The sequence below is a fragment of the Pseudomonas sp. FP453 genome (assembly GCF_030687495.1).
Lineage (GTDB): Bacteria > Pseudomonadota > Gammaproteobacteria > Pseudomonadales > Pseudomonadaceae > Aquipseudomonas.
In genome coordinates this window covers 461,233-518,903 of the sequence record NZ_CP117435.1, presented here as the reverse complement: position 1 = coordinate 518,903, position 57,671 = coordinate 461,233, and the positions used below count along the sequence as shown (strand labels likewise).

Genomic DNA, 57,671 nt, shown 5'->3' with positions numbered 1-57,671 from the left:
GGTGCATCGGCGCCGCCCTGCGCGAGCTGAAAATGCCCGAAGGCACACGGATCGCTGCGCTGTTCCGTGGCCAGCAACTGCTCCATCCGTCGGGTAGTACGGTGCTGGAAGTCGGCGACCTGCTCTGTGTGATCGGCCACGAACACAACCTGCCAGCCCTGGGCAAACTGTTCAGCCAGGCGCCGCAACGCGGCCTCGACCTGCGCTTCTTCGGCGACTTCGTCCTCGAAGGCGACGCCCAGCTGGGCGCGGTCTCCGCCCTGTACGGCCTGAAGCTGGAAGGCATCGACCCGGACATGCCACTGAGCAGCTTCATCACCCAGAAAGTCGGCGGCGCGCCCATCGTCGGCGACCAGGTGGAATGGAACAACACCATCTGGACCGTCGCGGTCATGGACGGGAACAAGATCGGCAAAGTGGGCGTCAGATTCCCCGAAGGAAGTCGCCCGGGCCCCGGACTCTTCCTCTAAACTGCGGGGCGACAACGCCCCGATTCTTCACCTTGCACGACCGGTCTCTATGCCAATCCTGCGCACGTTCCTCGCCACTGCCCTGCTGGGCCTGACCCTTTGTGTCGGCACCGTCCACGCGGCCGACCCGCCCAGCGCCGACGCTATCCAGCAATCCCTGGACAAGCTGCCCGACCGCAAGCTGCCCGACGCCGACATGAAGGCGTTGCAGAACGTCCTGCAACAAACCCTCACCTACCTGGGCAACAAGCAGGATTACGAGCAGCGCCTGGCGGACCTCAAGCGCCAGCTGGAAGACGCGCCGCGCCAGACCGTCGAGAACCAGCGCGAGCTGACCCGGCTCAAGGCCACCAAAATCGTCCCGGTGGCGCAACGCTATGCGAGCCTGCCGGTGCCGCAGCTGGAGCAATTGCTGGTGCAGCGCACCACCCAGCAAGGCGACCTGCAAAAAGACCTGGCCGACGCCAACAGCCTGACCATCGCCGCCCAGACCCGCCCCGAGCGCGCCCAGACCGAAATCAGCAGCAGCCAGACGCGCATCCTGCAGATCAATTCGATCCTCAAGGCCGGCAAAGACAACGGTAAAACCCTCAGCAGCGACCAGCGCAACCAACTGAACGCCGAGCTTGCCGCCCTCAACGCGCTGATCCCCCTGCGCCGCCAGGAACTGGCCGGCAACAGCCAGTTGCAAGACCTGGGCAACAGCCAGCACGACCTGGTGGTGGAAAAAACCGCGCGCCTGGAACAAGAGATCCAGGACCTGCAAACCCTGATCAACCAGAAACGCCTGGCGCAATCGCAACAAACGGTGACGCAACAGTCCATCGAAGCGCAAAAGGCCGGCGGCAGCAGCCTGCTCGCCACCGAAAGTGCGGCCAACCTGAAACTGTCCGACTACCTGCTCAAAAGCACCGACCGCCTCAACGACCTGACCCAGAAGAACCTGCAAACCAAGCAGCAACTGGACACCGTGACCCAGAGCGACGCCGCCCTGGATGAGCAGATCAACGTGCTCAAGGGCAGCCTGCTGCTGTCGAAGATCCTCTATAAACAGAAACAGGCCCTGCCCCGCCTCACCGTGGACCGCGACCTGGCGGACGACATCGCCAACATTCGCCTGTACCAGTTCGAGGTCAACCAGCAACGGGAGCTGATTAGCTCACCGAGCACCTATGTGGATAACCTGCTGGCCAACCAGGCGCCGGAAGATGTCACCCCACAACTGCGCCGTACCTTGCTGGAACTGGCGATTACCCGCAGCGACCTGCTGGAGCGCCTGAGCCGTGAGCTGAGCGCGCTGCTGAATGAATCGATCACCCTGCAACTCAACCAGAAACAATTGCTGAGCACCGCCACCACGCTGCGCGCGACGCTCGACGAGCAGATGTTCTGGATTCCCAGCAACAAGCCGCTGGACACCGAGTGGCTGGAAACCGTGCCGGCGCACCTGAGCAAGCAGGTCACTACCCTGCCCTGGGCGTCCAGCGTCAGCGAGCTTTATGACGGCCTGACCCAGCGCCCGCTGCTGTTCCTGCCGCTGTTGTTGTTGATCGGTGCGCTGCTGTGGCGGCGTAAAAACCTCTATCAGCGCCTGAACAAGGTCCATCAGGACATCGGTCACTTCAAGCGCGACAGCCAGTGGCACACGCCCCAGGCCATCCTGATCAATATCCTGCTGGCGATGCCGGTGTCCCTGGGCCTGGCGCTGTGCGGCTATGCGCTACAGATTGACGCCCGTGGGCAAAACGCCAACCTCGGCGCGGCGCTGTTGCAGATCGCCCAGGCGTGGATGGTGTTCTACACCGCCTACCGCATCCTTGCGCCGGGTGGCGTGGCCGAACTGCACTTCCGCTGGGAAAAGCCCCAGGTCGAGTTTCTCCAAGGCTGGGTGCGCAAGCTCGGCCTGGTGGTGCTGGCGCTGGTCGCCGTGGTGGCCATCGCCGAGCACCAACCAGCGGCGCTGGCCGACGACGTGCTGGGCATCGGCGTGGTGCTGCTGTGCTACGCGCTGATGGCCTGGCTGCTGGGCCGCCTGTTGCTGCACAGCCCGGCCCACGAAAAGGCCTCGCTGTTCCGCAAAGCCGTCGGCGTGCTGTTTACCGCCCTGCCCATCGCGCTGTTTATCGCCGTGTGTTTTGGCTATTACTACACCGCGCTCAAGCTCAGCGACCGCTTGATCAACACCCTGTACCTGCTGATGTTCTGGCTGGTGATCGAAGCCACCTTCGTGCGCGGCCTGGGCGTTGCCGCACGGCGACTGGCCTATGCGCGCGCCCTGGCCAAACGCCAGGCGGCCAAGGAAGCCGGCGACGGCGAAGCGGTAATCGAAGAGCCGACCCTGGACATCGAACAGGTCAACGAACAGTCCATGCGCCTGATCCGCCTGGCCTTGCTCGGCGGCTTTATCGCGGCGCTGTACTGGGTGTGGTCGGACCTGATCTCGGTGTTTTCGTATCTGGATAACATCACGTTGTACGAATACACCAGCGGCACGGGCGCCAATATCAGCATGGTGCCGATCAGCATCGGCGACCTGCTCGGTGCCCTGATCATCATCGGCATCACCTTCGCCCTGGCGCGCAACCTGCCTGGTCTGCTGGAAGTGTTGGTGCTGTCCAAGCTGGACCTGGCCCAGGGCAGCGCGTATGCGACGACCACGCTGCTGTCCTACGTGATTGCCGGCGTCGGCTTTGTGTCGACGCTGTCCACCCTCGGCGTGAGCTGGGACAAGTTGCAATGGCTGGTGGCGGCGCTGTCGGTGGGGTTGGGTTTCGGCATGCAGGAGATCTTCGCCAACTTTATCTCCGGCATCATGATCCTGTTCGAACGCCCGGTGCGGATCGGCGACACCATCACCATCGGCAACCTGTCGGGCACGGTGAGCAAGATCCGCATCCGCGCGACGACGATCACCGACTTTGACCGCAAGGACATCATCGTCCCGAACAAGACGTTCATTACCGGGCAACTGATCAACTGGTCGCTGACCGACACCATCACCCGCGTCACCCTGAAACTGGGGGTGGACTACGGCTCTGATCTGGACCTGGTGAAGGAACTGTTACTCAAGGCCGCCAGGGAAAACCCGCGCGTCCTCAAAGAACCCGAACCTCACGTGTACTTCCTCAACTTCGGCGAAAGCACCCTCGACCACGAACTGCGCATGCACGTGCGCGACCTCGGTGACCGCAACCCGGTGATCGACGAGGTGAACCGCTTTATCAACCGCGAGTTCAAGAACCACCACATCAACATCTCGTTCCGCCAGATGGAGGTCTACCTCAAGAACCTCCACGGCCAGGAATACAAACTGGTGGAAGTCGACAGCCCGGCCAAGCCCGCCAACGACGGCGGCGTCACCGAACCACCGCCGAGCAAACTCGACTAACCGCGCTATCCCCAGCAGAATGCTCGGACATTCTGCTGGAGATGGCCGGTGAAAGCCCTCGACGAACTGACCTTCGACAACCGCTTCGCACGCCTGGGCGACGCGTTCTCAACCCACGTACTGCCCGAACCCCTCGACGCCCCGCGGCTGGTCGTGGCGAGCAATGCCGCCATGGCCCTGCTCGACCTCGACCCGGCCGTGGCCGAGACGCCGGTGTTCGCCGAACTGTTCGGCGGGCACAAGCTGTGGGCCGAAGCGGAGCCACGGGCGATGGTCTACTCCGGGCATCAGTTCGGCGGCTACACGCCGCAGCTCGGTGATGGTCGCGGGTTGTTGCTGGGCGAGGTGTACAACGCCGCCGGCGAGCATTGGGACTTGCACCTCAAGGGCGCAGGGCAGACGCCGTATTCGCGCATGGGCGATGGCCGCGCGGTGCTGCGCTCTTCAATCCGTGAGTTCCTCGCGTCCGAAGCCCTGCATGCGCTGGGCATCCCGAGCAGCCGTGCGTTGTGCGTGATCGGCTCCGACACCCCGGTGTGGCGCGAGAAACAGGAGCGTGGCGCGATGGTATTGCGCATGGCGCCGAGCCATATCCGCTTCGGGCATTTCGAGTACTTCTACTACACCAAGAAGCCCGAGCAGCAGGCATTGTTGGCCGAACACGTACTGAACCTTCATTACCCTGAGTGCCGTGAGCAGCCCGAGCCGTACCTGGCCATGTTCCGCGAAATCGTCGAGCGCAACGCCGAGCTGATCGCCAAATGGCAGGCTTACGGCTTCTGCCACGGGGTGATGAACACCGACAACATGTCGATCCTGGGCATCACCTTCGACTTCGGGCCGTTCGCATTCCTGGATGACTTTGACGCGCATTTCATCTGCAACCATTCCGATCACGAAGGGCGCTACTCCTTCAGCAACCAGGTGCCCATCGGGCAGTGGAACCTGAGCGCACTGGCGCAAGCGTTGACGCCGTTCATCAGTGTGGATGCGTTGAAGGAAGCGCTTGGTCTGTACCTGCCGCTGTATCAAGCGAACTACCTGGACCTGATGCGCCGCCGACTTGGGCTGACTACCGCTGAAGACGATGACCAGAAACTGGTTGAACGCCTGTTGAAGCTGATGCAGAACAGCGGCGTGGATTACACCCTGTTCTTCCGCCGCCTTGGGGATGAGTCGGCGGCGCTGGCCGTGGCGAAGCTGCGCGATGATTTTGTCGACATGGCCGGGTTTGATACCTGGGCCGACCTGTACAAGGCCCGCGTAGAGCGGGACGGGGATTACAGCCAGGAACAGCGCCGCGAGCGGATGCACGCGGTGAACCCGCTGTACATCCTGCGCAACTACCTGGCGCAGAACGCCATCACCGCTGCCGAGTCCGGGGACTACAGTGAAGTGCGGCGGCTGCATGAGGTGCTGAGCAAGCCGTTTGAAGAACAGCCGGGGATGGAGCAGTACGCGCAGCGGCCGCCGGATTGGGGGAAGCATTTGGAGATTAGTTGTTCGTCCTGAGAAAACCCTCATCCAGCGTCTTGATCGCCGTCAGATGAACATGTCCACGGGCACCTTGAAGAACTCCGCCAGCCAACGAATCTGCCGAACGTTGAGCTGGCGTTTCCCACTCAGGATTTCCGAGACAACCGATTGGGCACCGACTCCAGGCAAGTCGCTTTGCGTCAAACCATGCTCCTGCATCATTGAACGCAATACGTCGACACCGCTCGCCTCGGGCATTGGCCAATGCTCCAAGTCATAGGCCTCAACCCAATCACCGATGATATCGACCAACCCCATCAGCGGATGAGCTTCGTCCTCGCCAACGATGTCCAACAATTCATCCAGCGCTGCCACCAGAACATCGTAGTCAGCCTCGGTTTTAGGCTTGCGCAGCAAAGGCGCCACGAATTGCCAATGCTCAGTTACTTGCTCGATCAATGCTGTCACTGCATTACTCCTTCCATTTGCCCTTGTCATATTCCCGGTGATCCAGCACATGCCGGATATAGAGACGCTGTACTCGAAAGCGCACAAGCGCAATCAGGCGTAGCTTGTTGCCTCCAATGTTGAAGACATGCAATGACCCCACCTTGTCCACCGCAGGAAAAACCGCCTTCAATGCCGCAAAATCTTCAGGGCTGATGACTTTGACCTTCCGATACCACTCATCCAATGCAGTGGCTGAATATGGCCATTTTTCCTTGGCATTTCGGATTTGCTTCGCACTGATTACTCGCATGCAACGTCCCTATCGCATCTTGCTATGCAAGGTTAAACCCGAACGCTGACTATCGCAATTTGCTATAGCTTCGAACGGACCAATGGTGCTTTGTCGAACACGCCTTCGCAGCCTAGATAGACAGGCGTCATCGCCACCGAAAAATCTGTGAGCATATGCAACGCCCACTTGAACTTGATAACGCTCGGAAACGACTCCAAATAAGACCTTCCTGGTCTGTTTTGTTGGAGCCCCCCATGTCCGAACCTCTCGTCATCCCCTGCCCTCACTGCAACGGCCTCAACCGCATCCCCGGCGAACGCCTGGGCGACGCGCCCAAGTGCGGGCGCTGCAAGCAGCCGGTCTTACTGAGCAAGCCTTTCGAACTGAAGCAAGGCGACTACGCCAACCAGATCAAGGGCGATTTGCCGTTGCTGGTGGATGTGTGGGCCGAATGGTGCGGGCCGTGCAAATCGTTTGCGCCGGTGTTTGAACAGGCGGCCGGGCAGCTGGAGGGCAAGTGCCGGCTGGCCAAGCTGGACAGTGAGGCCAATCAGCAGCTGTCGGCGCAGTTGGGGATTCGTTCGATTCCCAGTTTGATTTTGTTCAAGAACGGCCGCGAAGTGGCGCGCCAGAGTGGGGCGTTTCCGTTGCCGCAGTTGATGGCCTGGCTGCGCAGCCAAGGCGTGTAACCCGGTCAAATGTGGGAGCTGGCTTGCCTGCGATTGCAGTGTTGAATTCACTGCAGCTATCGCAGGCAAGCCAGCTCCCACAGAGACCGCATTGCAGGTTTAGGGCAGTGGGGCTTCGCGGTCCATCATCTGGCCGACCAGCAGTACGCCTAGCTCGCTTAATTGGTGGATCGCCAGGGCCACGTCGCGGTGTTCGCCGGTGAGGTCGTTGGAAAGGCTGAGCAATAAGGTGCGCACGCTAGAGAAGGTCTCGTAGCTGTTGAGGACGAGGGTTTCGGTGGGGAGGTTGGGGGTAACAGAATAAAGATTAGCCATGGATCGTCTCCGGAGAATGGAGCCGCAACCGACCGCTACTAAACAGAGGGTGGCAGCTGTACGCAGGTTAGTAGACCGGGGAGACACAACCGGCGCGCCCGAAAGCGCCCTCCGTACAGCCACCATCAAATGGAGAATTGCTGTACGTCTCACCACGGGCTACTAAACCCGATCACTGAACATTCAGCGACCGGCGAACCTTAAGAGACACCCCTCCAGACGCACAAGCCGGCGGATTCTGGCGTACGCGTAGGCAACGATACAAGGCTCATGCCCTATTGCCAGACCTGTCCTACAGCATCAGTAGGACATATCCAAATCCCGTTCTGGAATGCAAAAAAATGTGGGAGCTGGCTTGCCTGCGATGACAGTGTTGAATTCACTACAGCTATCGCAGGCAAGCCAGCTCCCACAGGGGAATGGTGTGGCATTCGAGATCAGGCGCTTTCCAGCAGGTTATGCAACTCCACAAACTGCTGGGTCAACTTATGCCGTGGGTCCAGGTGGATCAGCGGCTTGCTCTCCTGGTGCGACTCGCGCATGCGCACCGAACTGGCCAGGTACACCGGCAGCACCGGCAACCCCTCGGCAATCAACTCATCGAGCATCTGCTGCGGCAGCGTCGCCCGGGCCTGGAACTGGTTGACCACGATCCCTTCAACCTCAAGGCCTTCGTTGTGGTCCTCCTTCAACTCTTCGATCTCAGCCAGCAGGCCGTACAGCGCCTGGCGCGAGAAGCTGTCGCAATCGAAGGGGATCAGCACGCGATCAGCGGCGATCAACGCCGAGACCGCGTAGAAGTTCAGCGCTGGCGGGGTGTCCAGGTAGATCCGGTCGTAATCTTCGCTCAACTCGTCCAACAGCTTTCGCAGCTTGTTGATCTTGTGCTTGGCCTCAAGCTTGGGCTGCAGGTCTGCCAGCTCGGCGGTGGCGGTGACCACATGCAGGTTATCGAAGGGCGTTTCGTAGATATCCACCTTGTTCTTCTTCGAAAACGGCCCGGAAGACAGGGTTTGCTTGAAAAAATCCGCGATCCCCATGGGGATGTCGTCGCCCGTCAGCCCGGTGAGGTACTGGGTTGAGTTGGCTTGTGCATCGAGGTCCACCAACAGGGTTCGATAGCCTTCGCTGGCGCTGACCGCCGCCAGGTTGCAGGCAATGCTGGATTTGCCAACGCCGCCTTTCTGATTGAACACCACACGCCGCATGGAAAAACCTCCGTGTATCAATGAATGCCCGAGTGTAGAGGGCAAAAGCGCCTGTTAGCTACCTTGTTCATCCACGCACTTACAGCATCACAGGCGATTGGAGCGCCGACTGTCATATGCCGCCGACAAATTAAACAGAACAGTCCGACAATCCAATCTGATTCCGGGTAACCGACAATCTGTAAATCTTTCCGGGCCATTTGTAATCAACCTTGAACAATTCATTACCAAAGTTTGCTAGAACCCCGCAGCACCGGGATAATGCGCGCCATTCGGCCATTGTTCCCTGTCCCGGTATTCGGGGCCAACGGCCGCACATGGAAGCCCGCAGGGGCGGGATAACCTCTCAGTGATCAATTTCAACATCGCCCAATGGCGCGCCTGGGCCCCTGGTCTCGACTGCGCGCAAGACTGGCTGGCCTGGAGCAAGGCCCCAGTGGTCATTCCCGCCAGCGACGCCTCCCCCGACGTGTCATTTCTGCCAGCGATGCAGCGCCGTCGCCTGAGCCGCCTGGCACGCATGGCGTTCAGCGTCGGCTGGCCATTGGCCGAAGGCTTGCAGGATCTGCCGCTGGTGTTCATCTCCCGGCATGGCGAAACCCCGCGCACCCTCGACATCCTCAGCGACCTGGCCAACGACCAGCCCCTGTCGCCGACCCAGTTCAGCCTGTCGGTGCATAACGCGGTGATTGGGCTGTGGTCGATCCTGCGCAATGAAACCAGCGAAATGACCGCCCTCGCCGCCGCCGGCGACGGCCTGGAACACGGCTTGCTGGAGGCCGCCGCGCTGCTCAACGAAGGCGCCCCGGCCGTATTGCTGGTAATCACCGAAGAACAGCCACCCGAGGCCTACGCCAGCTGGATCAAGGACGTGCCGTTCCCCTACGCCCTCGGCCTGCTGCTGACGCCGGGCGACGAGTGGCAGCTGGAACTGCGCACCGCCACGGTCCAACCCACTCAAACCCAGTGGCCCCACGCCCTGAACCTGCTGCGCACCCTGCTTACCGAGCAAGGCGCCTGCCAACATGCCTGGAAGAACCGCGTATGGAACTGGCAACGCAAGTAATCACCGACAAGCCACGGCAGGCCTACTATTGGCGCCTGTTCGCGACCGCCATCAGCTTCCTGACCTTTGGCGTCGGCGGCCTGTGCCTGCGCTTGCTGGTGTTCCCGCTGCTCAGTTGCCTGCCGGGCGATGCCAGGCAGCATCAGCGACGTGCGCGCCACACCATCAGTTGCCTGTTCTGGTTTTTCATTCGCCTGATGTACCGCCTGGGCATCCTCACCTACAGCGTCGAAGGTGCGGAAAAACTCGGTCGCCCGGGGCAGATGATCGTGGCCAACCACCCGTCGCTGATCGACGTGGTGTTCCTCATCGGCCTGATGCGCCAGACCAACTGCGTGGTCAAGCAGAGCCTGTTCCAGAACCCGTTCATGCGTGGCCCGGTGCGCGACGCCGGCTACATCAGCAATGACGGCAGCGCCGACATGCTCGACGCCGCCGCCGACGCCCTGCGCGACGGCCAGACCCTGATCATCTTCCCCGAAGGCACCCGCACCACGCCCGGCGCGGCGCCCGCCTTTCATCGCGGGGGCGCCGCCATTGCACTGCGCGGTGCGACAATCGTCACCCCGGTGGTGATCAAGGTCAGCCCCACCACACTGACCAAGGCCGAGCCCTGGTATCGCATCCCCAAACGCCGCTTTCACTTCAGTTTGCGCGTGGGTGCCGATATAGAACCACAGGCGTTCGCCACACTGGGGCCCGCGCCCCAGGCTTCACGCAAGCTCAACGATTACCTGCATGACTATTTTATTAAGGAGCTCGCCGAAGATGAGCGACAGCAACAGCCTTGAGTACGACATAAAGACGCTGATCATCGAGGCCCTGGGCCTTGAGGACATCAGCGTCGACGACATTGGTAGCGACCAAACCCTGTTCGGCGAAGGCCTGGGCCTGGATTCGGTAGACGCCCTGGAACTGGGCCTGGCGATCCAGAAAAAGTACGGCATCAAGATCGATGCCGACGCCAAGGACACCCGCAATCACTTCACCAACGTGGCCAGCCTTGCGGCGTTCGTCACGGCCCGACAGGCAGCTTGAGACCCTACCATGCAAACTCGTGACGATATTTTCAACACCTTGCGCGACGCCCTGGTGGAACTGTTTGAACTGGCGCCGGAACGCGTCACCCTTGACGCCAACCTGTACCAGGACCTGGAAATCGACAGCATCGACGCCGTGGACTTGATCGACCATATCAAGCGCCAGACCGGCAAGAAGATCGCCGCCGAAGAGTTCAAGGCCGTGCGTACCGTGGACGACGTGGTTGAGGCGGTGTACCGCCTGGTGCAACCCGCCGCATGAGCCGGCTGATCGGCCTTGGCCTGTTGTTGGCGGGGCTGCTGTACCCCTTTGCGGTGTATTACGGCACCGAGCACTTTGCACCGTGGCAATTCGGCCTGCTGCTGGGCAGCCTGTGGCTGTTGCGCGCGGTTACCGGCGCCCGGCGCCCCGGCAGCCGCTGGATGGCGCTGGCGGTGATCGTGTTCTGCCTGCTGCTGGCCTGGTTCGACAACCCGCACCTGCTGCGCTGGTACCCGAGCCTGGTCAGCGCGTTCATGCTGGCGCTGTTTGGCCTGAGCCTGAAATACGGCCCGCCGATGGTGGAACGCCTGGCGCGCATGACCGACCCGCAGCTACCGCCCCACGCGATTGTGTATACGCGCCAGGTCACCGTGGTCTGGAGCGCGTTTTTTCTGTGTAATGGCCTGCTCGCCGCCGCCCTCACCCTGTGGGCGCCGCTGAGCTGGTGGACGTTGTACAACGGCCTGATCGCCTACGGGCTGATGGGGCTGTTGTTTGCCGTGGAATGGCTGGTACGACAAAGGGTTCGAGGCCGCGTATGAATGGGTTGAAACTTGAGCACTTGCTGCTTGAGCCGCTGGAGCAGCGTCCGGTCACCACCGAACCTGCGATGAATCACGCCCAGCTGTGGGAACAGTCCCTGAGCCTCGCGGCGGGGCTGCGCGCGCGCGGTATCCAGCGCGTCGCCGTGCACCTGGAAGACGCCGGTCTCCTGGCGATTGCCCTGCTGGGTGCCTGGCGCGCCGGGGTCAGCGTGCTGCTGCCGGCCGACCTGCAAGCGCAAACCCACCAACGCTGGGACACTGCCGTCGACGCCTGGTTGACCGACGCGACGCACCTCGACGCGCTGTATCAAGCGCCGTTGAGCGCAGCGGCGCTGGACCTCGACGCCTGCCAACTGAGCCTGTGCACCTCCGGCTCCAGCGGCGAGCCCAAGCGCATCGACAAGTCCCTGCGCCAACTGGCCAACGAAGTCGACGCCCTGGAAACCCTGTGGGGCGCAGACTTGAAAGGCGCCTGCATCATCGGCAGCGTCGCCACCCAACATATCTACGGCCTGCTGTTCCGCGTGCTGTGGCCGCTGTGCGCCGGGCGCGCCTTTGTGCGCAAGCAACTGGCCTTTCCCGAGGACTTGCAGCGCGCCAGCCGCGAACACCCACAATTCGCCTGGGTCGCCAGCCCGGCGCTGCTCAAGCGCATGGGCGACAACCTCGACTGGCCGGCGCTGAGCCAGGTGTCGCGGGTGTTTTCCTCCGGCGGCGCGTTGCCCATCGAAGCCGCTGGCGAGCTGTACGACCGCCTGCAGCAATGGCCGACGGAAATCCTCGGCAGCTCGGAAACCGGCGGCATCGCCTGGCGCCAGGGCGCGCAGCCCTGGCAGCCGTTCGCCGACGTGGAGTTGAGCCAGGACGCCGACGGCGCCCTGCGCATCGCTTCGCCCTACCTGCCCGCCGGGCATGTCGAACAGACCGCCGACGCCGCGCGCATCCACGCCGATGGCCGCTTCGAACTGCTCGGGCGCCTGGACCGCATCGTCAAGCTGGAAGAAAAACGCATCTCCCTGCCCATGCTCGAACAAGCGCTGATGGCCCACCCGTGGGTCGCCGAAACCCGCTTGGGCGTGGTACAGGAAAACCGCGCGTCACTCGGTGCATTGGTGGTGCTGAGCGCCGAGGGCCTGCATGCCTTGCGCAATCAGGGCCGGCGCACGCTGACCCAAACCCTGCGCCAGCATCTGAGCCAACACTGCGAAGCCCTGGCGCTGCCGCGTCGCTGGCGCTTACTGCGCCAGCTGCCGCTCAACAGCCAAGGCAAACTGCCCCAAGCCCAAGTCGAGGCGTTGCTGCTGGCGCCACGGCCAAAGGCGCCGGAAGTATTGGAGCAAGTCGAAGCCAACGGCGAGTGGACCTTGCAACTGAGCATCCCGCCGGACCTCGCCTACTTCAGCGGCCACTTCCCGGTCACGCCGGTGTTGCCGGGCGTGGTGCAGATCGAATGGGCGTTCAACCTCGGCCAGCAACTGCTCGACTTGCCCGCGACCTTCGCCGGGATGGAAGTGCTCAAGTTCCAGCAACTGGTGCGCCCGGGCGACGCGGTCGAACTGCACCTGCGCTTTGATCAGGAACGCAGCAAGCTGTACTTCACCTATCGCAATGGCGACGCGGCCTGCTCCAGTGGGCGGATTTTGCTGGAGACCGTCGATGCATAAGCCCTGCGCCCTGATCCCGGTCTACAACCACGAAGCCGCCGTCCCGGCCGTAGTCCGCAGCCTGCTCGACAGCGGCCTGCCCTGCCTGCTGGTAGACGACGGCAGCAGCCCAACGTGCGCGGCAGTGCTTGCACAACTGGCAACCCTGGATAACGTCACCTTGCTGACCCTGCCGAGCAATCAGGGCAAGGGCGGCGCGGTCATGGCCGGTTTCCGCGAAGCCGCGCGCCTGGGCTTCAGCCACGCCCTGCAAGTGGACGCCGACGGCCAGCACGACCTGCGCGACGTCGACACCTTCCTCGACGCCTCTCGCACCCACCCCAGCGCAATCATCTGCGGCTACCCCGAATACGACGAGAGCGTGCCCAAAGGTCGCCTCTACGCGCGCTACCTGACCCACGTATGGGTGTGGATCAACACCCTGTCGCTGCAGATCCGCGACTCCATGTGCGGCTTTCGCGTGTACCCGCTGCCCCCCACGCTGGCGCTGATGGACTCGGCCTACATCGGCACGCGCATGGATTTCGACTCCGACATCCTCGTGCGCCTGGCCTGGCGCAACCAGCCGATGCGCTGGCTGCCGACCCGCGTGCATTACCCGGCGGACGGCCTGTCGCACTTCCGCCTGTTCCGCGACAACGTGCGCATCTCGGCGATGCACACCCGCTTGTTCTTCGGCATGTTGGTGCGCTCGCCGATGATCCTGTGGCGGCGGTGGCAGGCATGAGCGACAGCACCAAGCACTGGGCCGATCGCGAGGAGCGCGGCAGCTTCCTGCTGATGAAACTCACCGCGTTCGCCGCCAAGGTCCTTGGCCGCCGCGTGTTGAGCCCGCTGCTGTACGCCATCGTCCTGTACTTCTTCCTGTTCGGCCGCACCGCACGCCACAGCGCCTGGCAATACCAGCAGCGCCTGGCCGAGTGGAGCGGGCGTGATGACCTGCGCCCCAGCCACAAGCGCGTGTTCGGCCAGTTCATGGCCTTCGCCGACTCCCTGCTCGACAAACTCGACGTGTGGAACGGCAAGCTGCGCCTGGAACAGATCGAGATCAACGACCCGGCCAAGTTGCGCGGGCAACTGCGCGGCGAGCGCGGGCAGATGCTGGTGGGCGCGCACCTGGGCAACCTCGAAGTGTGCCGCGCCCTCGCCGAGATTGGCGAACAAGTAACCATGAACGTGCTGGTGCACACCAAGCACGCCGAACAATTCAACCGCCTGCTCGGCGAAGCCGGGGCGACGCACTTGCGCCTGATCCAGGTCAGCGAACTGGACCCGGCCACCATGCTGCTGCTCAGCCAGCGCCTGGATGACGGCGAATGGCTGGCCATCGCCGGCGACCGCGTGCCGCTGCACGGCGGGCGCACGGTGCGCGTGGACTTCCTCGGCCACGCCGCCGCCTTCCCCCAAGGCCCGTGGCTGCTGGCCGGCTTGCTCAAATGCCCGGTGAACCTGCTGATGTGCCTCAAGCACAAAAGCCGCTATCGCCTGACCATCGAGCCTTTCGCCGATTTGATCGAATGGAAACGTAATACCCGCGAGCAGGTCATAGCCCTGTGGACCGCGCGCTACGCCGCACGCCTGGGCCAGTTCTGCCTGGAAGCGCCCCAACAATGGTTCAACTTTTACCCTTTCTGGAAGACCGATGACCACGCATCTTGAGCCGGTAACCTTTGGCGAACGCGCTTTGCGCATCGAAGACGTGCTGGCCCTGGCCAACCGTCAGGCGCCTACCCAATTGCAGGGCGATGCCGCCTACCGCCAGCGCATCGCCAAGGGCGCGCAGTTCCTCGACTCGCTGCTGGACAAGGAAGGCGTGATCTACGGCGTGACCACCGGCTACGGCGACTCCTGCGTGGTGGCCGTGCCGTTGCAGCACGTCGAAGCGCTGCCGCGACACCTCTACACCTTCCACGGTTGCGGCCTGGGCAAGTTGCTCGATGCGCAAGCCACCCGCGCCGTGCTGGCCGCGCGCTTGCAGTCGCTGTGCCACGGCGTGTCCGGCGTGCGCGTGGAGCTGCTGGAACGCCTGCATGCCTTCCTGGAACACGACGTGCTGCCGCTGATCCCGGAAGAAGGCTCGGTGGGCGCCAGCGGTGACCTGACGCCGCTGTCCTACGTGGCCGCGACCTTGTCCGGCGAACGTGAAGTGATGTTCCGTGGCGAACGCCGCCAGGCCGCCGACGTCCATCGCGAACTGGGCTGGGACCCGCTGGTGCTGCGCCCGAAAGAAGCCCTCGCGCTGATGAACGGCACCGCCGTGATGACCGGCCTCGCGTGCCTGGCCTTCGCCCGCGCCGACTACCTGCTGCAACTGGCCACGCGCATCACCGCGCTGAACGTGGTGGCGCTGCAAGGCAACCCGGAACACTTCGATGAGCGCCTGTTCGCCGCCAAGCCGCACCCGGGGCAGATGCAAGTCGCCGCGTGGCTGCGCAAGGACCTGGCCATCGACGCGCCGACCGCGCCACTGCATCGCTTGCAGGACCGCTACTCGCTGCGCTGCGCGCCCCACGTCCTCGGCGTGCTGGCTGACAGCCTGAACTGGCTGCGATCGTTCATCGAGATCGAACTGAACAGCGCCAACGACAACCCGATCATCGACGCCGAAGAAGAACGCGTGCTCCACGGCGGCCACTTCTACGGCGGCCACATTGCCTTCGCCATGGACAGCCTCAAGACCCTGGTGGCCAACGTCGCCGACCTGCTCGACCGCCAGCTCGCCCTGCTGGTAGACGTGCGCTACAACCACGGCCTGCCAAGCAACCTGTCCGGCGCCCCGGCAGACCGCGCGATGATCAACCATGGCTTCAAGGCCGTGCAGATCGGCACCAGCGCCTGGACCGCCGAAGCGCTGAAAAATACGATGCCGGCCAGCGTGTTCTCGCGTTCCACCGAATGCCACAACCAGGACAAAGTGAGCATGGGCACCATCGCCGCCCGCGATGCGATCCGCGTGCTGGAACTGACCGAACAGGTCGCCGCGGCCACCTTGCTCGCCGCCAACCAAGGCGTGTGGCTGCGCGCCCAGGCCGCCGATGCACGCCCGCTGCCTCCCGCGCTGGCGGCGATGCACGAACAACTGGCGCAGGACTTCCCGCCAGTGATCGAAGACCGCGCCCTCGAAGGCGAACTGCGCCTGTGCCTGCAACGCATCGCCGCGCAACACTGGAGGCTGCATGCGTAGCCCCGGCGTGCTGCACTGCGACACCGAAATCCTCGTGCCGTTTTTCGACGTCGACACCATGAACGTCGTCTGGCATGGGCACTACGTGAAGTACCTGGAAGTGGCGCGCTGCGCGCTGCTGGACAAGCTCGGCCACAACTACACGCAGATGCTGGAGTCGGGCTACGCCTGGCCGGTGATCGACATGCAGCTGCGCTACGTGCGCGGCGCGGTGTTTGGCCAGACCATCAACGTGCGCGCCAGTTTGGTGGAGTGGGAGAACCGTTTGAAGGTCAATTACCTGATCACCGACCTGGCCAGTGGCGAGCGGTTGACCCGTGCCAGCACCGTGCAAGTCGCAGTGGACGTCACCAGCCGCGAAATGCAGCTAGCCTCCCCCAAGATATTCACAGACGCCGTCGAGAGAGCCCTGAAATGAGATCCCCTGTGGGAGCGGGCTTGCCCGCGATGGACGTCAACGATAACGCAATCCGCCTGACACTCCGCAGCGCCCTCAGGCTCATCGCGGGCAAGCCCGCTCCCACATTGTTGATCGGGTTGTTCCTGAGTTTCAGTGCCCATGCTTTTGACTTGCAGCAGCTCAGCGACCAGCTCGCCAAACCCTCGGTGATCCACGGCAACTTCACCCAGGAAAAACACCTGCGCGCCCTGCCCCAGCCGCTGGTCAGCAAAGGCACCTTCGTCCTCGCCAAGGACCACGGCCTGCTGTGGCTGCTGAAAACCCCGCTGCAACAGGACTACCGCATCAGCGCCCAGGGCATCGCCCGCCGTGACGCCACGGGTTGGCAGCCGCTGCCGAACAAGAGCGCCGGTGCCGAGCAGAATCGTCTGTTCCTCGCCGTGCTCCAGGGCGACAGCAGCGGCTTGCAGCGTGACTTCGAGCTGCAACTGAAAGGCGAGGCCAACGACTGGAAGCTGACCCTGATCCCACGCTCGCTGCTGCTGAAACAAGTCTTCACCCAGATCAATATCGAAGGTGGCGAGCTGGTGCAGAACATCGAGCTGCTGGAAACCCAGGGCGACAGCACCCTGCTGCGCATGCAGGACAGCACCGCCGCCCTGCCCTTGAGCGACGCGGAGCGCCACGACTTTGCGCAGTGAGCGTTTGTTACCGCGGCTGTTCCTGATCCTGCTGGTGGCCGTGTTGGCCCTGGCCGGCTGGCAGTGGCGCCATGGCGCGCCGTTGTCGGCGAACCTGATGGAGCTGGTGCCGGGCAACACGCCGGACGCCCTGGAGCTGCAAGCCGAACAGCGCATGCAAGAGCCGTTGAACCGCGAAATGCTGGTGCTGGTCGGGCATGCCGACCGCCAGCAAGCGGTGGCCGTGGCGCAACAATTGGGCGAGCGCTGGCAAGCCAGCGGCCTGTTTGAAAAGGTCCAGTGGAACCTGCAAGCCGACCTGCCGGCGCTGCGCGAGCAATTGCTGCGCGGGCGCCTGGCGATGCTCTCGGCCAAGGACCGCGAGCAACTGATCGAACAACCCGACGCCTTCATCCAGCAGCGTGTGCAAGCGCTGTTCGACCCCTTCACCGGCTTCAGCCTGGTGCCGAGCCAGGATGACTGGCTGGGCCTGACCGGGCGCATCCAGAACAGCCAGCCACAACACGGCTCGGTGCAGTTGGATATCGGCAGCGGCGCGCTGATCGCCGATGCCGACGGCCAGAGCTGGGTGCTGCTGCGTGCGCGCACCACCGGCAATGCCTTCGACATGAAACCGCTGCAAGTGGCGGACCTGCTCCAGGCCAGCCGTGCACAAGCCGGCGAGCAAGGCGCGCAGTTGCTCGCCGCCAGCGGGCTGCTGTATGCGGCCAACGGTCAGCAGCAAGCCACGCGGGAAATCACCTGGGTCGGCGGCGGCGGCGCCACCGTCGGCATCCTGTTGCTGCTGTTGCTCGCCTTCCGCCGTTGGCGCGTGCTGCTGGCGTTTGTGCCGGTGCTGGTGGGCATGCTGTTTGGCGCGGTGGCCTGTGTGGCGCTGTTCGGCCATATGCATGTGATGACCCTGGTGCTGGGTTCCAGCCTGATTGGCGTGGCGGTGGATTACCCGCTGCACTACCTGTCGAAAAGCTGGAGCCTGAAACCCTGGCGCAGCTGGCCGGCGTTGCGCCTGACGCTGCCGGGGCTGAGCCTGAGCCTGGCGACCAGTTGCATCGGCTACCTGGCGCTGGCCTGGACGCCGTTCCCGGCGCTGACGCAAATCGCCGTGTTCTCGGCCGCCGGCCTGGTCGGCGCGTACCTGTCGGCGGTGTGCCTGTTGCCGGCGCTGCTCAAGGGCGTCGAACTGCGCCCGGCGCAATGGCCGCTGCGCATCGCCGAATGCCTGTGGCTAGTGCGCGAATCGCTGCTCAAGCGCGTGCCGAGCGCGGCGCTGCTGGCCCTGTTGCTGCTGTTTTGCGCCGGTGGCCTGTGGCAGCTCAACAGCAAAAACGATATTCGCCAATGGATCGGCGCGCCGCCGCAACTGCTGCAAGAAGCACAAGCCGTGGCGCGGATTACTGGATTCCAACCCACCAGCCAGTTCTTCCTGGTGCGCGCCGAGGACCAGCAGCAGTTGCTGGAACGGGAAAGCGCCCTGGGCCAGCGTCTCGATCAACTGGTGAACATGGGCAAGCTCCAAGGCTACATGGCCCTCAGCCAACTGGTCAGCCTGCCCGCCGAGCAGCAAACACTGCGCGATGCCCTGAACAATCTGCCGCAACACTGGCAACCGCTGCTGGACCTCGGCGTGCCCGCCAGCGCCCTGCACGCCGAAGTCGCGCACCTGCAAGCGCTGCCCACCCAAGACATCGACGCTGCACTGCAAGGCCCGCTGGCCGAACCCTGGCGCACCTTGTGGCTGGGCCCGGTAGACGGCGGCGTAGCGGCGATGGTCAGCTTGCAAGGCCTGAACAACCCGGCGCTGCTGCGGGTGCAGGCGGTGGATTTGCCCGGCGTGCAACTGGTGGATCGCCTCGGCGATCTGAACCGGGTGTTCGCCGACACGCAGATCAGCGCCGCTGAATTGAAATTGATGTCGTGCGTGCTGATCGTGCTGTTGCTGATCCTGCCGTTCGGCTTTGGCGGTGCGCTGCGCATCGTTGCGCTGCCGTTGCTGGCGGCACTGTGCAGCCTGGCCAGCCTCGGTTGGCTGGGCCAGCCGCTGACCCTGTTCAGCCTGTTCGGCCTGCTGCTGGTCACGGCCATCAGCGTGGATTACGCGATCCTCATGCGCGAGCAGATCGGCGGCCCGGCGGTCAGCTTGCTGGGCACGCTGCTGGCGGCGCTGACGACCTGGTTGTCGTTCGGCCTGCTGGCGGTGTCCAGCACACCGGCGGTGAGTAATTTCGGCTTATCGGTCAGCCTTGGCCTGGCATTCAGCTTTATGCTGGCGCCCTGGGCCGGGCAACAGAAGCACGCCTTATGAATGTGATTATCGCCAATGCGGCAAGGAGCCCTCGTGCCCATAGTTGAAATGGAACGTCGCCAGGTGGTGGTGATCGGTGCCGGTCCGTCCGGGGCCATCGCCGCCGCGCTGTTAAAGCGCAAAGGGCATGATGTATTGATTATCGAGCGCCAGCATTTTCCACGGTTCTCGATCGGCGAAAGCCTGCTGTCCCACTGCATCGACTTCATCGAAGAAGCCGGCATGCTCGACGCCGTGCAGGCCGCCGGTTTCCAGGTGAAAACCGGCGCCGCGTTCGCCTGGGGCGAGCGCTACAGCGCGTTTGATTTCAGCGACACGTTCAGCAACGGCAAGCCGACCACCTTCCAGGTGCAGCGCGGCGAATTCGACAAGCTGCTGGCCGATCAGGCGGCGCTGCAAGGCGTGGACATCCGCTACGGCGAAACCATCGTCGGCGTCGATTTCAAAGGCGAAACCCACTACCTGCACGTGCGCCGCGAGAACGGCAGCGAGTACCACCTCAAGGCCAAGTTCGTACTCGACGCCAGCGGCTACGGCCGCGTGCTGCCGCGCCTGCTGGACCTGGAAGCGCCGTCGGATTTCCCGGTGCGACAGGCGGTGTTCACCCATATCGAAGACCGTATCGAACACCCCGGTTTCGACCGCAGCAAGATCCTCATCACCACCCATCCGACCAAACGTGACATCTGGTTCTGGAGCATCCCGTTCAGCAACGGCCGCTGCTCGGTGGGCGTGGTCGCGGCCAAGGAGCATTTCGACGGCCGCGACGGCGACCTCGATGCGTGCCTGCGCGGGTTTATCGACGAAACCCCAAGCCTGTCCAACGTGCTGCAAAACGCCGTATGGGACACGCCGGCGCGCACCATCGGCGGCTACTCGGCCAACGTCAAGACCTTGCACGGCCCGGGCTTTGCGCTGCTGGGCAATGCGGCGGAATTCCTCGACCCGGTGTTCTCGTCCGGCGTGACCATCGCCATGCGTTCGGCAAGCATGGCCGCCGGCCTTTTGCACCGCCAACTGACGGGCGAAACCGTGGACTGGCAAACCGAATTCGCCGCGCCCTTGAAACGCGGCGTGGACACCTTCCGCTGCTACGTCGAAGGCTGGTACGCCGGCACGTTCCAGGATGTGATCTACCACCCGGACAGCTCGCCGGAGATCCGCCGGATGATCTGCTCGATCCTCGCCGGCTACGCGTGGGAAGAGCGCAACCCGTTTGTCAGCGAGCCCAAGCGGCGCTTGCGGATGTTGTCGGAAATCTGTGCGAGTGAGCCGGTATGAGCAGTCAGTACCTGAGTAAAAACTACGTCGAAGAAACCAAATTCGGCTTCTGGTTCCTGCGCAGCCACACCTGGCAGCACCATGTGCTGCGCGTGGCGATCAACGACCTGCGCAGCCTGTTCACCGACCCGCTGCCAGAGGCGCCGGTGCTGCTGGATGCCGGTTGCGGCCAGGGCAAGTCATTCCAATACCTGCGGCAGGTGTTCGCCCCCGCACGCCTGATCGGCCTCGACGCCGACCCCCACAGCCTGACACTGAGCCAGGCTGAAGCGGCGCGCCAGGGCATGGCCGTGGAGCTGATCGGCAGCGATTGCGCCACGCTCGATGTGCCGGATGAAAGCGTCGATATCCTGTTCTGCCACCAGACCTTTCACCACCTGGTCGAACAGCATCGCGCGCTGAAAGAGTTCTACCGCGTGCTCAAGCCGGGCGGGTACCTGCTGTTTGCCGAGTCCACCGAAGCCTATATCGACACCTGGGTGATCCGCTGGCTGTTCCGCCACCCGATGCATGTGCAGAAAAGCGCTGAGGAATACCTGGAGATGATCCGCGAACAGGGCTTTGAATTCGGCCCGCAGAACGTCTCGTACCCGTACCTGTGGTGGAGCCGTTCCAGCGATTTCGGCCTGCTGGAGCGCTGGGGCCTGCGCCAGGCGCCGCCGGTGGGGCAGCGCGAAGAAACCCTGGTCAACTGCGTGGCGCGCAAGCCGCTGGCGAGCGCGGCCACATGATGCGTGTGTGGCTGATCGGCTGCCTGTTGTTGCTGAGCGCCTGCGCCAGCCAGCCGCCGTTGCCGGAGAAACCCCCGAGCCTGGCCCTGCCCCTGCAATTGCACGTGCAGCGCTTGGCTGATGGCCAAAGCCAGGACTGGCTGCTGGTGATCCAGCGCGAAGGCGGCGGCATGCGCTGGTCGATGATGGACCCGCTGGGCATTCCCCAGGCCCGGCAAAAACTGATCGATGGGCAGTGGCAGGCCGACGGCTTGCTGCCGCCCAATCCTCAGGCGCGCGAGCTGTTTGCCGCGCTGTTGTTTGCGCTGACCTCGGCGAATGACTTGCGCGCGCTGTATCCGACGGCGCAAGCGATGGACCTGACGCGCACCCTGCCGGGTCATTGGAAGATCGTGTATCAGTCTTCCGAGGTGTTCAGCGTGAACATCAGCGGCCAGCCCCTCAGCTACCGCATCACGCCGCTGGGAGCCGGGCAATGACGGCCTACCTCAACGCCCTCGGCGTGATCTGCGCCCTCGGCCGTGGCCAGGCCGAGGTCAGCCGCAGCCTGTTTGCCGGCGACTGCTCGGGTATGGTCGCCGAAAGCGGCTGGGTGCCGGAGCGTGTATTGCCGGTTGGCGCGGTACATGGCGAGCTGGCGACTATCCCCGCAGAACTCGGCCAGCAGAGCAGCCGCAACAACCAGCTGCTGCTGGAAGCGGCGTTGCAGATCGAGGGCGAGATTCGCCAGGCGATCCACACCTACGGCGCGTCGCGGGTCGGCGTTGTACTGGGTACCAGCACTTCGGGGATCGACGAGGCCAGCCGTGGCATCGCCCATTTCCTGCGGGAACACCAGTTCCCCGGCGACTACGACTACCAGCAGCAGGAACTCAGCGCTCCGGCGAATTTCCTCGCCGACTGGCTGCAACTGAGCGGCCCGGCCTATGTGATTTCCACCGCCTGCACCTCCAGCGCCCGCGCACTGATGAGCGCCCAGCGTCTGCTGGATTTGGGCGTGTGCGATGCGGTGATCTGCGGTGGCGTGGACAGTTTGTGCAAGCTCACGCTCAACGGTTTCAGCTCGCTGGAAGCGGTGTCGAACGAGCGCTGCAACCCGTTCTCGGTGAACCGCAACGGCATCAATATCGGCGAAGCGGCGGTGCTGTTTGTGATGAGCAAGGAGCCGGCGCCCATCGCCCTGCTGGGCAGCGGCGCCAGTTGTGATGCGCACCATATCTCCGCACCCGAGCCCAGCGGCAAAGGCGCGTTGCAGTCGATGCGCAAGGCGTTGGCTAGCGCGAAATTGCAGCCCGGGCAGATCGGTTACCTGAACCTGCACGGCACCGCCACCCAGCACAACGACGCCATGGAAAGCCTGGCCGTCGCCAACCTGTTCCCCCACGGCGTGGCCTGCTCATCGACCAAGCCCATGAGCGGTCACACCCTCGGTGCGGCGGGCGCGCTGGAAGCGGCGTTCTGCTGGCTGAGCCTGCGCCACGGCCAACTGCCGCCGCACGTCTGGGACGGCGTGCCCGACCCGGCGCTGCCAGCCTTGCACTGGGCACGGCTGGGCGACACCCTGGAAAAACGCTGCCTGATGAGCAACTCGTTTGCCTTCGGCGGCAACAACGTCAGCCTGATTATCGGAGAGGCCCCATGACCCCTTGGCCACTCGCCGAACTGCTGCCCCATGCCGGCGACATGATCCTGATCGACCAGGTGCTGTCGTACGATGAAGAGCAGATTCGCACCCGCGTCACCGTCACCCCCGGCGGCCTGTTCAACCGCCCCGACGGCAGCCTGCCTGCGTGGGTCGGCATTGAGTTGATGGCGCAAAGTGTCGCCGCCTATGCCGGTTGCCGGGCGCGCCACAAAGGCGAAGCCGTGGAACTGGGCTTCCTGTTGGGCACACGTAAATTCGAGTGCAACGTGGAGCACTTCCCGGCCGGCGCCGAGTTGACCATCCACGGCCTGCGCTCCCTGGAAGACGACAACGGCATGGGTGTGTTCGAATGCCACCTCACCGGCGAAGGCATCCAGGCCAGTGCGCGCTTGAACGTATTCCGACCGCCCCAGGCGGCCACCTATTTAGATGAATCGAAGGACGTAACGCCATGACTGAATCCGTACTGGTCACCGGCTCCAGCCGTGGCATCGGCCGCGCCATCGCCCTGCGCCTGGCCCAGGCCGGGCACGACCTCGTGCTGCACTGCCGCAGCGGGCGTGCCGAAGCCGACGCGGTGCAGGTCGAGATCGAGGCCCCTGGGCCGCAAGGCGCGGGTGTTGCAATTCGATGTGGCGGACCGGGCTGCATGCAAGGCAATCCTTGAAGCCGATGTGGAGCAGCACGGCGCCTACTACGGCGTGGTGCTCAACGCCGGCCTGACCCGCGACGGCGCGTTCCCGGCGTTGTCGGAAGACGATTGGGACGTGGTGATGCGCACCAACCTCGACGGTTTCTACAACGTGCTGCACCCGGTGATGATGCCGATGATTCGGCGGCGCGCCGCCGGGCGTATCGTGTGCATTACGTCGGTGTCGGGGTTGATCGGCAACCGTGGCCAGGTCAACTACAGTGCGTCCAAAGCCGGGTTTGATCGGCGCGGCCAAAGCCTTGGCGATTGAACTGGGCAAGCGCAAGATCACCGTCAACTGCGTCGCGCCGGGCCTGATCGACACGGCGATGCTGGATGAAAACGTACCGGTGGAAGAGCTGATGAAGATGATCCCGGCGCAACGCATGGGCACCCCGGAAGAGGTGGCCGGCGCGGTGAATTTCCTGATGTCGGCCGAAGCCGGCTACATCACCCGCCAGGTCCTGGCCGTGAATGGAGGCCTGTGCTGATGAAGCGTGTCGTCGTCACCGGCATGGCCGGCATGACCTCCCTGGGCAGCGATTGGGCCACCATCTCGGCCAACTTCCGCGCCAACCGCAGCGGTATCCGGCGCATGGACGAGTGGGACCGCTTCACCGAATTGAATACGCGCCTGGCCGGGCCGATTGACGATTTTGTCGTGCCAGCCCACTGGACCCGCAAGCAACTGCGCAGCATGGGCCGCGTCTCGCGCCTGGCGGTGTGGGCGGCGGAGCAGGCGTTGCAGGACGCCGGCTTGCTCGGTGACGAGTCGATCAAGGACGGGCGCATGGGCGTGGCCTGTGGCTCGTCCACCGGCAGCACCGACGAGATCAAGGCGTTCGGCAATATGCTGCTGAACTCGGTGGCCGAGGGGCTGAACGCCAACTCCTATGTGCGCATGATGCCGCACACCACGGCAGCGAATATCAGCATCTTTTTTGGCCTGACCGGGCGGCTGATCCCCACCTCCAGCGCCTGCACCAGCGGCAGCCAGGGCATCGGCTATGCCTATGAGGCGATCAAGTTCGGCCGCCTGCCGCTGATGCTCGCCGGCGGCGCCGAAGAGCTGTGCCCCACCGAGGCCATGGTGTTCGATGCGCTCTACGCCACCAGCCTGAAAAACGACGCGCCGCAGACCAGCCCACGGCCCTACGACAGCGGCCGCGATGGCCTGGTGATCGGCGAAGGCGGCGGCATGCTGGTGCTCGAAGAGCTGGAGCATGCACTGGCGCGCGGGGCGCATATCCACGCAGAGCTGGTCGGCTTCGGCAGCAACGCCGACGGCCAGCACACCACGCGCCCGGAACAGAAAACCATGCGCCGTGCGATGGAGCTGGCGCTGGAAGACGCCGGCCTGGAGCCGTCCGCCATCGGCTACGTCAACGGCCATGGCACCGCCACCGATCAAGGCGACGTCGCCGAGACCCTGGCCACCCAGGCCCTGTTCGGCAGCCGCATGCCCATCAGTTCGCAGAAGAGTTTCCTCGGCCACACCTTGGGTGCGTGCGGCGCGCTGGAGTCGTGGTTCAGCATCGAGATGATGAACAGCAACCACTATGTGCACACCTTCAACCTGGACGCCGTCGACCCGCAATGCGGCGAGCTGGATTACCTGCAGGGTGAGTTCCGCGAGATGCACCACGACTACGTGATGAACAACAACTTTGCCTTTGGCGGCGTCAACACGTCGCTGATCTTCCGCCGCTGGTCCTGACTTTTTAATCGATTGGAGAATACGGAATGTCTTCCTTGCTACGCGCCACCCTGATCACCCTGGCCCTGCTGACCACCGCCGGTTGCACCAACAAACCTGTGCTCAACACCCAGCACGAACTGCCGGCCGACATCCAGATCAGCGAAGAAAAAATGAAGACGGTGATCGTCACCGCCCTGCAAAAACGCGAGTGGACCGTGCAGCGCCTGAGCCCGCAACTGGTGCAGGCCGAGATCACCATCCGCAACCAGTATTACGCCGCCATCGACATCCGCTACACCCGCAACAGCTACGCCATCACCTACCGTGACAGCCGCGACCTGGGTTACAAGGACGGCAAGATCCACCGCAACTACAACCGTTGGGTGAACAACCTCGACCGCGACATCATGGCCGGGTTGCGCAGCAATGGCGCAAACGAGGCCGGCTCGGCGGCGCAGTTGTTTGAGCAGACGGGCACGACCAAGTAACACTGAGACGTTGGCTTCTCCAGAAACGACAAAGGGCGCCTTTCGGGAACGTCGAGCAACTCGATCTGGCAAACACTGAAGATCAACTGTGGGAGATGGCTTGCCTGCGATGGCGGTGGATCAGCAACATCGATGTTGCCTGACACTCAGCTATCGCAGGCAAGCCAGCTCCCACCTCGATCTGCTTCGTTTTGAAGTGCGTATTTCTTACTGAACAGCCTTACGCGTCAACAACTCCACAAACCCCTCTGCCATCGGTGTCTGCACGCCCTTGCGCTGCACCAGCCACACCGCCGTCACCGCTTCCTCATCCAGCAACGTGCGATAGACCACGCCATCAATGCGGATGCGCTGGTAAGACGCCGGCAACACCGACACGCCCAACCCCGCCGCCACCAGGCCGATGATGGTCATCGCCTCTCCCGCTTCCTGGGCGAAGTGCGGGCTGAAACCGGCGTCACGCGCCAGGTTGATCAGCTGCGCATACAGACCACTGCCATAGCTGCGTGGGAAAAACACGAACGGTTCCTCGGCCAATTGCGCCAGGTACAAGCCACGCTCACTGCCGCCCACCAACGGATGGCCAGCGTTCAACACGGCCACCAGCGGCTCGCGCATCAGCTCGACCACACTCAACGAGTCCGGCAACGGCAGCGGACGCATCAGGCCGACCTGGATCGACTCGTCCACCAGCGACTCGGCCACCTGGGTGCTGCTCATCTCCTGCAGGTTGAGGTGCACCGCCGGGAACGCCTGGCGGAACGCAAAGATCGCCTGGGGAATGCTCGCGTTGAACGGCGCCGACGAGGTGAAGCCGATCTTCAACTCTCCCAGCTCACCCAACTGCGCACGTCGCGCCACGTCCGCCGCCTTGTCCACCTGGGCCAGCACCAACCGCGCCTCATGCAGGAACAAGCGCCCCGCTTCGCTCAGCTCGACCCGACGATTGGTACGCTCGAACAAACGCGCACCCACCTGCTGCTCCAGCGCCTGGATCTGCTGGCTCAGCGGCGGTTGCGAGATGCCCAGCACCTGCGCGGCGCGGCCGAAATGCAGTTCTTCGGCGACGGCGATGAAGTACCGCAGATGTCGTAATTCCATACCACCCTCATTAGGTCGTAAAAGCTCTCAAACAGGTCGAACAATATATTGGAAAGAATCATTAGCCAGCTATATTCTTTTTTGCATGGCCGGTCCTGGCACGCTTTCCCTCCCCGAGGTCCCCGTGAATTCTGCTGTCGCTCCACTCGCTCAAGAAGTCCCGCCCACTGCCCTGGATGAGGTGGTGGCGCAGCTCAATGACGCCTACATCGAAAAAGGCACGCCGATGTTCATGCGCACGGTGCTGGCGCTGTTCTCCGGCGGTTTTGCCACCTTTGCCCTGCTGTATTGCGTGCAGCCGATGATGCCGGCGCTGTCCCACGAGTTTTCCATCAATGCGGCGCAGAGCAGCCTGATCTTGTCGCTCGCTACCGCCATGCTCGCCTGTGGCCTGCTGATCACCGGGCCGATTTCCGACCGCTTGGGCCGCAAGCCGGTCATGGTGTCAGCCCTGTTCTGCGCCGCGCTGGCGACCATCGCCAGTGGCTTGATGCCGACGTGGGAAGGGATTCTGCTGATGCGCGCATTGGTGGGCTTGTCATTGAGCGGCCTGGCCGCCGTCGCGATGACCTACCTGAGCGAAGAAATCCACCCGCAACACATCGGCCTGGCCATGGGCTTGTACATCGGTGGCAACGCGATTGGCGGCATGAGCGGGCGCTTGATCATGGGCGTGCTGATCGACTTCGTCAGTTGGCACACCGCCACATTGATCATCGGCGCCCTGGCGCTGATCGCCGCCACCGTGTTCTGGAAAATCCTCCCCGAATCGCGCAACTTCCGCGCCAGCAGCCTCAAGCCGCGCAGCCTGTTGGATGGGTTTGTCATGCACTTCAAGGACGCCGGCCTGCCGTGGCTGTTCCTCGAAGCCTTCCTGCTGATGGGCGCGTTCGTGACGATGTTCAACTACATCGGCTATCGCCTGCTGGGCGATCCGTATGACCTCAGCCAGGCCGTGGTCGGCCTGTTGTCATTGGTGTACCTCTCGGGCATCTACAGCTCGGCGAAAATCGGCTCCCTGGCCGACCGCCTCGGCCGCCGCCGCGTGCTGTGGGCCACCATCGTGCTGATGCTCGCCGGTATCGTGCTGACCCTGTTCACCCCGCTGTGGCTGGTGGTGCCGGGCATGCTGATCTTCACCTTCGGCTTCTTCGGCGCGCACTCGGTGGCCAGCAGCTGGATCGGCCGCCGCGCGGTGAAGGCCAAGGGGCAGGCGTCGTCGTTGTATCTGTTCTGCTATTACGCAGGGTCGAGCGTGGCGGGAACGGCAGGCGGGTTCTTCTGGCATTACGCCGAGTGGAACGGGATTGGTGGGTTTATCGTGGCGTTGTTGGTGGGTGCGTTGCTGGTAGCGTTGAAGTTGGCGAAGTTGCCGCCGTTGGGGCAAACAGCGACATAACTTATGTGTTAGAAAAAAACCGCTTCACAGCGGTTTTTTCGCAACAGGCTTGCGCTTCATTCCAGTGCTGACCGAGTCATGGAGCGCCATCGCACGTCCCCCATCCCACTCGGCCTGCATCACCAAAAACAACTCGACGTCGATGCGAGCTTGATGCGCAATGAGTGCCTCGGACATCGCCTCAGCGATTCGCTCGATGATCATCCCAGGCTTCTCCACCGCACAGTACTTACGACCAAATTCCATCAGTTGCTGGCGATCTGGATAAGCCTTCACCTTGTTCATCTTGATTGCCAGGGTGCGGTCAACCAATGAACGGCCAGACTTGGGGTTGTAGTTCTCATACACAGTGGTAGTCGTGACATCGAATACAGGCGCTAACTGCACCGTCTCACGGGCGCCTGGATGGGTGTAGATCACACCAAAATTTTTCAGGTGTGCGTCGCCGTTACGCACCATGACCGACAAGCAAATCGATGAGAAAAACCGCTCAAGCTCACGGAGCGGGTCACCTTGCGCACAGACATGATTGATCACCGCCGCGAGGGTTTCGTAGCTCTGGGAATACTTGTAGTTGTCATGGGGATCTTTGTTAAGCCCCAACAACACGGCCATGTCCTCAAAACCAAGCCGCCCCGAGGGAGTAAGGTCAAAGCGCTCCATGACAAACAGATCACCCCCTTCGGACAACCAGAAAGGCGGTGTCTCCATGCCCGCCATGCGAGCAGCTTCCATGCAAAGGAACTCGTTTTGTGCCAAGTGAGCGTACTCATCGGCGCCAGATTTCACGATCAAGTCAGAACTGAGCATGGTTTTGCGGTTACCGGCCAGCTTGTCCAGGTCAGGCACCAGCACCTTGGGCTGCACGCCGGATATACCCGACTCGAAATAGGTCTCCACCAGAAACTCGAAGACGCCCTGGGAGCTATCGGCTGACAGTATTTGCTGGAGCCCCACCTGAGCCGTTACAGGAACTGATACCTCGGCAGGATTCTGGTACGTCAGCCGACCAATCTGGTTCCCACCGATCACCGACAACAGGCGCATCTCATCCACCTGCATGTGCTTGGCCATGCGTCGCTTGATCTGATCGGCCAGAAAACCTTCTGGTACGTTCATATCGAAAATTGGATGCAATACATTGCTGACTGAAGGTGTCGAGTCATAGGGCATGACCAGCGATGCCTCTCGCTCGGCATCAGCGGACGAATAGGAAAACGCGAACTGCGAGCCTTTGGACAATTCGCCAGAGTGCCCCTGAGGAGTGAGGACGTTGAGCAATTTGACTCTACTCATCGTGCTCCACCAGATCAGCCAGGGATTTGAGGTCAATGCGTTTATCGACAACTTCCAATGCCATTCCCAGGGCAGAAATCACCCTGAACACCGTATACATCGCGACATTTTCACCGGCTTCAAGATCCATGATGGTCTTGCGGTTGCACTTGGCCCGATCCGCCAGTTGCGCTTGGCTATAGCCTTTGGCACGGCGCAGCTGTCGTATCCTGTCGCCCAAATCAGGCGGATTAGTCAGCAACATGATGTCACCCAAAACGGACTTTTAAGATGAATAATGCATCTTATGTCCGCAATAAAGGACATTACAAGCACCTTACGTCCGCTGACCTCAAACAAAAACGCCCGGCATAAACCGGGCGTTTTTATTGGGCAGCGATCACTCGTGATACTGCGCCGACAACTCATGCACCGCCCGCAGGAACGCGCCCGCATGCTCCGGGTTCACTTCCGGCGTAATGCCATGCCCGAGGTTGAACACGTGCCCACTGCCCTTGCCGTAGCTGGCCAGGATGCGGCCGACTTCGGTGCGGATCGCTTCCGGCTTGGCGTACAGCACGGTCGGGTCCATGTTGCCTTGCAGCGCGACGCGGTTGCCCACGCGCTGGCGGGCTTCGCCGAGGTCGCAGGTCCAGTCCAGGCCGAGGGCGTCGGCGCCGGCGTCGGCGATGCTTTCCAGCCACAGGCCGCCGCCCTTGGTGAACATGATCACCGGCACTTTGCGGCCTTCGTGTTCGCGGATCAGGCCGCTGACGATCTTGCGCATGTAGGCCAGGGAGAACTCCTGGTACGCCGCCGACGACAGGTTGCCGCCCCAGGTGTCGAAGATCTGCACGGCTTGCGCGCCGGCCATGATCTGCGCGTTGAGGTAGGAAGTGACCGACTGCGCCAGCTTGTCCAGCAGCAGGTGCATGGCTTGCGGGTTGTCGTAGAGCATGGCCTTGGTCTTGCGGAAGTCTTTCGACGAGCCGCCTTCGACCATGTAGGTGGCCAGGGTCCACGGGCTGCCGGAGAAGCCGATCAGCGGCACGCGGCCATTGAGTTCGCGGCGGATGGTGCTGACGGCGTCCATCACATAACCGAGGTCTTTGTGCGGATCAGGGATCGGCAGGGCTTCGATATCGGCCAGGGTGCTGACGACTTTCTTGAAACGCGGGCCTTCGCCGGTTTCGAAGTACAGGCCTTGGCCCATGGCGTCAGGAATGGTGAGGATGTCGGAGAAGAGGATGGCCGCGTCCAGTTCTGGGTAGCGGTCCAGCGGCTGCAGGGTGACTTCGCAGGCGAACTCCGGGTTCATGCACAGGCTCATGAAGTCGCCGGCGTTGGCGCGGCTGGCGCGGTATTCCGGCAGGTAGCGACCGGCCTGGCGCATCATCCACACTGGGGTGACGTCCACGGGTTGCTTGAGCAGGGCACGAAGGAAACGGTCGTTCTTGAGGGCAGTCATGTCGGCATCCGCAAAAAAAGTGCGGGCATTTTCTCAGAGCCGGACGCAAAAGGCACGGAGTGCGCCGTGCCTTTTGTCTATCGGGTTGATTTACGACAATAACTTGAACCTGCACAAAACAAATGTGGGAGCTGGCTTGCCTGCGATTGCGGTAGTTCAGTCGATACATCCGGTGACTGTTACATCGCTATCGCAGGCAAGCCAGCTCCCACAGTTGACCGTGTTTCAAATCAGACTTGCAGGTAATCCAGGATGCCTTCGGCAGCGTTGCGGCCTTCGAAGATCGCGGTTACCACCAGGTCGGAACCGCGCACCATGTCGCCACCGGCGAAGATCTTCGGGTTGCTGGTCTGGTGCTTGTACTGGCCTTGTTCCGGGGCGACGACGCGGCCCTGGCTGTCGGTCTGGATCTGGAACTGTTCGAACCACGGCGCCGGGCTTGGGCGGAAACCGAAGGCGATGACCACGGCGTCGGCCGGGATGATTTCTTCGGAACCCGGGATCGGCTCAGGGCTGCGACGGCCACGGGCGTCCGGTTCGCCGAGACGGGTCTCGACCACCTTCACGCCTTCGACACGGTCTTCACCAACAATCGCAATCGGCTGGCGGTTGTAGAGGAATTTCACGCCTTCTTCCTTGGCGTTCTTCACCTCTTTGCGCGAGCCCGGCATGTTGGCTTCGTCACGACGATAAGCGCAGGTCACCGACTTGGCGCCCTGGCGGATCGACGTCCGGTTGCAGTCCATCGCGGTGTCACCACCGCCGAGCACCACGACCTTCTTGCCTTTCATGTCGACGAAATCTTCCGGCGACTTTTCAAAGCCCAGGTTGCGATTGACGTTGGCGATCAGGAAATCCAAGGCGTCGTAGACGCCTGGCAGATCCTCACCGGCAAAGCCGCCCTTCATGTAGGTGTAGGTGCCCATGCCCATGAATACGGCATCGTATTCTTCGAGCAGTTGCTCCATGGTGATGTCTTTGCCGATTTCGGTATTGAGACGGAACTCGATACCCATGCCGGTGAACACTTCACGGCGGTGGCTCAGGACGGTTTTTTCCAGCTTGAACTCGGGGATGCCGAAGGTCAGCAAGCCGCCGATTTCCGGGTTCTTGTCGAACACCACCGGGGTCACGCCGCCACGCACCAAGACGTCGGCGCAGCCCAGGCCGGCAGGGCCGGCGCCGATGATGGCGACGCGCTTGCCGGTCGGCTTGACCTTGGACATGTCCGGGCGCCAGCCCATGGCGAACGCGGTGTCGGTGATGTACTTCTCCACCGAGCCGATGGTCACCGCGCCGAAGCCGTCGTTAAGGGTGCAGGCACCCTCACATAGACGGTCCTGCGGGCACACCCGGCCGCAGACTTCCGGCAGGGTGTTGGTCTGGTGCGACAGCTCGGCGGCGGCGAGGATGTTGCCCTCGGCCACCAACTTGAGCCAGTTGGGAATGAAGTTGTGCACCGGGCACTTCCATTCGCAATACGGGTTACCGCAACCCAGGCAACGGTGGGCCTGGTCGGCCGAGTGCTGGGGTTTGAAGGGTTCGTAGATTTCCACGAACTCTTTCTTGCGTTGACGCAACAGTTTCTTCTTCGGATCTTTGCGCCCGACATCGATGAACTGGAAGTCGTTATTCAGACGTTCAGCCATGTTAAAACCTCATCAAACTCTTCAGGCGCATATCACTGCGGGTTGGCACGGATGCTGGAAAGCAACGATTTCAGGTTGGCAGCCTTGGGCTTGACCAGCCAGAAACGACGCAGGTAATCATCGAGGTTTTCGGCGAGGTTACGACCCCATTCGCTGCCGGTCTCCTCGACGTACTCGTCCAGCACGTGCTGCAAGTGGTTCCGGTAGGATTCCATGGCTTCGCCGCTGATCCGCTGGATCTCGACCAACTCGTGGTTGACCTTGTCGACGAAGGTGTTGTCCTGGTCGAGCACGTAGGCGAAACCGCCGGTCATGCCCGAACCGAAGTTGTAACCGGTCTTGCCCAGTACCGCGACAAAGCCCCCGGTCATGTACTCGCAGCAGTGATCGCCCGTGCCTTCGACCACGGTGTGGGCACCGGAGTTACGCACAGCGAAACGCTCACCGGCCGTACCGGCGGCAAACAGCTTGCCACCGGTGGCGCCGTACAAGCAGGTGTTACCGATGATGGCACTGTCCTGGGTCTTGTAGACGCTGCCTTTAGGCGGAACGATCACCAGCTTGCCGCCGGTCATGCCCTTGCCCACGTAGTCGTTGGCGTCGCCTTCCAGGTACATGTGCAGGCCACCGGCGTTCCACACGCCAAAGCTCTGGCCCGCAGTGCCCTTGAAGCGGAACGTGATCGGCGCTTTCGCCATGCCCTGGTTGCCGTGCTTGCGCGCGATTTCGCCGGAGATGCGTGCGCCGATGGAACGGTCGCAGTTGCAGATATCCAGTTCGAACTCACCACCGCTGGCGTCATTGATCGACGATCCGGCGATTTCCACCATCTTCTCGGCCAGCAGGCCTTTGTCGAACGGCGGGTTGCGCTCGACGCCGCAGAACTGCGGTTTGTCGGCCGGAATGTGATCGCTGCCCAACAGCGGCGTCAGGTCCAGGTGGTGCTGCTTGGCGGTCTGGCCCTGGAGGATTTCCAGCAGATCGGTGCGGCCGATCAGCTCTTCCAGGGAGCGCACGCCCAGCTTGGCCAGCCACTCACGGGTCTCTTCGGCGACGTAGGTGAAGAAATTCACCACCATGTCGACGGTGCCGATGTAGTGATCCTTGCGCAGCTTCTCGTTCTGCGTCGCTACGCCGGTGGCGCAGTTGTTCAGGTGGCAGATGCGCAGGTATTTGCAGCCCAGGGCGATCATTGGCGCGGTGCCGAAGCCGAAACTTTCGGCGCCGAGGATCGCGGCCTTGATCACGTCGAGGCCGGTTTTCAGGCCGCCGTCGGTCTGCACCCGGACCTTGCCGCGCAGGTCGTTGCCGCGCAGGGTCTGGTGGGTTTCAGCGAGGCCCAGTTCCCACGGTGCACCGGCGTACTTGATGGAGGTCAGCGGCGAAGCGCCGGTGCCGCCGTCGTAGCCGGAGATGGTGATCAGGTCGGCATAGGCCTTGGCCACGCCAGCGGCGATGGTGCCCACGCCGGCTTCTGCCACCAGTTTCACCGAGACCAGGGCCTTCGGGTTGACTTGTTTCAAGTCGAAAATCAGCTGCGACAAGTCTTCAATCGAGTAGATGTCGTGGTGCGGCGGTGGCGAAATCAGGGTCACGCCCGGCACGGCATAACGCAGCTTGGCGATCAGGCCGTTGACCTTGCCGCCTGGCAGTTGCCCGCCTTCGCCAGGCTTGGCGCCTTGGGCTACCTTGATTTGCAGCACTTCGGCGTTGACCAGGTATTCCGGGGTCACGCCAAAACGGCCCGTCGCGACCTGCTTGATTTTCGAGCTCTTGATCGTGCCGTAACGCGCCGGGTCTTCGCCGCCTTCGCCGGAGTTGGAACGCGCACCCAGGCGGTTCATGGCTTCGGCCAGGGCTTCGTGGGCCTCAGGCGACAAGGCGCCCAGGGAGATACCGGCGGAGTCGAAGCGCTTGAGGATTGATTCCAGCGGCTCGACTTCGCTGATGTCCATCGGCGTGTCCAGGGTCTTCACCTTGAACAGGTCGCGGATCATCGACACCGGGCGGTTATCCACCAGCGAGGTGTATTCCTTGAACTTGGCGTAGTCGCCCTGCTGCACGGCGGCTTGCAGGGTGTTGACCACGTCCGGGTTGTACGCGTGGTATTCGCCACCGTGCACGAACTTGAGCAGGCCGCCTTGCTGGATCGGCTTGCGCGCGCTCCAGGCCTCCAAGGCCAGGGCTTTCTGCTCGGCTTCGATGTCGACGAAACGCGCGCCCTTGATACGGCTTGGCACGCCACGGAAGCTCAGGTCGCAGACTTCTTCGGACAGGCCGATGGCTTCGAACAATTGCGCACCGCGATAGGACGTGACGGTGGAGATGCCCATCTTCGACAGGATCTTCAGCAGGCCCTTGGTGATGCCTTTGCGGTAGTTCTTGAACACCTCGTAGAGGTCGCCCAGCACTTCACCGGTGCGGATCAGGTCGCCGAGTACTTCGTACGCGAGGAACGGATATACCGCCGAGGCGCCGAAGCCGATCAGCACCGCGAAGTGATGCGGGTCGCGGGCGGTGGCGGTTTCGACAAGGATGTTGGAGTCGCAGCGCAGGCCTTTTTCGGTCAGGCGGTGGTGCACCGCGCCGGTAGCCAGGGAGGCGTGGATCGGCAGCTTGCCCGGGGCGATGTGACGGTCGGTCAGCACGATCTGCGTACGACCGGCGCGCACGGCTTCTTCGGCCTGGTCGGCGACATTGCGCACAGCGGCTTCAAGGCCGAGGCTCTCGTCGTAGTTCAGATCGATGATCTGGCGGTCGAAGCCTGGGCGGTCCAGGGTCATCAACGAACGCCACTTGGCCGGGGAAATCACTGGCGAGCTGAGGATCACGCGGGAGGCGTGCTCAGGCGATTCCTGGAAGATGTTGCGCTCGGCACCGAGGCACACTTCCAGCGACATCACGATGGCTTCGCGCAGCGGGTCGATCGGCGGGTTGGTCACCTGGGCGAACTGCTGGCGGAAGTAGTCGTACGGCGTGCGCACGCGCTGGGACAGCACGGCCATCGGCGTGTCATCGCCCATGGAGCCGACGGCCTCGTAGCCTTGCTCGCCGAGCGGGCGCAGCACCTGGTCGCGCTCTTCGAACGTGACCTGGTACATCTTCATGTATTGCTTGAGCTGGTCGACGTCATAGAACGCCGAACCGTGGTCGTTGTCTTCCATGGTCGCCTGGATGCGCAGGGCGTTCTTGCGCAGCCATTGCTTGTACGGGTGACGGGACTTCAGGCGGTTGTCGATGGCATCGGTGTCGAGGATCTGCCCGGTTTCGGTGTCCACGGCAAGGATCTGCCCAGGGCCGACGCGGCCTTTAGCAATCACGTCTTCCGGCTGGTAGTTCCACACGCCGATTTCCGACGCAAGGGTGATGAAACCGTTGGTGGTGGTCACCCAACGCGCCGGGCGCAGGCCGTTGCGGTCGAGCAGGCACACGGCGTAGCGACCGTCGGTCATTACGACGCCGGCCGGGCCGTCCCACGGCTCCATGTGCATCGAGTTGTACTCGTAGAACGCACGCAGGTCCGGGTCCATGGTTTCGACGTTCTGCCACGCTGGCGGAATGATCATGCGCACGCCACGGAACAGGTCGATGCCGCCGGTGACCATCAGTTCGAGCATGTTGTCCATGCTGGAGGAGTCGGAGCCGACGCGGTTGACCAGCGGGCCGAGCTCTTCCAGGTCCATCAGATCGTTGGCGAACTTGGTGCGACGGGCCACGGCCCAGTTGCGGTTGCCGGTGATGGTATTGATCTCGCCGTTGTGGGCGAGGAAGCGGAATGGCTGGGCCAGCGGCCATTTCGGCAGGGTGTTGGTGGAAAAGCGCTGGTGGAACACGCAGATTGCGGTTTGCAGGCGCTCATCGCTCAGGTCTGGATAGAAGGCGGTGAGGTCCGCCGGCATCATCAGGCCTTTGTAAATGATGGTCTTGTGGGAAAAGCTGCAGATGTAGTGCTCGGTGTCGGCGGCGTTGGACACCGACGAGCGACGACGCGAGGTGAACAGCTTGATCGCCATGTCCTGGTCGCTCAGGCCATCACCGGCGATGAACACTTGTTCGATCTGCGGCAGGCGCTCAAGCGCGAGGCGGCCGAGGACGCTGGTGTCGATCGGCACTTTGCGCCAGCCGACGAGTTGCAGGCCGGCGGCGGCGATTTCGCGGTTCATGTTTTCGCGAGCGGCTTGGGCTTTGACCGGGTCCTGGTTGAAGAACACCATGCCCACGGCGTACTGCTTGGGCAGGTCGACAGCAAATTGCTCTTTGGCGACAGCGCGCAGGAACAGGTCGGGCTTTTGAATCAGCAAGCCACAACCGTCACCGGTCTTGCCGTCGGCGTTGATCCCACCGCGGTGGGTCATGCAGGTCAGGGCCTCGATGGCCGTTTGCAGAAGGGTGTGGCTGGGCTCGCCCTGCATGTGGGCTATCAGGCCGAAACCACAGTTATCCTTGAATTCATCGGGTTGGTACAGACCTGCTTTCATAGACACTTTCTCACCAGGCTGCCTCTTATATCGAGGCAAATTTCTTTTCAATTCAACCGGTTACCTTCCACGCCGAACGTACGCCGGCTTAGCGGGGGCAAAAGGGAGGTCATTGTACACACCGACACAGACGCTCACAAATTTAGCGACGAAATGTCGCAAATCTATGTCGCATTTATGAAAGGTTTAAAGCGATATGCTGTGCTAGTCAAAACTTTTTTAATTCTGACCGCTACGACTCAAAAGCCACTGTGACGCAGACACCACAAAGCGCGCGGCCTGTAAGGGCAGCACGCACTTGCGGATATTTTTTGAGGTGCCGGGAGGGCGGCCTGGGTAAGGCCGCCGGATCTTCAGCGAGTTGTTGCGAGTTCTTGTTGAACGCTGGCAACAGTGCGAGGCCAAGGTTTACCAGCCTGAACCTTCGCTGGCAAGGCTTTGATCGCAGAATCAGCGGCTGCACGGCTGGAGAAGTTGCCGTAGGTGATCACGTAGAGAGGCTTGCCGTTGAGCACTTTCTTGAAATAACGGTACTCGCCGCCCTGCTCTTTCACGAACGCCTGGGCGTTGGCTTCGGAGCTGGTGCCGAGGATCTGCACGACGAAGTTGCTGGCAGGCTGGCTGCCATACCAACCGCTGCCCGCAGCGCCCGCTTTAGCGACGGTGACAGGCTTTTCAGCCGGCTTGGCGGCCGGAGCCGGGGTTGGCTTGGCAGCAGGCGCAGGCGCCGCGACAACCGGCTTGGTCACTGGCGCCGGCTTGGCGGTGGCGACGGTCGGTGCCGGCGTCGGCTTGGCCACGGCTGCTGGCTGGCCTGCTGGCACGCCCGCAGGTGGCGCAGTGGTGGTAACGGTTGGCGGTGTGGCGCTGGAACCTTCCACCGGCACGCCGTCGTCGCCTTCGGAGATGCCACCGGCTTCTTCGGCGAGCGGGCCGCGCATTACTGGCTGACCGACCATCGGCAGGTTGGTCGGCTGGCCGGAGTTGGCGAACTCAACGTTTGGAGTAGGCTTGCCCAGTGGCAACTGCGCCTGTTCGGTTGGCGCGCCGGCAGTGGTCGGCGCCTTGCTGCGGCCCGGGATCAACCAGGCGGCGGCAACAGCCACCACGACTACCGCGGAAATAGCCAATACGTGCTTCTTAGGCATAGTGAACCCCATCTTTGGACGCTTGACCGCAGAGCGGCTGGCAATCATGGCTTCGATCATCGCATCGCGGGCAACCTGGTTGATGGTGCCAGGCCAGCCGTCGGAGCTTTCGTGAATATCAGAGATCTGATTTGCCGTGAAAAGTTCGATACCGGCGCCGGCGCCTTCCAGGCGTTGCGCCAGGTATTCGCGGGTTTCTTCTTCTTCGTACGGCTGCAATTCGATCACGTGGAACAGCTCTTGATCGCCGCTGATCTGCTCCAGGTCGGCGATCAACGACGACTCACCAAACAGGAACACGTGCGGGCGACCTTCCGGCGTACCGGCGGCCAGCGCCAGCAGCGCTTCAAGGGCGGATTCGTCGAGCTGCTCGGCGTCATCCACCAGCAGATAGACTTCCTGGCCGGTCAGGCCCAGTTGCACCACTTGCTTGAGGATCGCGTTCGGCTCGGCCGTGGACACGTCCAGCGCCTGGGCCACCTGGCGCAACACGCCAGCCGCATCACCGGCGCCGCGCGCGGAGACCACCACGCTCTGTACCGATTGCTTGTTGGTGCTCGCCACCAGCGCCTGGCGCAGCAAGGTCTTGCCGCTGCCCAACGGGCCGGTCACCACCAGCAGCAACTGGCTGTAGCGCGCCAGGTGGTGCAGTTGCCCCAGCACTGGCTTGCGCTGGGCCGGGAAGAATTTGAAACCAGGCACCCGTGGAGCAAAAGGGTCGTGGCTTAACTGGTAATGGCCGAGGAACGCCTCGTCGGCATGCAAACTAGTCATCGGGATCTGGTTAACCTTTCAGCTGAGCCAGGGCGCGGTAATCCGCTCCCAGCGTGGCTTGTAAAATCTCTTTTGGATAATCGTCGGTTACCACGGCTTCGCCCATGTGGCGCAGCAGCACCAGTCGCAGTCGACCGTCGATCACTTTCTTGTCTATCGCCATATGTTCGAGGAAGTCCGCCTCGGTCATCTCTTCAGGCGGGATGACCGGCAAACCGGCGCGCTGGAACAGGCGGATACCACGATCACGCTCCTGGGCGCTGATCCAGCCCAGGCGTTGCGACATCTCCAATGCCATCACTGTGCCAGCCGCTACGGCCTCTCCATGCAACCACACACCATAGCCCATGTGCGTTTCGATCGCATGGCCGAAGGTGTGGCCGAGGTTCAAGGTGGCGCGCACGCCGGACTCCCGTTCGTCGGCATTCACCACCAACGCCTTGGCGGCGCAGGAGCGAGAGATCGCTTCGGTCAGGGCGACCTGGTCGAGGTTGCGCAAGGCGTCGACGTGTTCTTCCAGCCAGGCCAGGAACGGCTCGTCGCAGATCAGCCCGTACTTGATGACTTCCGCCAGGCCCGCCGACAGCTCGCGGGGCGGCAAGGTATTGAGGGTGGCGGTGTCGATCAGCACAGCCTGCGGCTGGTAGAACGCGCCGACCATGTTCTTGCCCAGCGGGTGGTTGATACCGGTCTTGCCACCCACCGACGAATCGACCTGGGACAGCAAGGTGGTCGGCACCTGGATAAAGTCCACGCCACGCTGGTAGCAGGCCGCCGCAAAGCCGGCCATGTCGCCGATCACACCGCCGCCCAGGGCGATCACGGTGGTGCGGCGGTCATGGCGCGCAGTCAGCAGGCCATCAAAGATCAGTTGCAGGGTTTCCCAGTTCTTGTGGGCTTCGCCGTCTGGCAGGATCACCGAGATCACCGAATACGCCGCAAGGCTGCGGCTCAGGCGCTCTAGGTACAGCGGCGCGACCGTTTCGTTGGAGATGATCGCCACTTGCCGCCCGGCAATGTGCGGGGCGAGCAACTCGGGCTGGTCCAGCAGACCTTCGCCAATATGGATCGGGTAGCTGCGCTCGCCTAGATCGACCTTAAGTGTCTGCATGTGTCCCCGCGTTAGAGATGGTATGACGACCGGCAACGTCGAGATGGGGCGTTGTCTGATGGCTCTACGCCACACCTCAAAGGGTAATGGCGCGCCGCCGAGAATAGCGCATTTCGGGCCTGGCTTTAACGGGGTGGCAGCCGTTGCAGGCGCTCGAGAATGTCGAGGACCACCATCCGCGGCGGCCGCTCATCGGTTTCCACCACCAGATCGGCGATTTCCCGATACAGCGGGTCGCGCAGCGTGAGCAGGTCCCGCAAGGTTTTTTCCGGGTTGGCCGTGCGCAGCAGCGGGCGATTACGATCGCGGGCGGTGCGGCCCACCTGCTGCTCGACCGAGGCATGCAGATAGACCACCCGACCACCGGCATGCAGCGCCCGACGGTTTTCTTCGCGCATGACTGCGCCGCCGCCGGTGGCCAATACCACGCCGTCGAGGCCGCACAGCTCGGCGATCATCGCCTGCTCGCGGTCACGAAAGCCCAGCTCGCCTTCCTTATCGAAGATCCATGGGATATTGGCACCCGTGCGCAATTCAATTTCCTTGTCGGAATCTTTGAATGGCAGGCGCAGCTCTTTGGCCAGCAAACGGCCGATGGTGCTTTTTCCAGCCCCCATCGGTCCTACAAGAATCAAATTTCGCACAGAATCAACGACTCACAGCAATCGCCTGGTTATTCATAATACGCGGAGTCAGGAATACCAGCAGCTCGGATTTTTTCTCCGCCAGCACATCGCGCCGGAAAAGGCGGCCAAGATACGGCACATCGCCCAAAAATGGCACTTTATCTACCACTTTGCTCTGGGTATTGGAGAAAACCCCGCCGATGACAATGGTCTCACCATCCTTGACCAGCACCTTGGCGTTGACTTCGTTCTTCTTGATCGGCGGCACATCGTTGAGTTTGTTCAGGTAGTCGGGCTCGTCCTTGGTGACCTTGACCTCCATGATCACGTGGCCGTCGGGGGTGATTTGCGGGGTGACTTCCAGGGACAGCGAGGCCTCCTTGAACGACACCGAGGTGGCGCCGCTGGAGCTGGATTCCTGATAGGGAATCTCGGTGCCCTTGAGGATGCGCGCGGTTTCCTTGTCGGACGTGACCACCTTGGGCTGTGAGACGATTTCACCGTTGCCGGTTTTCTCCATGGCAGTCAGCTCCAGGTCCAGCAGCAGGTTGTCGGTGATATAAGCGACGCCCAGGCCCGACGTGCCGGTAATCGCCCCCAAATCGACAAACGGCGAGCTGGGCGGATTTTCCGGCGGTTCTGCGCCCTCCGGCAGCGGTTTGGGGATGCCGCCAGCGCTCCAGTTGCCACGATTGAGCCGCCCACCCCAGCGCGCACCGAGGCTTTTGTCGTAATCCACATTGGCCTCGACAATCCGCGCCTCGATCATCACCTGGCGCACCGGAATATCCAGTTGCGTCACGATGCGCCGCAGCTCCTCCAGCCGCTCGCCGGTCTGGTAGGCAATAATGTTATTGGTGCGGTCATCCACCGCCACCGAGCCGCGCTCATCGGTACTGCCCTCCAGCCCCGTCACCGATTGGAATAGCTTGGCCAGGTCCGCCGCCTTGGCGTAATTGACCTGCAACAGCTCCCGACGCAGCGGCGCCAGCTCGTCCATCTGCCGGCGGGATTCCAGCGTGAGCAGTTCGCGGGCGGCCAATTCCTCGGCCGGCGCCACCAGCAATACGCCGGCCTTGATCCGCTTATCCAGGCCCTTGGCTTGCAGCACCAGGTCGAGCGCCTGGTCCCAGGGCACATCCTTGAGGCGCAAGGTGATCGAGCCTTGCACCTCGTCGCTGGCCACCAGGTTGAGGCCGGCCACGTCGGCGATTTGCTGCAACACGGCGCGCACTTCGATGTTCTGGAAATTGAGGTTGAGTCTGTCCCCCGCCAACGCCTGCGGCGGCGGCAGTTGGATCAGGTCCAAGCGATTGGGCACAGCAGCAGCCATCGGTGCCGTGAACGCTATCCATAGCGCCACACCGAAGGACAGGAAAGTCCTTTTCATGGGTTTGATTCCGTTATGAGTTGACGTTTAACACGAGGGTTCGCGGGCGCTCCAGCCATGCACCCTGTTCATCGGGGAACAACTCGACCAGCTCGACATGCCCGGCGTAAATGGCCGTGACCCGGCCGTGATTCGGCCCCAGGTAGTCACCGACCGCCAGCCGGTGCACCGTCGAGGCCATGCGCAGCAGAACGAAAGCCTGCACGCCACGGGACAGGGTGCCGACCATTTCGAACTGGTCGACCGCAAACGCTTCCAGCGCGCCACGCGGCCGCATGAGGTCCGGCGCCCGGGCTGGCCGTCCACGCGCGTGATCGGCCTGGACGGCCAGCGGCGTGAACGGGTCGCGCAGGCCGGAGGAGTCGTAGACAAAGCGCGCGCCCTGGGTGATGGCCTCGCCCTGCCGGCCACCCGCAGACGCACGCCAGTAGCTCTTCACCCGCAGTTCAAGACGCAGCAGCCTGCCCTCCGGGCGCAGGGCCACATCATGGGCCGTGACCAAACGGGACAGGCCACCGAATGCACTGACGAACATCGCCAGGTCGTGATAGGCGCCACTGACGCCAACCGCCACCGGTTGCTCGACATAAAAAGCCTGGGGCTGCTCATCCTGCGGCGTGACGCTTTCAACCACCAAGCCATTGGTCAATGCCAACCGCGCGATGTCTTCCAGCAGGCCGGGGATTTCGGATTCAGCGGGCAGCGCCTGAAAAAGCACATCAACCTTTGCCTGCATCCGCTCAAGCTGGCGAGCCCGCTCCTCCAGACCGGCAGCCAAGGCAGTTTTTTCCTGAATCTGCTGTTGCAGGACCACTTCCTGCACCTCGGCCTGGTGCAACCGTTCCCGTGACGGGCTCAGCCACACAAGGTCACCCACCACACACAACAGGCCTGCCAATGCACCACCCAGCAAGACTTTGCCAGGCAGTGGCCAATGGGCAGCGTTGTGAGTGAGCGCAGACAGATCGAGCCTGGGCAGGCTCAAGGTTGCACCTCGCCGGATTCTCCCTGGCGCACCATCAACTGGAATTCATTGGCGCCGCGCGCGCCTTCCGTCAGCACGTGCTGCAAACGGGTGGCGTGGGCACCTTCAGTGGCCTCCAGGCGACGCATCAACTGGGCGATGTCCTGGCTGGATTCAGCACTGCCGCGAATACTCACCGTATCGCCCTTGGCCACCACTTCATGCAGGTGCACCCCATCCGGCACGGCGCGCGCCAACTGGTCCAGCAGTTGGGCACCGGCCGAGCGCCCGTCGTGCAAGTCCTCGACAACCTTCATGCGTTGCGCCAATTGCTGGCTTTGCACCTGCAGGTCGTCGATGGTCTTGATCCGTGAATCCAGGACGGCGACGTCCTTGTCCAGGTGGCTGTTGCGCGTGACCTGTCGATCGATCGCCTGGTCGATCACTTGATCCGCCAGCCAGACCGCTGCGAGCGCCACACAGGCGAACGCCAGCAGCAACATCAGGAAAAACTTGCGCCGCCGTTCTGCCAGGGCCTGACGCCAAGGTAATAGGTTGATTCGTGTCATCAAGCGAAACTCCTCAGGGCCAACCCGCAAGCCACTCCCATTCCCTGGGCATCCACGGCCCATTGTGCGCCATCGACTCGACGGCCCGGCGTGAAGCTGGCGAAATCCTGACGGCAAGCACGCGCCAATGCAAACCCTTCGACATCTACCACCCGCGCCACCAGCCCGGCCTGGGCCAAAACAGCCTCGCGCGCCTCGACCTGCGCCCTGAGACAGGCCGCCAGCAACACCTCGACCCGCGCCGGGTCGTGGGCGCAAGGGCCCTGCACTTGATAGTCGATGGCCACGTCATCCAACGGATAGGGAATGTACTGATCGGCTTCCATCTGGATCCGCCAACCCACCTCTTCGTCGCTGAGCCCGGACTCCATGTCGATCACCTGGGTAATGACCGACGGGCCTGCCACGGCGATTGCCGCGTACCTGGCTGACGTGTGCAAGCGGGGCACCGCCTGTTGCAGCGCACGCCCGACAGACTCAAGGTCCAGCAGGTTGCCATCGACCACCGCACGAGGTGCCAGCGCCTGTGTGGCGTAGCTTCTGATGGTGTAACCGCTGCTTGAATGGCCCAGCTCGACCAACCTGATCGCCGTGTCGCTGATATCGACGCCGAGGACAGCATCGACTTTTCGCCTGAAAAATCCCTTTCTCATAAAACTCCCCAAAACTTTCCCTGTCATAACGGCGGTCCTACCGCCGGTTAGCCGCTGAGCAGGCGTGAATGACGCCCCAAGCCGAAAAATGCTTTAATGCCCAGCGTTTTTCCCCGCTTTTTACCTACAGCCCGGGTCGATCCATCGTTAGCCATGCATGCCCCGACGCCTAACCCATTCTTTTCTCTGGAAATCCAAAAGCCTTGATTCGTCTGCTGAAGTTTTTCGGGTACTCCATTGTCGCGATCGTCTGCGGGCTGCTGCTCGTACTCAGCGGGGCCTACCTCTACCTTAGTCCGGGTTTGCCCTCCGTAGAGGCCCTCAGAAGTATCCAGTTGCAGATTCCTTTGCGGGTCTACAGCAGCGACGAAAAACTGATCGCGGAGTTCGGCGAAATGCGCCGCACCCCGATCCGTTTCGCCGATATTCCGCCCAATTTCATCAGCGCATTGCTGTCGGCCGAAGACGATAATTTCGCCAACCACTACGGCGTCGACCCCAGCAGCCTGGTTCGTGCCGCCACGCAATTGGTAAAAAGCGGACACATTCAATCCGGCGGCAGCACCATCACCATGCAGGTGGCGAAGAACTTCTTCCTCACCAGCGAGCGCAGCTTTTCGCGCAAGGCCACCGAGATCCTGCTGGCCCTGCAGATTGAACGCCAGCTGACCAAGGACGAGATCCTTGAGCTGTACGTCAACAAGATCTACCTGGGCAACCGTGCCTACGGCATCGAGGCGGCGTCGCAGGTCTACTACGGCAAGTCGATCCGTGACGCGAGCCTGGCGCAGATGGCGATGATTGCCGGCCTGCCCAAGGCGCCGTCGCGCTTCAACCCACTGGCCAACCCGGCGCGCAGCAAAGAGCGTCGCGACTGGATCCTGGGCCGCATGTACAAGCTGGGCAAGATCGACCAGGCCGCCTACGAAAGCGCGGTGGCCGAGCCGTTGAACGCCAGCTATCACGTGCCGACGCCAGAAGTGAACGCACCGTATATCGCTGAAATGGCCCGCGCCGAGATGGTCGGCCGCTATGGCAGCGAGGCGTACACCGAAGGCTTCCGCGTCACCACGACGGTGCCGAGCGACACCCAGGAAATCGCCAACAACGCCGTGCATTCCGGCTTGATCACCTACGACCAGCGCCACGGCTACCGTGGGCCCGAGTCGCGCCTGCCAGGCAAGACCCTGAGCGCCTGGACCACCGAACTGGGCAAACAGCGCGCCATCAGCGGCCTGGAACCGGCCATCGTCACCCAGGTGCAAAAAGACGGCGTGCAGGTGCTGACCCGCACCGGCGAAGCCCATGTGGCCTGGGACAGCATGAAGTGGGCACGCCCCTTCCTGAACACCAACAGCATGGGCCCGATGCCCAAGCAGCCGTCGGACGTGGCGCAGGTCGGTGACCTGATCCGCGTGCAACGCCAGAAGGACGACAGCCTCAAATTCAGCCAGGTGCCGCTGGCCCAGGGCGCCCTGGTTTCCCTCGACCCGCAGAACGGCGCCATCCGCGCCCTGGTGGGCGGCTTCGCCTTCGAGCAGAGCAACTACAACCGCGCCGTGCAGGCCAAGCGCCAGCCGGGCTCAAGCTTCAAGCCCTTCATCTACAGCGCCGCGCTGGATAACGGCTACACCGCCGCCAGCCTGGTCAACGATGCACCGATCGTGTTTGTCGACGAATACCTGGACAAGGTCTGGCGCCCGAAGAACGACACCAACACCTTCCTTGGCCCGATCCGTATCCGCGAGGCGCTGTACAAGTCGCGCAACCTGGTGTCGATCCGCCTGCTGCAGGCGATGGGTGTGGGCAAGACCATCGACTACATGACGCGCTTCGGCTTCAACAAGTCGGACCTGCCGCCGAACCTGTCCCTGGCCCTGGGCACCGCGACCCTCACGCCGATGGAAATCGCCACCGGCTGGAGCACCTTTGCCAACGGCGGCTACAAGATCGCGCCGTACCTGATCGACAAGATCGAAAGCCGCAATGGCGACACCCTGTTCACCGCCAACCCACCGCGCGTACCGGGTGATGTGGTCAACGGCGTGGCCGCTACCGATGGCCTGGCCGCCCCGAGCAACGGTGGCATCACCATCGAGCCGACCCCCGGTGCCACGCCCGCTGCAAACGCCGCGACGCCAACCGAGCCACAGGCGCCTGCCGTTGCCGAACGCATTGTGGATGGCCGCACCACCTACATCCTCAACAGCATCCTGCAAGACGTGATCAAGAAAGGCACCGGCCGTCGCGCCCTGGCCCTCGGCCGCGCAGACATCGCCGGCAAGACCGGTACCACCAACGATTCCAAGGACGCCTGGTTCTCCGGCTACAACGGCGACTACGTGACCACCGTGTGGACCGGCTATGACCAGCCGGAAAGCCTCGGCCGTCGCGAGTTCGGTGGCACCGTCGCGCTGCCGATCTGGATGAGCTACATGGGCGCTGCCCTGAAGGACAAGCCCCTGCACACCCAGCCGGAACCGGAGGGCATCCTCAGCCTGCGGATCGACCCGGTAAGTGGCCGCGTGGCATCGCCAAGCACACCGAATGCCTACTTCGAACTGTTCAAGAGCGAAGACACGCCGCCGTCGGTCAATGAGCTGGGGAATGGCATTGCGCCTGGCAGCCCGTTGCCAGCGGATGAAGCGGCGCCGATCGATCTGTTCTAACGCGCTGGCAGTTGGCTTCTGTGGGAGCTGGCTTGTGTGGGAGCTGGCTTGTGTGGGAGCTGGCTTGTGTGGGAGCTGGCTTGCCTGCGATGCAGGCACCTCGGTGTGTCAGTCAAACTGCGGTGATGCTATCGCAGGCAAGCCAGCTCCCACATTTGGTGCTGCACAAGGCTTGAATTAATCGCCACACAGCAAAAAGCCCCGACTCGCGAGAGCCGGGGCTTTTTGTTGGTGCGCTACAACGGCTTAGCCGTTGAACACATCATCCACGCTTTGCAGCGGGTAGTTCTTCGGATACGGCAGGGTGGCCACACCGGTCTCGATGGCGGCCTTGGCCACGGCATCGGAGATCAGGGTGATCAGGCGCTTGTCCATTGGCTTCGGAATGATGTACTCACGGCCGAATTCCAGCTTGGCGCCACCGTAGGCGTCGCACACATCCTGAGGTACTGGCAGCTTGGCCAGTTCACGCAGGGCGTTGGCCGCGGCTACTTTCATCTCTTCGTTGATGCGCTTGGCGCGAACGTCCAGGGCACCACGGAAGATGAACGGGAAGCCCAGCACGTTGTTGACCTGGTTCGGGTAGTCCGAACGGCCGGTGGCCATGATCACGTCGTTGCGGGTGGCGTGAGCCAGCTCTGGCGAGATTTCCGGGTCCGGGTTGGAGCAGGCGAACACGATCGGGTTGGCCGCCATGGACTTCAGGCCTTCAGCGCTCAGCAGGTTCGGGCCGGACAGGCCAACGAACACGTCTGCACCGTCAAGGGCGTCAGCCAGGGTGCGCTTGGAGGACGGGTGGGCAAACATCGCCTTGTACTGGTTCAGGTCGGTACGCTCGGACTGGATCACGCCCTTGCTGTCGACCATGTAGATGTTTTCCAGCTTGGCGCCCATGCTCACGATCAGCTTCATGCACGAGATAGCCGCTGCACCAGCGCCCAGGCAGACGATCTTCGCGTCAGCCAGGGTTTTGCCAGCGATTTCCAGGGCGTTGATCATGCCGGCCGCGGTAACGATCGCGGTGCCGTGCTGGTCATCGTGGAATACCGGGATGTCGCACTGTTCGATCAGGGCCTTTTCGATTTCGAAGCACTCAGGTGCCTTGATGTCTTCCAGGTTGATGCCACCGAAGGTGATGGAAATGCGCTTTACGGTGTCGATGAAAGCCTGCGGGCTCTCGGAGTCGACTTCGATGTCGAAAACGTCAATGCCGGCGAAGCGCTTGAACAGCACGCCTTTGCCTTCCATGACTGGCTTGGAAGCCAATGGGCCGAGGTTGCCCAGGCCCAGAATCGCGGTGCCATCGGAAATCACTGCAACCAGGTTGCCCTTGCCGGTGTACTTGTACGCCAGCTCGGGGTCGCGGGCGATTTCACGTACGGGCTCGGCCACGCCAGGGCTGTAGGCCAGCGACAGGTCGCGGGCGGTGGCGGTGGCTTTGGTGAGCTCTACACTCAGCTTTCCTGGACGAGGATTGGCATGATATTCGAGAGCGGCAGTTTTCAAATCAGACATATCGGCATTCCGCTTTTACTGTTGGTCGACGGACCGCCGAGGATACGCGTGTCGTAAAGTCCCTACAAGACTGGGTAGTCACCGGTGTCAAGGCCCCAGAGCGCCGTACTTTGGTCTAAGGCCACGGGATACAAGGGCTCAACTGTTCACAATCGATTTAAAAAATGTCTACAATTTTTTATTTAAACGTCGATTCAAGTGGTTTTTATCAAATTCCAGGCACAAAAAAGGCGCCCACGGGGGGGCGCCTCTTTTTTCAGCGGGAAAAACCCAGGGGGTTTTTCAGGCTTACTCTGCTGGAGTAGCAGCCTTCTTGCCGAAAGCGCCGAAACGGTCAGCAAAGCGCTGTACGCGGCCGCCGGTGTCCAGAGTCTTCTGCTTACCGGTGTAGAACGGGTGGCACTCGTTGCATACGTCAGTACCCAGTGGCTTGCACAGGTTCGAACGAGTTTCGAACTTGTTGCCGCAGCTGCAAGTTACTTCGATGGTTTCGTACGCTGGATGGATATCGGCTTTCATGGCACTTCCTCGGGCTAGCGTGCCGCCACTCGACACTATTGTCGAATACCGCACGTAATTAGGCCGCGGATTCTACCCAGACCTTTTTAAACGCGCAAGCGGCGCTGCCGGCTGATTCCACGCGGATAAGCGCCTTTCATCAGAAACTACTGGCTTGCCACAATCCATGTGGGAGCTGGGCTTGCCCGCGATAGCGGTGTGTCAGACACCCAACCCTGCGACTGATATGACGCCATCGCGGGCAAGCCCGGCTCCCACAGAAGTACCCGAGACGGGACACCTCTATCGCAGGTCTGCTAGGCTCCCGCCCCTGCGCCACCGCCTGCCTATATAGATGAGACCCCCGCGTGCCCGACGCCATTTTGCGCCTCGCCCTGCCCTCGCCCCTGCGCCGCCTGTTCGATTACCGTGCCCCGGCCGGCGTGCTGCGGGCGCAGTTGCAGCCGGGCATGCGGGTGCGGGTGCCGTTTGGCCGACGGGAAATGATCGGCATCCTGGTGGAAGTCGCCGACCACAGCGAAGTGCCCGCCGAAAAGCTCAAGCCGGCGCTGGCGATCCTCGACGCCACGCCGCCGCTGCCGCCCGCCCTGTTCAAGCTGTGCCTGTGGACGGCCCAGTATTACCAGCACAGCCTCGGCGACACCCTGAGCTGGGCGCTGCCGGTGCTGCTGCGCCAGGGCGAACTGGCCGAGGCGCGCCAGGAACGCTTCTGGTCGGCGGCGCCCGGCGCGCGCCTCGACGACCCGCGCATCGCCCGCGCCCCGCGCCAGCGCGAAGCCTTGGCAACCCTGGCGCAACATCCCCACGGCGTGGCCCATCAGTTGTTAAGCAAGCTGATGCTGAGCAAAGACAGTCTCGACCTGCTGCTCGCCAAGGACCTGGTGCAGGTGGAAATCCGCAAGCACGCCCCCGACCCGCGCCACGAACACTGGCTGGCCCAGCCGGAATTGCCGTTGAACCCCGAACAACGCGCCGCCTACGAGGCGATCCGCGCAGGCTTCGACAGCTTCCACGCGTTCCTGCTGGCCGGCGTCACCGGCAGCGGCAAGACCGAAGTGTATTTGCAGTTGATCCGCGAAACCCTGCAAGCCGGCAAGCAGGCGCTGGTATTGATCCCGGAGATCAACCTCGGCCCGCAGACCCTGGCGCGCTTCGAGCAACGCTTCAATGCGCGCATCGCCCTGGTGCACTCGGCGGTCAATGACCGCGAACGCCTGGAGTCGTGGCTGGCGGCGCGGGACGGTGAGGCCGACATTATTATCGGCACCCGTTCGGCACTGTTCACCCCGATGAAAAACCCCGGGCTGATCATCATCGACGAGGAGCACGACGGTTCTTATAAACAGCAGGAAGGCCTGCGCTACCACGCCCGCGACCTGGCGCTGGTGCGCGCGCGCCAGGAAAACATCCCGATTGTGCTCGGCTCGGCCACGCCGTCCCTGGAAAGCCTGCACAACGCCTACACCGGTCGTTACGGCCTCCTACGCCTCAATGAGCGCGCGGGTGGCGCCAAACAGCCACGTTTCCTGCGCCTGGATGTAAAAAGCCGCCCGCTGGACAGCGGTATTTCCGGGCCGATGCAACAAGCCATCGGCCAGACCCTCGCCGCCGGCCAGCAAGTGCTGGTGTTCCTCAACCGTCGCGGCTTTGCGCCGACGCTGCTGTGCCATGACTGCGGCTGGATGTCCGAGTGCGAGCGCTGCGACGCGCGCATGACCGTGCACCAGCGCCACGGCGAGTTGCGCTGCCACCACTGCGGCCATGTGGAACGGGTACCGCGCCACTGCCCGCAGTGCGGCAAAGTGGACCTGCGACCGGTCGGCGCGGGCACCGAGCGCGCCGAGGAGCGCCTGGGCATTCTGTTCCCGGACTTCCCGGTGCTGCGGGTTGACCGCGACAGCACCTCGCGCAAAGACGCGATGAACCAGCTGTTCGCGACTATCCAGAAAGGCCAGCCGTGCATCCTGATCGGCACGCAGATGCTTGCCAAAGGGCACCACTTTCCACGGGTGACCCTGGTATCGATCCTGGATGCCGACGGCGGTTTGTTCTCCGGCGACTTCCGCGCCAGCGAGCGCATGGCGCAACTGATCGTGCAGGTCGCCGGCCGCGCCGGGCGCGCTGAAGAACCCGGCCGAGTAATTATCCAGACGCACCTGGCCGACCACCCGCTGCTGATCCAACTGACAGAACAAGGCTACTTTGCCTTCGCCGAGCAGGCCTTGAGCGAGCGCCGCTCCGCCGGCCTGCCGCCGTTTTCCCATCTGGCCCTGCTGCGCGCCGAAGCGCATAAACCGGGGCAGGCCGAAGGTTTCCTCGACGAAGCCTGCAGCGCCGCCGAACGTTTGCTCGGCGAACTGGGTCTGACCGGCATCGAACTGCTCGGCCCGGTGCCCGCGCCCATGGAGCGCCGCGCCGGGCGTTACCGCGCTCAGCTACTCTTGCAGGCAACGTCCCGCGCGCCCCTGCATCGGCTGCTAAGTAGTCTGTTACTTGCCCTGGAGCAAATGCCCAGCGGCCGGCAGGTGCGATGGTCGATGGACGTGGACCCCGTGGATTTGTATTGATCCACTCCACAGTTTGAATTGTGAACACCCTTAAATGTGGGAGCGGGCTTGCCCGCGATGAGGCCCGCAGGTCCGCCAACCCGTCTGAACGGTTGGCAAGCCCGCCCTCCCCACGGATAATGCCCAGTTTTTCCACCCGCGCATCGCGCGCTGTCGCTTGCGGCACAAAGAGAACACCATGAAAGACACCATTCGCCAGCTGATCCAACAAGCCCTCACCCAACTCGTCAACGAAGGTGTGTTGCCTGAAGGCCTGACGCCGGCGATCCAGGTGGAAAACACCCGCGACAAGACCCACGGCGACTTCGCCAGCAACATCGCGATGATGCTGTCCAAGCCCGCGGGCATGAAGCCCCGTGACCTCGCAGAAAAAATCATCGCCGCGCTGCCGGCCGACGAGAGCGTCACCAAGGCCGAAATCGCCGGCCCGGGCTTTATCAACTTCTTCCAGAACACCCAGGCCCTGGCTTCGCGCCTGGACGCGGCCCTGGCCGACGCCAAGATCGGCGTGCGCAAGGCCGGCCCGCTGCAACGCGTGGCGATTGACCTGTCCGCACCCAATCTGGCCAAAGAGATGCACGTCGGCCACCTGCGCTCCACCATCATTGGCGACGGCGTGGCGCGGGTGCTGGAGTTCCTCGGCGACACCGTGATCCGTCAGAACCACGTAGGCGACTGGGGCACCCAGTTCGGCATGCTGATGGCCTACCTGCAAGAAAACCCGATCACCAGCAACGAGCTGTCGGACCTGGAAAACTTCTACCGCGCCGCGAAGAAGCGCTTCGACGAATCCGAAGAGTTCGCCGACCGCGCCCGTGGCCTGGTGGTCAAGCTGCAAGCCGGCGACCCGGAATGCCTCGAACTGTGGGGCCGCTTCCGGGAGATTTCCCTGTCCCACTGCCAGGAAATCTACGAGCTGCTCAACGTCAAGCTGACCATGGCCGACGTGATGGGCGAAAGCGCCTACAACGACGACCTGATCAACGTGGTCAACGACCTCAAGGCCAAGGGCCTGCTGGTGGAAAGCAACGGCGCGCAGTGCGTGTTCCTCGAAGAGTTCAAGACCGCCGAAGGCGAGCCGCTGCCGGTGATCATCGTCAAGGCCGATGGCGGCTACCTGTACGCCACCACCGACCTGGCGGCCGTGCGCTACCGCAGCGGCGTGCTCAAGGCCGACCGTGCGCTGTACTTCGTCGACCAGCGCCAGGCCCTGCACTTCCAGCAGGTGTTCGAAGTGGCACGTCGCGCGGGTTTCATCACCCACCCGATGCACATGGAACACATGGGCTTCGGCACCATGAACGGCGCCGACGGCCGCCCGTTCAAGACCCGCGACGGCGGCACCGTGAAGCTGATCGACCTGCTCAACGAAGCCCAGGAACGTGCCTACAACCTGGTGAAGGAAAAGAACCCGGAACTGGCCGAGGCCGACCTGCGCAACATCGCCCGCGTGGTGGGCATTGGTGCGGTGAAATACGCCGACCTGTCCAAGCACCGCACCAGCGACTACAGCTTCAACTTCGAGCTGATGCTCAACTTCGAAGGCAACACCGCGCCGTACCTGCTGTACGCCTATACCCGTGTGGCCGGCGTGTTCCGCAAGCTGGGCAAGGATTTCAGCGAAGTGGAAGGCCAGATCGTGCTGGATGCCCCGCACGAACAGGAGCTGGCGGCCAAGCTGGCGCAATTCGGCGAAGTGCTGAACAGCGTCGGCGAGAAAGGCACACCGCACATCCTCTGCACCTACCTGTACGAAGTCGCCGGCCTGTTCTCCAGCTTCTACGAGAACTGCCCGATCCTCACCGCCGACGACGAAGCCCAGAAGCAAAGCCGCCTGCGCCTCGCCGCATTGGCGGGCCGTACCCTCAAGCAAGGCCTGGAACTGCTGGGCCTGGAAACCCTGGAGCGCATGTAAGTTGGCTGCCAAGAAAAAACCTGCACCCAAGCGCGGCGCCAGCCGCTACCAGGCCCCGGCGAAGAAGCCGATTCCGGGCTGGTTGTGGATGGCCATCGGTCTTACCGTGGGCGCGTTTATCGTGTTCCTGATGAAGCTGGACCCGGGCAAGGGCGACGACGTCAAACGGGTCAAGCAGGAACAGCAGAAGGCCACGAAAATGGCCGAAGCCAACAAGACGGCGCCGAGCCCGACGGCACCGGTGAAGCCAAAGTACGACTTCTACACGCTGCTGCCGGAATCGGAAGTGATCGTGCCGCCTGACGCCGTGCCGGAGAAAACCCTGCCGACGCCACAAGTGCCGACCACCCCGGTGACCCCAGCGGAAGCGGCGAAGATCGACACGGCACGTGCCCAGGCCGCCTTGGCCGGGATCACCCCGCCACCGCCGCCACCGGTTGCCGAAACCAAGGCAGCGCCGGTGACCAAGTTCTTCCTGCAAGCGGGCTCGTTCCCCAAGCAGGCGGATGCGGATCGCGTACGGGCGCAGATCATTCTGCTGGGCCAGGCGGTGACGGTGGAGTCCGGCACGGTGAAGGACGCGACCTGGTATCGCGTGCTGGTGGGGCCGTTCAGCAACCGTGAACAGCTGACCGTGGCACAGAAGCAACTGGCCGGCGCTGGGTTTAGCAACCTGTTGTTACAACAACGCCAGAGCCGCTGACACCGATCAAAATGTGGGAGCTGGCTTGCCTGCGATAGCGGTGTAACAGTCAATATTTTCAGTGACTGACACACCGCTATCGCAGGCAAGCCAGCTCCCACATTTGGTTTCTGGGTGTTCTGAAGAATGTGTCAGATCAATACACACCACTCGTCCGCACACCACCCCCACGGTTGAAATCCCCCCCACCACCCCCATATCAGTTTTCACCAGGGCATTTTCGCCCCGCTGCGTGGAGACTCTCCCCTTGACCACCATCGTTTCAGTACGTCGCCACGGCAAAGTCGTCATGGGCGGCGACGGCCAGGTTTCCCTCGGCAACACCGTGATGAAAGGCAACGCCAAGAAAGTGCGCCGCCTGTACCACGGCCAGGTGCTTGCCGGTTTTGCCGGTGCCACCGCCGACGCCTTCACCCTGTTCGAACGTTTCGAAGGCCAACTGGAAAAACACCAGGGCCACCTCGTGCGCGCGGCGGTCGAACTCGCCAAGGAATGGCGTACCGACCGTTCCCTCAGCCGCCTGGAAGCCATGCTCGCCGTGGCCAACAAAGACGCCTCCCTGATCATCACCGGCAACGGTGACGTGGTCGAGCCAGAAAACGGCTTGATCGCCATGGGCTCCGGTGGCGGCTACGCCCAGGCTGCGGCCAGCGCGCTGTTGAAGAAAACCGACCTGTCGGCCCGTGAAATCGTCGAGACCGCCTTGGGCATCGCCGGCGATATCTGCGTGTTCACCAACCACAACCTGACCATTGAGGAGCAGGACCTCGCCGAGTAAGCCGTAGGCTTATTCCCGCTTGAGGCCGCCAAACACTATGTCCATGACTCCCCGCGAAATCGTCCACGAACTCAACCGCCATATCATCGGCCAGGACGATGCCAAGCGCGCCGTTGCCATCGCGCTGCGTAACCGCTGGCGCCGGATGCAACTGCCCGAAGAACTGCGCGTTGAAGTGACGCCCAAGAACATCCTGATGATCGGTCCTACCGGCGTCGGTAAAACCGAAATCGCCCGGCGTCTGGCCAAGCTGGCCAACGCGCCGTTCATCAAGGTCGAAGCCACCAAGTTCACCGAAGTGGGCTATGTGGGCCGCGACGTTGAGTCGATCATCCGTGACCTCGCCGACGCCGCGCTGAAGCTGCTGCGCGAACAGGAAATGACCAAGGTCAGCCACCGCGCCGAAGACGCCGCCGAAGAGCGCATCCTCGACGCCCTGCTGCCACCGGCACGCATGGGTTTCAACGAAGACCCCGCGCCGAGCTCGGATAGCAACACTCGCCAGCTGTTCCGCAAGCGCCTGCGTGAAGGCCAGCTGGACGACAAGGAAATCGAGATTGAAGTGGCCGAAGTCTCCGGCGTCGATATCTCTGCGCCGCCTGGCATGGAAGAAATGACCAGCCAGTTGCAGAACCTGTTCGCCAACATGGGCAAGGGCAAGAAGAAAAGCCGCAAGCTCAAGGTGAAGGAAGCGCTGAAACTGGTGCGCGACGAAGAAGCCGGGCGCCTGGTGAACGAGGAAGAACTCAAGGCCAAGGCCCTGGAAGCCGTCGAGCAGCACGGTATCGTGTTTATCGATGAGATCGACAAGGTGGCCAAGCGCGGCAACTCCGGTGGCGTCGATGTCTCCCGCGAAGGCGTACAGCGCGACCTGCTGCCGCTGATCGAAGGCTGCACGGTGAACACCAAGCTGGGCATGGTCAAGACCGACCACATCCTGTTTATTGCCTCCGGTGCATTCCACCTGAGCAAGCCAAGCGACCTGGTGCCGGAGCTGCAAGGCCGCCTGCCGATTCGCGTGGAACTCAAGGCGCTGACCCCGGGCGACTTCGAACGCATCCTCAGCGAGCCGCATGCGTCGCTCACCGAGCAGTACCGTGAGCTGCTGAAAACCGAAGGTCTGGGCATCGAGTTCCAGCCGGACGGCATCAAGCGCCTGGCGGAGATTGCCTGGCAGGTCAACGAGAAGACCGAGAACATCGGGGCGCGTCGTTTGCACACCTTGCTGGAGCGTTTGCTCGAGGAAGTGTCCTTCAGTGCCGGCGACCTGGCCGGTGCGCAGAATGGCGAAGTGATCAAGATCGACGCGGATTACGTCAACAGCCATCTGGGCGAATTGGCGCAGAACGAAGACTTGTCTCGTTATATCCTGTAAGCCCTACTTAAGTGTGGGAGCTGGCTTGTGTGGGAGCCGGGCTTGCCCGCGATGCAGGCACCTCGGTGTATCAGTGATACCGAGGTGATGCCATCGCAGGCAAGCCAGCTCCCACACAAGCCAGCTCCCACATTGTTGAGCCGGTTTCTTCAGGATTATCGCCATGACCAAATTCCCTACTGCCGTAAACCTGCACAAAACCTCCAACACCCTCGGCCTCACCTACGGTCCCGACGAGGTGTACCAACTCCCCGCCGAGCTGCTGCGCACCCACTCGCCTTCCGCCGAGGTCCAGGGCCACGGCAAGCCGATCCTGCAATTCGGCAAGCTCAACGTGCGCCTGACCAAGATCGAACCGGCCGGCCAGTACGCACTGAAATTGACCTTCGACGATGGCCATGACAGCGGACTGTTCACCTGGGACTACCTCTACCAACTGGCCGTTCGCCAGGACGCGCTGTGGGCCGATTATTTGGCTGAACTCAAAGCCGCCGGAAAAACCCGCGACCCGAGCCAGTCGGTCGTGCGGCTGATGCTCTAGCCCAAGGGTCTTGCTCTTTAGAGGGCATTTTCTAATTTCATCTGCTTGAATGCCCTGTCGCGTGGCCAATGATTGGCCCGCTTGCGAAAAAAATTAAACTCGGGTAACCAATGGAACTGGCAAGTTCCCTGCATTTGACGATGCGGTATCAACGGTCACCCGAGTCGCAGTACCTGGCTTGTGTTGTGTATCGATATTGGGTGCACAGCGGTAACGGGTACTCGTCTTTCGGACAATGGAGCGTCGTAGATGAGTAACAAGAACAACGATGACTTGAAACGCCAGGCCTCGGAAAACACCCTGGGGCTCAACCCGATCATCGCGTTACGGAAAAAGGATTTACTCGCCTCGGCGAAGATGGTGCTGACCCAAGCCATCAAGCAACCGTTGCACAGCGTCAAGCACGTCGCCCACTTTGGCGTCGAACTGAAGAACGTGATGTTCGGCAAATCCGAGCTGGTGCCCGAGAGCGATGACCGTCGCTTTCACGACCCCGC

The 57,671-nt window shown here is 62.6% G+C and carries 50 protein-coding genes and 2 pseudogenes (2 of these 52 only partly in view); 33 read left to right on the top strand and 19 right to left on the bottom strand.

What is annotated here, in order from left to right; genetic code table 11:
• The 3 genes in view from PSH87_RS02285 to selO are tightly spaced (at most 49 nt apart) and all read left to right on the top strand, a layout consistent with a single transcriptional unit that may run on beyond the window.
• Positions 1-470, top strand: the final stretch of a protein-coding gene (locus PSH87_RS02285; protein WP_305432333.1) for a potassium/proton antiporter. Its footprint begins 1,273 nt before the window's first position; only the last 470 of its 1,743 coding nucleotides appear in the window; its start codon lies beyond the left edge, outside the window; the stop codon is at positions 468-470.
• 49 nt (positions 471-519) lie between these two features.
• Entirely contained in the window at positions 520-3,858 is a 3,339-nt protein-coding gene (gene mscK / locus PSH87_RS02280) for a mechanosensitive channel MscK (RefSeq protein ID WP_017734885.1), read from the top strand.
• A 48-nt stretch (positions 3,859-3,906) separates the two neighbouring features.
• Entirely contained in the window at positions 3,907-5,370 is a 1,464-nt protein-coding gene (selO, locus tag PSH87_RS02275; RefSeq protein ID WP_017734884.1) for a protein adenylyltransferase SelO, read from the top strand.
• A 30-nt stretch (positions 5,371-5,400) separates the two neighbouring features.
• On the opposite strand, the gene PSH87_RS02270 is transcribed toward selO, so the two are convergent.
• Together PSH87_RS02270 and PSH87_RS02265 are read right to left on the bottom strand one after the other, a co-directional pair.
• A complete protein-coding gene (locus PSH87_RS02270) occupies positions 5,401-5,802 on the bottom strand; it encodes a type II toxin-antitoxin system HigA family antitoxin (RefSeq protein WP_017734883.1) in 402 nt (133 codons plus the stop codon).
• Positions 5,803-5,806: 4 nt separating this feature from the next.
• Positions 5,807-6,094 carry a type II toxin-antitoxin system HigB family toxin gene (locus PSH87_RS02265; RefSeq protein ID WP_026136541.1) on the bottom strand — a complete coding sequence of 96 codons (288 nt, stop codon included), beginning with the start codon at positions 6,092-6,094 and terminating at the stop codon, positions 5,807-5,809.
• 236 nt (positions 6,095-6,330) lie between these two features.
• On the opposite strand from PSH87_RS02265, the gene trxC reads away from it, so the two are divergent.
• Entirely contained in the window at positions 6,331-6,765 is a 435-nt protein-coding gene (gene trxC, locus PSH87_RS02260) for a thioredoxin TrxC (RefSeq protein WP_305432328.1), read from the top strand.
• Positions 6,766-6,864: 99 nt separating this feature from the next.
• On the opposite strand, the gene PSH87_RS02255 is transcribed toward trxC, so the two are convergent.
• Positions 6,865-7,080 carry a DUF6124 family protein gene (locus tag PSH87_RS02255; protein ID WP_017738899.1) on the bottom strand — a complete coding sequence of 72 codons (216 nt, stop codon included), beginning with the start codon at positions 7,078-7,080 and terminating at the stop codon, positions 6,865-6,867.
• Positions 7,081-7,517: 437 nt separating this feature from the next.
• Positions 7,518-8,288, bottom strand: coding sequence for a ParA family protein (locus PSH87_RS02250; RefSeq protein WP_124525477.1), 771 nt, complete (start codon positions 8,286-8,288; stop codon positions 7,518-7,520).
• A gap of 349 nt (positions 8,289-8,637) precedes the next feature.
• On the opposite strand from PSH87_RS02250, the gene PSH87_RS02245 reads away from it, so the two are divergent.
• The 20 genes and pseudogenes from PSH87_RS02245 to PSH87_RS02150 all read left to right on the top strand — a co-directional run bounded on the left by PSH87_RS02245 (position 8,638) and on the right by PSH87_RS02150 (position 25,987).
• Complete coding sequence (locus PSH87_RS02245; protein ID WP_017738897.1) at positions 8,638-9,354, top strand: beta-ketoacyl synthase chain length factor; 717 nt, start codon at positions 8,638-8,640, stop codon at positions 9,352-9,354.
• Entirely contained in the window at positions 9,333-10,145 is an 813-nt protein-coding gene (locus PSH87_RS02240; protein ID WP_017738896.1) for a 1-acyl-sn-glycerol-3-phosphate acyltransferase, read from the top strand. Before PSH87_RS02245 ends, PSH87_RS02240 begins: the two co-directional genes overlap by 22 nt.
• Complete coding sequence (locus PSH87_RS02235; RefSeq protein WP_017738895.1) at positions 10,123-10,392, top strand: phosphopantetheine-binding protein; 270 nt, start codon at positions 10,123-10,125, stop codon at positions 10,390-10,392. The genes PSH87_RS02240 and PSH87_RS02235 overlap by 23 nt, the downstream gene beginning before the upstream one ends.
• A gap of 9 nt (positions 10,393-10,401) precedes the next feature.
• The gene (locus PSH87_RS02230) at positions 10,402-10,656 is read left to right on the top strand and encodes an acyl carrier protein (RefSeq protein ID WP_017738894.1); all 255 of its coding nucleotides are present in this window, start codon (positions 10,402-10,404) and stop codon (positions 10,654-10,656) included.
• Positions 10,653-11,198, top strand: a complete 546-nt coding sequence (locus tag PSH87_RS02225) for a hypothetical protein (RefSeq protein WP_305432325.1) — start codon at positions 10,653-10,655, stop codon at positions 11,196-11,198. The genes PSH87_RS02230 and PSH87_RS02225 overlap by 4 nt, the downstream gene beginning before the upstream one ends.
• The gene (locus PSH87_RS02220) at positions 11,195-12,865 is read left to right on the top strand and encodes an acyl-CoA synthetase family protein (protein WP_305432324.1); all 1,671 of its coding nucleotides are present in this window, start codon (positions 11,195-11,197) and stop codon (positions 12,863-12,865) included. Before PSH87_RS02225 ends, PSH87_RS02220 begins: the two co-directional genes overlap by 4 nt.
• Positions 12,858-13,592 carry a glycosyltransferase family 2 protein gene (locus PSH87_RS02215; protein ID WP_305432323.1) on the top strand — a complete coding sequence of 245 codons (735 nt, stop codon included), beginning with the start codon at positions 12,858-12,860 and terminating at the stop codon, positions 13,590-13,592. Before PSH87_RS02220 ends, PSH87_RS02215 begins: the two co-directional genes overlap by 8 nt.
• A complete protein-coding gene (locus PSH87_RS02210) occupies positions 13,589-14,524 on the top strand; it encodes a glycosyl transferase (protein WP_305432321.1) in 936 nt (311 codons plus the stop codon). The genes PSH87_RS02215 and PSH87_RS02210 overlap by 4 nt, the downstream gene beginning before the upstream one ends.
• Positions 14,508-16,049: a histidine ammonia-lyase gene (gene hutH, locus PSH87_RS02205; protein WP_207041240.1), complete on the top strand. Its 1,542-nt coding sequence runs from the start codon at positions 14,508-14,510 to the stop codon at positions 16,047-16,049. The genes PSH87_RS02210 and hutH overlap by 17 nt, the downstream gene beginning before the upstream one ends.
• A complete protein-coding gene (locus PSH87_RS02200; protein ID WP_207041241.1) occupies positions 16,042-16,467 on the top strand; it encodes a thioesterase family protein in 426 nt (141 codons plus the stop codon). The genes hutH and PSH87_RS02200 overlap by 8 nt, the downstream gene beginning before the upstream one ends.
• 29 nt (positions 16,468-16,496) lie before the next feature.
• Positions 16,497-17,150: an outer membrane lipoprotein carrier protein LolA gene (locus PSH87_RS02195; protein ID WP_017738887.1), complete on the top strand. Its 654-nt coding sequence runs from the start codon at positions 16,497-16,499 to the stop codon at positions 17,148-17,150.
• Positions 17,140-19,452, top strand: a complete 2,313-nt coding sequence (locus PSH87_RS02190) for an MMPL family transporter (protein WP_305432319.1) — start codon at positions 17,140-17,142, stop codon at positions 19,450-19,452. The genes PSH87_RS02195 and PSH87_RS02190 overlap by 11 nt, the downstream gene beginning before the upstream one ends.
• A 33-nt stretch (positions 19,453-19,485) precedes the next feature.
• Entirely contained in the window at positions 19,486-20,733 is a 1,248-nt protein-coding gene (locus PSH87_RS02185; protein ID WP_305432317.1) for an NAD(P)/FAD-dependent oxidoreductase, read from the top strand.
• Positions 20,730-21,464 (top strand): class I SAM-dependent methyltransferase, encoded by a 735-nt coding sequence (locus PSH87_RS02180; protein ID WP_305432315.1) that lies wholly within the window; start codon positions 20,730-20,732, stop codon positions 21,462-21,464. The genes PSH87_RS02185 and PSH87_RS02180 overlap by 4 nt, the downstream gene beginning before the upstream one ends.
• Entirely contained in the window at positions 21,461-21,943 is a 483-nt protein-coding gene (locus tag PSH87_RS02175; RefSeq protein WP_305432313.1) for a hypothetical protein, read from the top strand. Before PSH87_RS02180 ends, PSH87_RS02175 begins: the two co-directional genes overlap by 4 nt.
• A complete protein-coding gene (locus PSH87_RS02170; RefSeq protein ID WP_305432312.1) occupies positions 21,940-23,106 on the top strand; it encodes a beta-ketoacyl-[acyl-carrier-protein] synthase family protein in 1,167 nt (388 codons plus the stop codon). The genes PSH87_RS02175 and PSH87_RS02170 overlap by 4 nt, the downstream gene beginning before the upstream one ends.
• Entirely contained in the window at positions 23,103-23,564 is a 462-nt protein-coding gene (locus tag PSH87_RS02165) for a hotdog family protein (RefSeq protein ID WP_124525463.1), read from the top strand. Before PSH87_RS02170 ends, PSH87_RS02165 begins: the two co-directional genes overlap by 4 nt.
• Positions 23,561-24,291, top strand: a pseudogene (gene fabG / locus PSH87_RS02160) (3-oxoacyl-ACP reductase FabG). Before PSH87_RS02165 ends, fabG begins: the two are co-directional and overlap by 4 nt.
• Entirely contained in the window at positions 24,291-25,517 is a 1,227-nt protein-coding gene (locus PSH87_RS02155; RefSeq protein WP_305432311.1) for a beta-ketoacyl-ACP synthase, read from the top strand. The pseudogene fabG and the gene PSH87_RS02155 overlap by 1 nt, the downstream one beginning before the upstream one ends.
• Before the next feature lie 26 nt (positions 25,518-25,543).
• Entirely contained in the window at positions 25,544-25,987 is a 444-nt protein-coding gene (locus PSH87_RS02150; RefSeq protein ID WP_017738878.1) for a hypothetical protein, read from the top strand.
• Between the two features lie 207 nt (positions 25,988-26,194).
• On the opposite strand, the gene PSH87_RS02145 is transcribed toward PSH87_RS02150, so the two are convergent.
• Positions 26,195-27,088 (bottom strand): LysR family transcriptional regulator, encoded by an 894-nt coding sequence (locus PSH87_RS02145; RefSeq protein ID WP_305432307.1) that lies wholly within the window; start codon positions 27,086-27,088, stop codon positions 26,195-26,197.
• Positions 27,089-27,260: 172 nt separating this feature from the next.
• On the opposite strand from PSH87_RS02145, the gene PSH87_RS02140 reads away from it, so the two are divergent.
• Positions 27,261-28,487, top strand: a complete 1,227-nt coding sequence (locus PSH87_RS02140; RefSeq protein ID WP_370695309.1) for an MFS transporter — start codon at positions 27,261-27,263, stop codon at positions 28,485-28,487.
• Positions 28,488-28,511: 24 nt separating this feature from the next.
• On the opposite strand, the gene PSH87_RS02135 is transcribed toward PSH87_RS02140, so the two are convergent.
• From PSH87_RS02135 to pilM, 12 genes and pseudogenes are all read right to left on the bottom strand, one after another.
• A complete protein-coding gene (locus PSH87_RS02135; RefSeq protein ID WP_305432303.1) occupies positions 28,512-29,783 on the bottom strand; it encodes a type II toxin-antitoxin system HipA family toxin in 1,272 nt (423 codons plus the stop codon).
• Positions 29,776-30,027 (bottom strand): helix-turn-helix transcriptional regulator, encoded by a 252-nt coding sequence (locus tag PSH87_RS02130; RefSeq protein WP_026137065.1) that lies wholly within the window; start codon positions 30,025-30,027, stop codon positions 29,776-29,778. The genes PSH87_RS02135 and PSH87_RS02130 overlap by 8 nt, the downstream gene beginning before the upstream one ends.
• Before the next feature lie 135 nt (positions 30,028-30,162).
• Positions 30,163-31,230: a uroporphyrinogen decarboxylase gene (gene hemE / locus PSH87_RS02125; protein ID WP_017738873.1), complete on the bottom strand. Its 1,068-nt coding sequence runs from the start codon at positions 31,228-31,230 to the stop codon at positions 30,163-30,165.
• Between the two features lie 230 nt (positions 31,231-31,460).
• The gene (locus PSH87_RS02120) at positions 31,461-32,879 is read right to left on the bottom strand and encodes an FAD-dependent oxidoreductase (protein ID WP_016979195.1); all 1,419 of its coding nucleotides are present in this window, start codon (positions 32,877-32,879) and stop codon (positions 31,461-31,463) included.
• A 32-nt stretch (positions 32,880-32,911) separates the two neighbouring features.
• Positions 32,912-37,357, bottom strand: a complete 4,446-nt coding sequence (gltB, locus tag PSH87_RS02115) for a glutamate synthase large subunit (RefSeq protein WP_026137064.1) — start codon at positions 37,355-37,357, stop codon at positions 32,912-32,914.
• A gap of 353 nt (positions 37,358-37,710) precedes the next feature.
• Positions 37,711-39,279 carry an SPOR domain-containing protein gene (locus PSH87_RS02110; RefSeq protein ID WP_305432300.1) on the bottom strand — a complete coding sequence of 523 codons (1,569 nt, stop codon included), beginning with the start codon at positions 39,277-39,279 and terminating at the stop codon, positions 37,711-37,713.
• A gap of 10 nt (positions 39,280-39,289) precedes the next feature.
• A complete protein-coding gene (gene aroB / locus PSH87_RS02105; RefSeq protein WP_017738869.1) occupies positions 39,290-40,390 on the bottom strand; it encodes a 3-dehydroquinate synthase in 1,101 nt (366 codons plus the stop codon).
• A gap of 125 nt (positions 40,391-40,515) precedes the next feature.
• Positions 40,516-41,034, bottom strand: coding sequence for a shikimate kinase AroK (gene aroK, locus PSH87_RS02100; protein WP_016979191.1), 519 nt, complete (start codon positions 41,032-41,034; stop codon positions 40,516-40,518).
• A 4-nt stretch (positions 41,035-41,038) separates the two neighbouring features.
• Positions 41,039-42,280, bottom strand: a pseudogene (locus tag PSH87_RS02095) (type IV pilus secretin PilQ); the annotation flags it as partial.
• 139 nt (positions 42,281-42,419) lie between these two features.
• Positions 42,420-43,391 (bottom strand): pilus assembly protein PilP, encoded by a 972-nt coding sequence (locus PSH87_RS02090; protein WP_305432299.1) that lies wholly within the window; start codon positions 43,389-43,391, stop codon positions 42,420-42,422.
• The gene (locus PSH87_RS02085) at positions 43,388-43,939 is read right to left on the bottom strand and encodes a PilN domain-containing protein (protein ID WP_017738865.1); all 552 of its coding nucleotides are present in this window, start codon (positions 43,937-43,939) and stop codon (positions 43,388-43,390) included. Before PSH87_RS02085 ends, PSH87_RS02090 begins: the two co-directional genes overlap by 4 nt.
• On the bottom strand, positions 43,939-44,592 hold the full coding sequence (pilM, locus tag PSH87_RS02080; protein WP_305432298.1) for a type IV pilus biogenesis protein PilM: 654 nt from the start codon (positions 44,590-44,592) through the stop codon (positions 43,939-43,941). The genes PSH87_RS02085 and pilM overlap by 1 nt, the downstream gene beginning before the upstream one ends.
• A 206-nt stretch (positions 44,593-44,798) precedes the next feature.
• Between pilM and PSH87_RS02075 the strand changes: the two genes are divergently transcribed.
• A complete protein-coding gene (locus PSH87_RS02075; protein ID WP_370695308.1) occupies positions 44,799-47,261 on the top strand; it encodes a penicillin-binding protein 1A in 2,463 nt (820 codons plus the stop codon).
• 246 nt (positions 47,262-47,507) lie between these two features.
• Here the strand turns inward: PSH87_RS02075 and PSH87_RS02070 are convergent, their stop codons facing one another.
• Together PSH87_RS02070 and rpmE are read right to left on the bottom strand one after the other, a co-directional pair.
• On the bottom strand, positions 47,508-48,776 hold the full coding sequence (locus tag PSH87_RS02070; protein ID WP_017738862.1) for a malic enzyme-like NAD(P)-binding protein: 1,269 nt from the start codon (positions 48,774-48,776) through the stop codon (positions 47,508-47,510).
• A 288-nt stretch (positions 48,777-49,064) separates the two neighbouring features.
• Positions 49,065-49,295, bottom strand: coding sequence for a 50S ribosomal protein L31 (gene rpmE / locus PSH87_RS02065; protein ID WP_017738861.1), 231 nt, complete (start codon positions 49,293-49,295; stop codon positions 49,065-49,067).
• Positions 49,296-49,642: 347 nt separating this feature from the next.
• Here rpmE and PSH87_RS02060 point away from each other — a divergent pair, with 347 nt between their 5' ends.
• The 7 genes from PSH87_RS02060 to phaC all read left to right on the top strand — a co-directional run.
• Positions 49,643-51,862, top strand: coding sequence for a primosomal protein N' (locus tag PSH87_RS02060; RefSeq protein ID WP_017738860.1), 2,220 nt, complete (start codon positions 49,643-49,645; stop codon positions 51,860-51,862).
• Positions 51,863-52,040: 178 nt separating this feature from the next.
• A complete protein-coding gene (gene argS, locus PSH87_RS02055) occupies positions 52,041-53,777 on the top strand; it encodes an arginine--tRNA ligase (protein WP_017738859.1) in 1,737 nt (578 codons plus the stop codon).
• A 1-nt stretch (position 53,778) separates the two neighbouring features.
• Positions 53,779-54,480: an SPOR domain-containing protein gene (locus PSH87_RS02050; protein WP_017738858.1), complete on the top strand. Its 702-nt coding sequence runs from the start codon at positions 53,779-53,781 to the stop codon at positions 54,478-54,480.
• A 247-nt stretch (positions 54,481-54,727) separates the two neighbouring features.
• Positions 54,728-55,258: an ATP-dependent protease subunit HslV gene (hslV, locus tag PSH87_RS02045; protein WP_017738857.1), complete on the top strand. Its 531-nt coding sequence runs from the start codon at positions 54,728-54,730 to the stop codon at positions 55,256-55,258.
• Positions 55,259-55,295: 37 nt separating this feature from the next.
• Positions 55,296-56,633, top strand: coding sequence for an ATP-dependent protease ATPase subunit HslU (gene hslU, locus PSH87_RS02040; protein WP_017738856.1), 1,338 nt, complete (start codon positions 55,296-55,298; stop codon positions 56,631-56,633).
• A 163-nt stretch (positions 56,634-56,796) separates the two neighbouring features.
• The gene (locus tag PSH87_RS02035) at positions 56,797-57,174 is read left to right on the top strand and encodes a gamma-butyrobetaine hydroxylase-like domain-containing protein (protein ID WP_017738855.1); all 378 of its coding nucleotides are present in this window, start codon (positions 56,797-56,799) and stop codon (positions 57,172-57,174) included.
• A 249-nt stretch (positions 57,175-57,423) separates the two neighbouring features.
• Positions 57,424-57,671, top strand: the 5' end (the start) of a protein-coding gene (gene phaC / locus PSH87_RS02030; protein ID WP_305432294.1) for a class II poly(R)-hydroxyalkanoic acid synthase. 1,432 nt of this gene lie beyond the right edge of the window; the window shows 248 of its 1,680 coding nt (coding positions 1-248); its start codon is at positions 57,424-57,426; the stop codon falls past the right edge of the window.

What these genes read in the sequence shown, in the direction of transcription:
- mscK (WP_017734885.1), top strand. Translation starts at nt 520, where the DNA reads ATGCCAATCCTGCGCACGTTCCTCGCCACTGCCCTGCTGGGCCTGACC.
- PSH87_RS02265 (WP_026136541.1), bottom strand. Translation starts at nt 6,094, where the DNA reads ATGCGAGTAATCAGTGCGAAGCAAATCCGAAATGCCAAGGAAAAATGG.
- trxC (WP_305432328.1), top strand. Translation starts at nt 6,331, where the DNA reads ATGTCCGAACCTCTCGTCATCCCCTGCCCTCACTGCAACGGCCTCAAC.
- PSH87_RS02255 (WP_017738899.1), bottom strand. Translation starts at nt 7,080, where the DNA reads ATGGCTAATCTTTATTCTGTTACCCCCAACCTCCCCACCGAAACCCTC.
- PSH87_RS02250 (WP_124525477.1), bottom strand. Translation starts at nt 8,288, where the DNA reads ATGCGGCGTGTGGTGTTCAATCAGAAAGGCGGCGTTGGCAAATCCAGC.
- PSH87_RS02240 (WP_017738896.1), top strand. Translation starts at nt 9,333, where the DNA reads ATGGAACTGGCAACGCAAGTAATCACCGACAAGCCACGGCAGGCCTAC.
- PSH87_RS02235 (WP_017738895.1), top strand. Translation starts at nt 10,123, where the DNA reads ATGAGCGACAGCAACAGCCTTGAGTACGACATAAAGACGCTGATCATC.
- PSH87_RS02230 (WP_017738894.1), top strand. Translation starts at nt 10,402, where the DNA reads ATGCAAACTCGTGACGATATTTTCAACACCTTGCGCGACGCCCTGGTG.
- PSH87_RS02225 (WP_305432325.1), top strand. Translation starts at nt 10,653, where the DNA reads ATGAGCCGGCTGATCGGCCTTGGCCTGTTGTTGGCGGGGCTGCTGTAC.
- PSH87_RS02220 (WP_305432324.1), top strand. Translation starts at nt 11,195, where the DNA reads ATGAATGGGTTGAAACTTGAGCACTTGCTGCTTGAGCCGCTGGAGCAG.
- PSH87_RS02215 (WP_305432323.1), top strand. Translation starts at nt 12,858, where the DNA reads ATGCATAAGCCCTGCGCCCTGATCCCGGTCTACAACCACGAAGCCGCC.
- PSH87_RS02210 (WP_305432321.1), top strand. Translation starts at nt 13,589, where the DNA reads ATGAGCGACAGCACCAAGCACTGGGCCGATCGCGAGGAGCGCGGCAGC.
- hutH (WP_207041240.1), top strand. Translation starts at nt 14,508, where the DNA reads ATGACCACGCATCTTGAGCCGGTAACCTTTGGCGAACGCGCTTTGCGC.
- PSH87_RS02200 (WP_207041241.1), top strand. Translation starts at nt 16,042, where the DNA reads ATGCGTAGCCCCGGCGTGCTGCACTGCGACACCGAAATCCTCGTGCCG.
- PSH87_RS02195 (WP_017738887.1), top strand. Translation starts at nt 16,497, where the DNA reads ATGGACGTCAACGATAACGCAATCCGCCTGACACTCCGCAGCGCCCTC.
- PSH87_RS02180 (WP_305432315.1), top strand. Translation starts at nt 20,730, where the DNA reads ATGAGCAGTCAGTACCTGAGTAAAAACTACGTCGAAGAAACCAAATTC.
- PSH87_RS02175 (WP_305432313.1), top strand. Translation starts at nt 21,461, where the DNA reads ATGATGCGTGTGTGGCTGATCGGCTGCCTGTTGTTGCTGAGCGCCTGC.
- PSH87_RS02170 (WP_305432312.1), top strand. Translation starts at nt 21,940, where the DNA reads ATGACGGCCTACCTCAACGCCCTCGGCGTGATCTGCGCCCTCGGCCGT.
- PSH87_RS02165 (WP_124525463.1), top strand. Translation starts at nt 23,103, where the DNA reads ATGACCCCTTGGCCACTCGCCGAACTGCTGCCCCATGCCGGCGACATG.
- PSH87_RS02155 (WP_305432311.1), top strand. Translation starts at nt 24,291, where the DNA reads ATGAAGCGTGTCGTCGTCACCGGCATGGCCGGCATGACCTCCCTGGGC.
- PSH87_RS02150 (WP_017738878.1), top strand. Translation starts at nt 25,544, where the DNA reads ATGTCTTCCTTGCTACGCGCCACCCTGATCACCCTGGCCCTGCTGACC.
- PSH87_RS02145 (WP_305432307.1), bottom strand. Translation starts at nt 27,088, where the DNA reads ATGGAATTACGACATCTGCGGTACTTCATCGCCGTCGCCGAAGAACTG.
- PSH87_RS02135 (WP_305432303.1), bottom strand. Translation starts at nt 29,783, where the DNA reads ATGAGTAGAGTCAAATTGCTCAACGTCCTCACTCCTCAGGGGCACTCT.
- PSH87_RS02130 (WP_026137065.1), bottom strand. Translation starts at nt 30,027, where the DNA reads ATGTTGCTGACTAATCCGCCTGATTTGGGCGACAGGATACGACAGCTG.
- hemE (WP_017738873.1), bottom strand. Translation starts at nt 31,230, where the DNA reads ATGACTGCCCTCAAGAACGACCGTTTCCTTCGTGCCCTGCTCAAGCAA.
- PSH87_RS02120 (WP_016979195.1), bottom strand. Translation starts at nt 32,879, where the DNA reads ATGGCTGAACGTCTGAATAACGACTTCCAGTTCATCGATGTCGGGCGC.
- gltB (WP_026137064.1), bottom strand. Translation starts at nt 37,357, where the DNA reads ATGAAAGCAGGTCTGTACCAACCCGATGAATTCAAGGATAACTGTGGT.
- PSH87_RS02110 (WP_305432300.1), bottom strand. Translation starts at nt 39,279, where the DNA reads ATGACTAGTTTGCATGCCGACGAGGCGTTCCTCGGCCATTACCAGTTA.
- aroB (WP_017738869.1), bottom strand. Translation starts at nt 40,390, where the DNA reads ATGCAGACACTTAAGGTCGATCTAGGCGAGCGCAGCTACCCGATCCAT.
- PSH87_RS02085 (WP_017738865.1), bottom strand. Translation starts at nt 43,939, where the DNA reads ATGACACGAATCAACCTATTACCTTGGCGTCAGGCCCTGGCAGAACGG.
- pilM (WP_305432298.1), bottom strand. Translation starts at nt 44,592, where the DNA reads ATGAGAAAGGGATTTTTCAGGCGAAAAGTCGATGCTGTCCTCGGCGTC.
- PSH87_RS02070 (WP_017738862.1), bottom strand. Translation starts at nt 48,776, where the DNA reads ATGTCTGATTTGAAAACTGCCGCTCTCGAATATCATGCCAATCCTCGT.
- rpmE (WP_017738861.1), bottom strand. Translation starts at nt 49,295, where the DNA reads ATGAAAGCCGATATCCATCCAGCGTACGAAACCATCGAAGTAACTTGC.
- argS (WP_017738859.1), top strand. Translation starts at nt 52,041, where the DNA reads ATGAAAGACACCATTCGCCAGCTGATCCAACAAGCCCTCACCCAACTC.
- hslU (WP_017738856.1), top strand. Translation starts at nt 55,296, where the DNA reads ATGTCCATGACTCCCCGCGAAATCGTCCACGAACTCAACCGCCATATC.
- PSH87_RS02035 (WP_017738855.1), top strand. Translation starts at nt 56,797, where the DNA reads ATGACCAAATTCCCTACTGCCGTAAACCTGCACAAAACCTCCAACACC.